The organism is Haemophilus parainfluenzae, from assembly GCF_900638025.1.
GTDB classification, from domain to species: domain Bacteria; phylum Pseudomonadota; class Gammaproteobacteria; order Enterobacterales; family Pasteurellaceae; genus Haemophilus_D; species Haemophilus_D parainfluenzae_J.
Map to the genome: position 1 here is coordinate 57672 of NZ_LR134481.1, position 57671 is coordinate 115342.

Here is a 57671-nt window from a genome sequence, read left to right on the forward strand (position 1 = left end):
CAGCTGCTCACGTAATACCTTATTTTCAATAAGCAGTTTATTGGTGTCCACCAAGTTGCTTGATACACCATCTAGAACCGTTCTTGGCCCATTCGCAAGGTAATACAAGCCCCCCACGGCAGTTTCCATAACACTACGCGCCTTCGTCATTGATGAAGTTTTTCCATCAACTAAAATCAATGTTATCGAAGCAATCACCGCTAATATAAGTCGAATACCTAATGGTGGTGCTTTACCAAAAATGGGTTTCATTCACTGTCCTAGGGTTGAAAGGAAAAATGCGGTCAAAAAATCAGACGAATTAAAAACACCGATTTTTCGAACCGCACTCTTAGAGATTAAATTTCGTCGCTAAAAATATCACCACCATGCATATTAATCATTTCAATTGCTTCACCACCACCTCGGGCCACACAAGTCAATGGTTCTTCAGCAATAATTACTGGTACGCCACATTCTTGTGAAAGCAATACATCAATATTACTCAATAAGGCTCCACCACCTGTTAACACCATACCACGTTCAAAAATATCTGCGGCGTGTTCTGGTTGGCATTCTTCAAGTGCAGTACGTACTGCCGCAACAATACCATTTAATGGTTGTTGAAGCGCTTCTTGCACATCACGAGAGGTTAATTTGAATGAGCGAGGTGCACCTTCAGCAAGATTATGTCCGTGCACTTCCATTTCTAAAATTTCATCACCTTCTTGAATATATGCTGTACCAATTTCATGTTTAATACGTTCAGCTGTTGGTTCGCCGATAACAGAACCAAAAGTGCGACGGACATAAGAAATGATCGCTTCATCAAAACGATCTCCACCAATACGGACTGAAGATGAATAAACAATACCATTTAAGGAAATCACGGCCACTTCAGTAGTACCACCACCAATATCAATCACCATTGAACCAATCGCTGTTGACACAGGTAAATTTGCACCAATCGCTGCAGCCATAGGTTCTTCAATTAAATAGACTTCTCGAGCACCTGCACCCAATGCGGATTCTTTGATTGCACGACGTTCAACTTGAGTTGCACCAGCCGGTACACAAACGAGCACACGTGGACTAGGACGCATAAAATTGCCCGTATGAACTTGTTTAATAAAGTATTGCAACATTTTTTCAGTAACCGAGAAATCAGCAATCACACCATCTTTCATCGGACGAATAGCAACGATACTTTTTGGTGTACGACCCAGCATTTGTTTTGCCTCTTTACCTACTGCCGCAATACTTTTGTATGCGCCCATACGGTCTTGACGGATCGCCACTACTGAAGGTTCATCAAGCACAATACCTTGGCCTTTTACATAAATTAATGTATTTGCTGTACCTAAATCGATAGAAAGATCGTTTGAAAATAAACCACGAATTTTTTTAAATAACATAAGAATTCCGTCATTAGTTTAGTAAAAAATCACTCATTTCTGAGCATAGAAAAAATTGTGCTAAATGTACCAAAAAATCGAGCTTGATAACAGGATTTTTTAGCTTGCTCATTAAAGCTTATATCGCTATTTTCGAGTAAGATAAATATGGCCGATTTAAAATATACCCTATTTAAGATCTTGGTTAGTGAATTGCCACTTACTATTATCTAAAATAACTAACTGTTGCTGATGGAAAGCTTGTAAGGTTGAACGGTGTCCTACACTGATAATCGTTGTATTAGGTAAACGTTCTTTTAATAGACGATACATCGTATCTTCTAGGCCCTCATCCATACTTGCAGTCGCTTCATCTAGGAACGCCACTGTCGGTTTATGCAATAACAAACGAGCAAACGCCAAACGTTGTTGCTCTCCAAGTGAAAGAATACGTGTCCAATCTTGCTCGCGATCTAAACGATCTTGTAAATGCCCTAAAGACACTTGTTTTAATATCTCAATCATCTCATCACGATTAAAGACCTTTTCTTCATTCGGATAAGCCAATGCAGTCAATAAACTGCCTTGTGGTAAATAAGGTTTTTGCGATAAGAAAAGCTGATGGATTGGACAATATACATCCCCTTCAGAATATGCCCAAAGCCCTGCCACCGTTCTCAACAACGTGGTTTTACCCACGCCTGAATTACCTTGAATTAATACCGTTGAACCTTGTGGCAGTGTCAAATTTAAATTTTCAATTAAGGTTTTTCCAAATGGATTACTAATGGTTAAATTCTTAAAGATTACATCAGTTTCATGTTGGTGTAAATTCGACGTAGATTGACGATTCGCCATATCAATCGCATAACTAAAGCCCGTTAAACGATCTAATGTGGCTTTGTATCCGGCAAAACCATCGTAAGAATTACGGAAGAACGAAAGATTTGAATGTAACTTGCCAAATACTTGTAGCGTTTGCATAAGATCGCCGAGTTTAATTTGCTTCTCGAAATAACGTCCCACTTGAATGAGTAAAGGGAATACGACCGAAACTTGGCTAACCACTAGGTTAAAACCAGAGAATTTTAAGGTTCGATAAACAATATCCCACATGTTATTGATCACCGATCCGAATTGTTTATAAAGTTGGCTACTCTCAACTTTCTCACCCGCATAAAATGCCACACTTTCTGCATATTCTTTGATACGAATTAAAGAATAACGATAGTTAGCGTTTAAGCGTTCGTTGACAAAATTCAACATAATTAATGGACGTCCTAAACGGAATGCAATCGCAGTAGTAATAATCACATAAGCAAACACCAAGAACACCATCATGCGTGGAATTTCACTCCCAAATACCATTATTGGTCCCGCTAATCCCCACAATAAGATCGTGTAAGAAATCATCGAGGTAACAGCATCAATCACACCAGTGCTTAAGGAAAGCGAGGTTCTAACATAAGATTGCACATCTTGTTGAATACGTTGGTCAGGGTTATCTAAGTTAACGGAAACATACTGGGTTTTATAGTACGCTCGCTTATCCATCCATTTATCCACCAACTGACTATTCAACCATTCAATCCAATTAATAGAAAAACGTTGTTCTAAATAATAACTAAGCAATGCAGTCATGACAGAGCTTGTCGCAATCACACAGAACAGCACCATTTGATTCCAAAATACCGATTCATTAAATTCCTGTAAGGAGGTGTACATATTGTTATACCACTCGGAATGCACCAAGCTAATACGCACACTGACCAATGTCATCGCCACAATTAACAAGAAAAATAGCAAAGGTTTGATACTTCGACGAGGTGAAAGATAACCTCCCGCAAATTGCCAAAATTGTTTGCCCCAGTGGGTAAAACGGACTAATAAGAATATACCAAAGCTAAACACAACAGTCGTCATCGCTAGTGTTTTTACTATCCATAAAAGCGAATTAATGGCCTCTTGAGCGTAATCCATAATCAACCTATAAAATCAAAAAAGTGCGGTCATTTTAGGCGGTGTTTATTTTTAAGCAAGAAAAAATGTGATGGAGATAACATTTTTGACTTTGTTACAAGCGGGTAGGAAATCAAATTGTTATAATCCAAAATAGTTAAATTTTTAATAAATTAGAGGTAAATATGAGTGAAACGGCAATAACCATCGGTTTACTCGCCCTCGTAGCCATAATAGGTCTATGGATTGGGCACTTTAAAGTTAAGGGTGTCGGCCTAGGTATTGGCGGCGTATTATTTGGCGGTATTTTAGTGGCGCATTTTACAACACAATATGATATTAAGTTGGATAGCCACACATTACATTTTGTACAAGAATTCGGCTTAATTCTATTTGTTTATACGATTGGCATTCAAGTGGGGCCTGGCTTTTTTGCTTCTTTAAGGAAATCAGGATTAGCCTTAAATGGTCTAGGGATCTTAATCGTTGTACTCGGTGCATTAGTCACCATTCTAATTTACAAACTTGCCGATATTCCACTTGACGTGGTACTGGGTATTTACTCTGGTGCAGTCACCAATACGCCATCTCTCGGTGCAGGTCAACAAATCCTTTCTGAATTAGGTATGACGCAAACCACATCTACCATGGGCATGGCCTATGCAATGGCCTATCCTTTTGGAATTTGTGGTATTTTGCTTTCTATGTGGCTAATTCGTCTCTTTTTTAAAATTAAATTGGATGACGAAGCTGAAAACTTCGAAAAAGAAAGTGGTCACGATAAAGAAGCGCTCAAAAGCATATCTCTAAAAATCACTAATACCAATCTCAATGGTATCCATTTGATTGAGATCCCTGGTTTTGACGATGAAGATGTCGTTTGTTCTCGCTTAAAACGAGGTGAATTAGTCATTGTGCCAAAAGCGGATACCGATGTTCAACTTGGTGACATTTTGCATTTAGTTGGCAATCCTGAAGGCTTGAAAAAAATGCATCTCATTATCGGGGAAGAAGTCGATGTGCCAGTCGCAAGCTTGAGTGGTGAAATTCGTTCTGAACGCGTTGTGGTTACCAATGAAAAAGTATTAGGTAAACAAATTCGCCATCTCGGCATCCATAAAAAATATGGTGTAGTGATTTCACGCTTAAATCGTGCGGGTGTGGAATTAGTACCGACTTCCCATACAGCCCTTCAATTCGGCGACGTATTACACATGGTGGGTAAAACTGACATTCTCAACCAGGCCATTTCAGTGATTGGGAACGCTAAACAGAAACTGTTACAAGTACAAATGTTACCCGTATTTATTGGGATTGGCTTAGGGGTGTTACTCGGCTCTATTCCTTTCTATATTCCAGGCTTTCCTGTGGCATTAAAATTAGGGCTAGCGGGAGGCCCATTAGTTGTCGCATTAATCCTTGCTCGAATTGGCTCTATCGGTAAACTCTATTGGTTTATGCCTCCAAGTGCAAACTTGGCATTGCGCGAAATTGGTATAGTACTCTTTCTCGCTGTAGTCGGCTTAAAATCTGGCGGTAGTTTTGTGGATACACTCACCAATGGTTCAGGCCTTGAATGGATGGGCTACGGTATTTTTATCACTCTCGTACCATTAATGATTACTGGCATCATTGCCCGTTTATATGCCAAATTAAATTACCTTTCACTTTGTGGTTTATTGGCGGGTTCGATGACAGATCCTCCAGCACTCGCTTTCGCCAACGAACTTAAAGAGGGAAATGGTGCAGCTGCACTCTCCTATGCTACAGTTTATCCTCTCACTATGTTCTTACGGATCGTTTCACCACAATTGTTAGCGATTCTTTTATGGGTTTGATATTCTTCTGACTTGGGGCAGAATAACTGCCCCAATATTTATACTAAGTGACTAAGTGCTATTTCAAACATAAAACAATTCAAATAAATCGCCCCTAAGTCTACCCCTTTCTCTCATTCAATGATAGAATTCCTCGCTTTACTTCAATAGGAAAATAAATGTCATTAGTTGAATTTGTAATTGATAAACTCGATGATTTGAAAGGCTCGGAAATCGTGCATTTTGATGTAAAAGCTAAATCATCGATTACTGAAAATATGATTATTTGTACTGGCGCATCTAGCCGTCAAGTCTCTGCTATGGCGAACAACCTTATCGCAGAATGTAAAAAAGCGGGTTATGAAACCTTTGGTGAAGAAGGACGCAATACAGCTGATTGGATCGTGGTCGATCTCGGTCAAACCATCGTGCACATCATGCAACGTGATGCGCGTGAGATGTATCAGTTAGAAAAACTTTGGGCATAAAGTGCGGTCAATTTTGACTGTCTTTTAAAAGGGAAAAGGATGAAAATCACATTAATCGCTGTGGGCACAAAAATGCCAGCTTGGGTGACAACTGGATTTGAAGAATACCAACGTCGTTTTCCTAAAGATATGCCTTTTGAACTGATTGAAATTCCTGCTGGAAAGCGTAGCAAAAATGCAGATATTAAACGCATCTTAGAACAAGAAGGCAAAGCAATGCTAGCGGCTTGTGGAAAAAGCAAAGTGGTGACATTAGATATCCCTGGAAAACCTTGGTCTACACCTCAGCTTGCTGAGCAATTAGAAGGCTGGAAAAATGATGGTCGTGATGTGTGCTTGCTTATTGGCGGACCTGAAGGCTTATCTCCTGAATGCAAAGCTGCGGCAGAACAAAGCTGGTCACTTTCTCCGCTCACCATGCCACATCCATTAGTGCGTGTTGTGGTGGCAGAAAGCTTATACCGCGCTTGGTCGCTAACCACAAATCATCCTTATCACAGAGAATAACGTGTTACATAACCGATGAATTTAAAGAAATTCTTTGCTGCCCCAAGCCATGATGCGATCCGTGATAAAAAAGCCGAACGGAATTTATTTGCACGTCGCACATTGGTCGCATTCGTTGGTATTTTAGCTCTAAGTAGTGTGTTATTTGCCAACATTTACCATCTTCAGGTGATAAATTACGAAACATATCAAACTCGCTCTAACGGCAATCGCATTAAATTACTTCCATTGCCGCCTACTCGCGGATTAATTTATGACCGTTATGGTGAATTACTGGCGGAGAATCTCACCTTTTTCGGCTTATATATCGTACCAGAGAAAACGGAGAATTTAGACCGTACTTTTGATGAGTTGCGCTATATTGTCGGACTCACAGACGAGGACATTGAACATTTCAAGAAAGAGCGCCGCCGCGGTACTCGCTATACACCCATTTTACTCAAACAAAACTTAACGGAAGAACAAATTGCCCGTTTTGCTGTGAATCAATATAAATATCCAAGCCTTGATATTCGCCCCTATTTCAAACGAAATTACCTGTACGGCGAAGCGATGACTCATATTTTAGGCTATGTTGGACGCATCAATGACCGAGATGTTGAACGCCTGAAAAAAGAAGAAAAATTCGCTAATTACTCTGGCTCGACAGATATGGGAAAACTGGGTATTGAACGTTATTACGAAGAGCAACTCCATGGCTCGACGGGCTTTGAAGAGGTTGAAATTAATAACCGTGGCAAAGTTATTCGTAAATTGCGAGAACAACCAGCTACTGCGGGTAAAAGTATTCATCTGACTATCGATTTAGCTCTACAACGCTATATTATGACATTACTGTCAGGGCAAAAAGGCGCGGTTGTCGTACTGGATCCGAAAGATAACAGTGTACTAGCGATGGTTTCTACACCAAGTTACGACAATAATTTATTTGTAGATGGTATATCCTCTAACGATTACAAGCGTTTATTAGATGACCCAGCTCGCCCACTTTACAGTCGTGCAACACAAGGAGTTTACCCCCCAGCCTCCACAGTAAAACCATTTGTTGCTGTTGCTGCGCTAACAGAAGGTGTAATTACAACCAATACCACTATCTTTGATCCAGGTTATTGGACATTACCCAATTCAACAAAACGTTTCCGAGATTGGAAAAAATCAGGACACGGTTATACGGACTTAAATAAAGCGATTACTGAATCATCAGATACTTTCTTCTATCAAACCGCCTTTAACTTAGGTATTGATCGTTTTTCTATGTGGATGAAACGTTTTGGGTTTGGTATGCCAACAGGTATTGAAATTCAAGAAGAAGCCACGGCCAATATGCCGAGTAAAGAATGGAAACAAAAACGTTACAAAAAACCTTGGGTGCAGGGCGATACAATCTCGGTGGGGATTGGTCAGGGGTATTGGACGACGACACCATTACAAGTGGCAAAAGCAACCTCTATTGTGGTCAATAACGGCAAAATTCATACACCACATTTAATGAAATTAGTTGAAGGCGCCACCATTGAGCCATATCAAGATCCACTTTTATATGAAGATATTACCGATCCGAAACAAGCTTATTGGGATGCAGCTAAGCGTGGTATGTTCAATGTGGTGAATTCAGGTGCAGGGACGGGGCGAAAAGCCTTTATCGGCACCAACTACCATGTAGCCGGAAAATCTGGTACGGCACAGGTTTTCAGTTTAAAAGAAAACCAAAAATATAATGCTGCAGGGTTAAAAAAGGAATTGCATGACCATGCTTGGTTCACCGCTTATGCACCCTACGAAGATCCAAAATTGGTTGTTACGATTATTTTAGAAAATGCCGGTGGTGGCTCAAGTAATGCAGCGCCAATTGTGCGTCAAATTATGGATTTCTACTTGAATAAACGCTTGCCACAAATTGAGCGTCAAGAAAATGCTGGAAAAGAGAAAAAGACGACCCAAACTGATTTAGATGCGCTAGCGCTAGCACTAGAACCTCAACCAAGTGAGAATGAATAATGGAAGAAAAAGTACCTTTATGCTTGCGATTATGGCAACGTTTACATATTGATTTCTTATTATTTATTGGGCTCGTTGCTATTACGGCTTACGGTATGCTTGTGCTTTATAGTGCATCAGGTGCCAGCGAAGTGATGTTTCAAAATCGCATTATTCAAGTCATATTAGGCTTTACTGTCATGATCATTATGGCACAGCTACCCCCAGAATTTTATCAACGTCTGGCACCTTATTTATATTTGATGGGTTTTATTATGCTAATTTTGGTTGATGCTATCGGTACCACAAGTAAAGGAGCTCAACGTTGGTTAGATCTCGGATTTATTCGCTTTCAGCCTTCTGAAATTGTAAAGCTCGCAGTACCATTAATGGTTGCCGTCTATTTGGGTAACCGTCCATTACCCCCTAAAATGAGCGAGACTTTCATTGCTATCGCAATAATTATCATACCTACCTTACTTGTAGCCATTCAACCAGACCTAGGTACATCAATTCTCGTTAGTGCATCAGGCTTATTCGTGGTATTTTTAGCCGGGATGAGTTGGTGGCTTATTATTTCTACTATACTTGGTTTAGCAGCCTTTATTCCCATCATGTGGATCTATTTAATGCATGACTACCAACGCATGCGTGTATTGACCTTACTTGATCCAGAAAAAGATCCGCTTGGAGCAGGTTACCACATTTTGCAATCTAAAATTGCCATCGGTTCAGGCGGTATATCTGGAAAGGGGTGGATGCAAGGAACACAATCCCAATTAGAATTTTTGCCTGAACCGCACACTGATTTTATTTTTGCCGTAATGAGTGAAGAGCATGGAATGATTGGTTTCCTTATTTTGATGGCGATTTATTTATTTATTATTATCCGTGGATTAATGATTGCAGTTAATGCAGAAACTTCTTTCGGGCGTATTCTTGCTGGAGCAACCACACTGATTTTCTTTGTTTATATCTTTGTAAATATTGGCATGGTAAGTGGCATTTTACCTGTTGTAGGAGTACCTTTACCACTCTTTAGCTACGGCGGAACTTCATATGTCGCTATCATGGCAAGTTTCGGTTTAGTGATGTCTATCCATACGCATAAACCTCGTTTTATGAAAGGGAACTAATTTCTCTTTTAGCTTTCTTATAAAGAATACGGATAATATTGAAAGTAATAAGTATGATATTTAAAAACTTTTTAAAAACGACCGCTCTTTTCACCATGGTCATTAGCTCAAGCCTCTCCGCTTTTGCCGATACTAAAAAAATGTATGGTATCCAAGGCGATTCATTATCAATTGCCACAACCATTCAAACACCGAAAAGCTACCAAGTGAATGGTAAAACCTACACTACACAAGGTGATGAAGCAAAATCTTACTCCAAAGAAGGAATGGCAAGTTACTACCATCATAAATTTAATGGACAGAAAACTGCGAATGGTGAACACTATGATTCAACAGGTTATACGGCTGCCCATAAAACCTTACCATTAAATTCATATGCAGTAGTAACAAACTTACGAAACAACCGTAAAGTTATTGTTCGAATTAATGATCGCGGTCCGTTTAGTCAGAAACGCATCATCGACTTATCACATTCTGCAGCAAAAGAATTAGGTATTATATCCCGAGGAACTGGACAAGTGAGAATTGAAGCTCTCCATGTTAATCGCAAAGGACTAATTTCAGGCGCAGGCGTAAAAACACTTGCTAAGCATGCGAAAACAAAAGAAGCAATTCGTCGCTTGGTATCAAATAAACATAAAAAGGAAAAAAAATCACAACTCAAACATCACAAAGAATGTAAAAATTGCCTCAAAACTAAAACGACTCATTCTATCGCACAAAAAAAAAGCAAAAAACACGAACATAAAGCTCGTATTAAACGATAAGATTTATTTTATTGTATTCACGAAGTAAGCTATAACGCTTAGCAATTAAGCAAAAAATGATAAAAACACCTAATAAATTATCATTCATCATTTATACTTATAGACCGAATAGACTATTAAAGGAAAAACTATGTTAAAACAATCTACTAAATTGAAAAAACTTGCCTTACTCACTGCATTAATGGCAACTTCAACATTTGTAGCAGCTGAAGATATTCAATACGGTATTGCTATACCCGAAATAAATGCCCAAACCTATATTTTAATGGATTATAATTCTGGAGCCGTATTATCATCACTGAATCCAGATCAACGTCAATATCCAGCCTCATTAACCAAAATGATGACTAGCTATGTGATTGGCGAAGCTTTAAAGCAAGGTAAAATTCATAATGAAGATATGGTCACTATTGGCGAAAGTGCTTGGGGTAGAAACTTCCCTGATTCTTCAAAAATGTTCTTAAATTTAAATCAACAAGTATCCGTCGGTGATTTAAACAAAGGGATTATCATTGTTTCAGGTAATGATGCTTGTGTAGCAGTGGCAGAACATATTTCTGGTACCGTTGCGAACTTTGTTGATACTATGAATAAATACGTGCAACAATTTGGCTTAAAAAATACCCATTTCACTACACCACACGGTTTAGATGATCCAAACCAATATTCAACTGCTCGTGATATGGCGATTATTGGTGCACATATTATCCGCGATTTACCTGAAGAATATAAAATCTATTCAGAAAAAGAATTTACTTTTAATAAAATTAAACAGCCTAACCGTAATGGTCTATTATGGGATAAAAGCCTTAATGTAGATGGCATGAAAACGGGTCACACAAGCCAAGCTGGCTATAATCTCGTTGCTTCTGCAACAAACGCAAGCAATATGCGTTTGATTTCTGTTGTCATGGGCGTACCAACCTATAAAGGTCGTGAAGTAGAAAGTAAAAAACTCTTACAATGGGGTTTTGCTAACTTTGAAACCTTAAAAACCTACAAAGCCAATGAAGAAATTTCAACACAATCGGTTTACTACGGTGATAAAGGAGAGGTAAAAGTTGGTGTATTACAAGATGGATTTATTACCGTACCCAAAGGCAAACAAGCTGACTTAAAAGCACGTTACGAATTAGATAACAAATACTTACAAGCACCTTTAGCAAAAGGCCAAGTGGTGGGTAAAATCATTTATCAATTAGATGGTAAAGATGTCGCAACCGTGAGTCTTCAAGCATTAGAAGATGTGCAAGAAGGCGGCTTCTTAGGTAAAGGTTGGGACTGGTTAGTGTTAACGGTTAAAGGACTATTTGATTAAACACCTTGAAAACTAACCGCACTTCCCCATTTATATTTCATCAACAAATTCATAAGGTGTGAATTTAACCGATTATCACACCTTATCTTTAAATTAAGGAAACAAAATGGCAAACGAAAATGATTATGAAAAACTGAAAGAATTAATGGAATTTCCTGCTACAATGACTTTTAAAGTAACAGGCATTAATCGCGAAAATTTAGCACAGGACCTTATTGCAGTGGTACAAAAATACTTACCGGGTGATTATATTCCAAAAGAAAAACGCAGCAGTAAGGGCACTTATAATTCTGTTTCAATTGATATTGTGGCACAAAACTTTGAGCAAATAGAAACACTTTATAAAGAGCTTGCTAAAGTTGAAGGCGTCAAAATGGTTATCTAAAATGAATAAAACTGATTTAATTGTCCGTCAATTAGGTTTGCAAGATTATCAGGAAATTTGGCATAAAATGCAGGAATTCACCGATAATCGAAATACAGAAACGACTGATGAAATTTGGTTAGTTGAGCATCATCCTGTTTTCACTCAAGGCCAAGCTGGCAAACCAGAACACTTATTACAACGTAGTAATATTCCTGTTGTTCAATCCGATCGCGGCGGTCAAATTACTTATCATGGCCCAGGCCAGCAGGTGATGTATGTGCTCATTGATATTAAACGTCATGAACATTTAAATGTCCGTCAATTAGTGACTGCACTTGAACAATCTGTCGTGAAAACCCTCGCAGACTATGGTATTAAAGGTTATCCAAAACCCGATGCACCAGGCGTATATATTGACGGCAAAAAAATCTGTTCATTAGGTTTACGCATTCGCAAAGGCTGTTCTTTCCACGGTTTAGCATTTAATATCAATATGGATCTCAATCCTTTCCATTATATTAATCCTTGTGGCTATGCAGGGCTTGAAATGTGTCAGCTTGCTGACTTTATTGGTAAAGAAGAGGCGACAATTGACAAGGTTTCCCCCAAATTAATTAAACACTTTGCCAAACTTTTGGGCTATAATGTTACAAATTTATAACATTCACTTTTATAACATATAAAAAATGCCTAAATCAGGCATTTTTCTTTAGGAAAGAACAATGTCAACGCCTTTTAAAATGGAACGCGGTGTGAAATACCGCGATGCTGCTAAAACATCAATTATCCCTGTTAAAAATATCGATCCTAACCAAGAATTATTGAAAAAGCCGGAATGGATGAAGATCAAATTACCGTCTAGCTCATTAAAGATCGAAACGATTAAAAACGGGATGCGTCGTCATGGCCTACATTCGGTATGCGAAGAAGCGTCTTGCCCAAATTTACACGAATGCTTTAACCATGGCACAGCAACCTTTATGATTCTAGGCGCAATTTGTACTCGTCGCTGCCCTTTCTGTGACGTTGCACATGGTAAACCCTTATCGCCAGATCCTGATGAACCACGTAAATTAGCTGAAACCATCCAAGATATGAAGTTGAAATATGTGGTGATTACCTCTGTTGACCGCGATGATTTACCTGATCGTGGTGCGGGTCATTTTGCTGAATGTGTAAAAGAAGTACGCGCATTAAACCCTGGTATTAAAATTGAGATTTTAGTGCCTGATTTCCGTGGTCGGATTACGCAAGCCTTAGAAAAATTAAAAGATAATCCACCAGATGTGTTCAACCACAACTTGGAAAATGTGCCACGCTTATATAAAGAAATTCGTCCTGGTGCTGATTATCAATGGTCTTTAAAATTACTTCATGATTTCAAAGAAATGTTCCCAAATATCCCAACGAAATCGGGCTTAATGGTTGGGTTGGGTGAAACCAATGAAGAAATCCTTGAAGTGATGGAAGACTTACGCGCAAATGGCGTAACCATGCTTACGCTTGGTCAATATCTCCAACCAAGTCGCCATCACTTACCGGTTGCCCGCTATGTGCCACCAGCAGAGTTTGATGAATTCCGTGATAAAGCCAACGCAATGGGTTTTGAACACGCAGCTTGTGGCCCATTTGTTCGCTCCTCCTATCATGCCGATTTACAAGCAAGTGGTGGATTAGTGAAGTAATCAAAACAGCTAAAAAAATGACCGCACATTGAATTTCAAGTGCGGTCATTTTTTATGTCATCCTTTCAACTAGTCAGTTACGGCGGGCTTCCCTTCTTCCCCCTCGTCAGTTTCCATCATGCTTTCTTGACGAAGGTCTTCAAGGGTACGACCATTAATTAAGTAGCCATTTTCTGTTTTTTCCACTCTAGAAACGTAATTATCACCTTCTTCTACAAATTCTCGGTGAAGTTTTCCATCATGTTTCACAAAGCTACTTAAATATTGCCAAAAGTATGAATTTTCCTTAATGGCTAAGGCTTTTTCATTTTGATCATCAAACAACATTTTATTTAATGTCAGATTAAATGTGCCTTCAATATTATCAGGAATCATATCTGATGAATCATCTTCTGGCACTTGAGGCACAATACCACTGACTTCCAATTTAACTGGATAAGCATTGGTTTCAGGATAAGTATTTAAATTGAAATTTAACGTTGCATTATCAACAATTAAATCAAGCTCTTTCCAGGAGTTTTTAATGTATTTCTCAAATGTTGCTGACGTTAAATGCGTGTTACACAATGCACCATAAAAAGGTGCTGAACAAAATCTTGCTGATAAATGCGCTTTGCTATGATTAACTTTAAATGGCGCATCCACAGATAATTTTTCAAATTGGAAACCTGCACTTGGATAACCAATTTTATTCGCAGACAATGTGATATGCTCATTATATTGGTCATTGTCTAATGTTTCCGTCTTATCACTGGCTGATATGTTATCAAGCACTAAATCGGCCATATTAAATGATTTTAATGCTGCCTCAATATTGGTTTTACCACTAAACTCTTTCACCCATTTATCTTTGGCATTTAAGAAATCTTTATTGTCTTTTGCCGAAGCCTCTTTCTCAGCAAACGCATCTAATAAAAACGGTACAAACGCCAGTTCATTTGCCACATTGTAATCATCTAACTGAATATTAACCTTACCTCCTTTGGCTTCCCATTTACGTTCTTCCTCGGCAGGCGTTTGCTTCACACTTTCAACATTCAGTTTAAAATCCACATTGGCTTTAGTTAAATTCGTATTCGCCAACTTAAGTTCAAGACCTGCATTTTCTAAGTTAAAGTAAGGTTGATTATTTTTAGGCACATTAACAGAAAGCACAGATAACGAACTATCAAAACGATCGTTTTGTGTAAAAATTTTTGTTAACAAATTGACGCCATCTTTAATGCTTAATGAACCATCACTTAATTTTTTAAATTCATGATGAAAATTGATCGAACTTGGCACACCGTTTTGCTTAACGAATAAATTTAAACCACCTGCTGTTGCTTGACTTTCTTCTGTTGTGCGGCTTTTATTGGCTACGCGCAAAATATCACTGCTGAATTTTGTGCTCAGATCACGTTTATCTGCCTCGCCTGGTTTTACATCAAAATGGTAAGTCGCATTTTTAAGATAAATATGTGTATTTTCACCATTTAACAACGCTAATTCGGCATTTTTCGCGGTTAATTCTATACTTGATAGGTCATACTGATTTGCACCGACAGGCACTAGATGAGCTTCACCTTCAATTTGTTCCAGTTTAGTGTCTTTATCGTAATTAAAACCACTAAGGGTTGTTTTTAGCTCAACTTCTTTATTTTTTAAGAAATTAAGACCGATAGAAAGGTTTTGGGACTTATTCGCAAAATCACGGAATTCCGTCAAAATATCAGACTGTAAATAATCCCCTACTGGAGAAAATTTACTGTTAATTGTATTTTTATCAATCGTGATATTTAATGTTTTATTTAATTGACGAACTAATTGATCGGATAACTGTGACTCAGCCGTAATAAAGAAAAGCAATGCGGTAAGCTTTGTTGAAATCACACTCGTGTTTTTCGACTCACTATTTTTTACGCTAAAGATTAACTCACGAATAAAAAAGTTTTTCGCAGTTTGTGTCACGTTTAATGTTGCTTGATTATCCAAAGAGTAAGGGAAATTTTTTAATACCTGATCGATTTTGTGATTAGTATAAAATTGTGCGCCGATCCCAAGTGCCACTGCGATAGCCGAAATCGTCAATGTTATTGTTTTTTTCTTGCTCATAACGTCCCCAAATACGATCTCTATTTACAATCTTGAAATTCTTTTAAAAAATTAACCGCACTTTTCTCTTCAAAGTGCGGTCAGTTTCCTGCCTATTTTAGCCTAAGATTTTATCTAATTCTTGGCTTACAGCTTCCACTTTTTGAGTACCATCTAAACGGAAATATTGCGTATTACCTGCTTTTGCTTCAGCTTGGTAATAATCAATTAATGGACTGGTTTGTTTGTGGTAAACCGCTAAACGATCTAATACAGTTTCTGGTTTATCATCTGCACGGATAATTAAATCTTCACCCGTTACATCATCTTTACCTTCCACTTTTGGTGGGTTATAAACGATGTGGTAAGAACGACCCGATGCTTGGTGTACACGACGACCACTCATACGTTCAACGATCACTTCATCCGGCACATCAAACTCTAAAACGTAATCAATTTTCACGCCAGAATCTTTTAATGCATCTGCTTGTGGAATCGTACGTGGGAAACCATCTAATAAGAAACCATTTGCACAATCTGGTTGAGAAATACGATCTTTTACTAACGCCACGGTTAATTCATCCGGTACTAATTTCCCTTCATCCATTAATGCTTTTGCTTGTTTGCCTAATTTTGTACCTGCTTTAATCACTGCACGGAACATATCCCCTGTTGAAATTTGTGGAATGCCAAACTTGTTCATAATAAATTGTGCTTGCGTGCCTTTTCCTGCACCAGGAGCACCTAAAAGAATAATTTTCATACGAATCTCCAATAAATAATAGACCTGTTTAAAATACCGTTAAAGCCTTGTTTGGTCAAATGATTTTGCTGTTAATTTTGACCGCACTTTATTTTATTTTAAGCTTTTTTATTTTCTTTTTCATTCCACGGAGCAACCCAGAATAAACAAATCATTCCTGGGATAGCGAGGAATAAACAAATCCAGAAAAAATGATAGTAGCCCACTGCTTTAACCAAGTAGCCCGATAACATACCAAGTCCTTTACTGGGTAAAGCAGAAAGGCTGGTAAATAAAGCTAACTGAGTGGCGGTATAAAGCGGATTCGTTTCGCGAGCCATAAAGGCGACAAAGGCGGCAGTACCGAGACCGACACCGATATATTCACCCGCAATCACGAAACCTAATTTCCAAAGTTCTGCAACGCCGATATGGTCAAAATGCCCAAATGCAGCCAACCAAATAAATCCACCAATAGTAATCAATTGGATAAAACCAAATACCCATAATGCGCGGTTAATGCCTAGGCGTAACATAATTACGCCACCGACGAGACCGGCAGAGATACTTGCCCAAAGAGAGGTACTTTTTACCACCAACGCAATATGCTCTTTTTCAAAGCCTATGTCATAGACAAATTTCGTTTGTAACGTAGTGGCAAATGAATCACCAAATTTATACAAGAACAAAAAGAGTAAAAAACCGATGGCTTGGGCGACGCCTTTACGTTGGAAGAACTCTTTCAAGGGTATCCAAAACACCCTATAGAAAGGTTGATCACGATCAACCTGTGCAATGTTTGGTTCTTTCGCTAAAAAGAGCGTCATAAATATGCCCGCCAGCATACAAAGTGCGGTCAATAAAAAGACAGTTTCCCATGGATAAATTGTCGCTAAATAAAGCGATAGCCCCCCAGGAATTAAGCCTGCAACACGATAAGCATTAATGTGGATGGTGTTTCCCAATCCTAATTCATTATCGGTCAAAATTTCACGACGGTAAGCATCGAGCACAATATCTTGTGTCGCAGAGAAAAAGGCAATAAATGTGGCAATTTTAGCCACTGTACTTAACTCTGCCACGGGATCAAACTGACTAATCGCATAAAGCGAAATCAGCAAAATCACTTGAGAAATCAATAACCAACTACGACGACGCCCTAAAAAATGTGGGAAATAGCGATCTAATAACGGTGCCCATAAAAACTTCAAACCATATGGCACCATCACCCCAGTCAAGGCACCGATTAATTCAACAGAAAGCCCTTTATCTGTCAGCCACACTGGCAACATTTGCAATAACACGAAAAGTGGTAAACCCGAACTAAATCCAGTGAAGACACAGATCAGCATTTTTCGGGTAAATATTTGACTGGAAAGGGATTGTTCTGACATAAAGTGTGGTTATTTTTGAGCGTATTTTATCTGATTAAAATAGTAAGGGCGGAATGATACTCCGCCCAACAAAAGTGAGATTAATCTCTGTATCCTTTAGGATTATTTTTTTGCCAATTCCAGGTGTCTTTCATCATTTGCTCAAGACCACGTTCTGCTGTCCAATTTAACTCTTTCGCAGCAAGACTTGGATCGGAATAGCATGTTGCAATATCACCAGGACGACGTGCCACAAGACGATACGGAATTTCGATATTGTTCGCTTGCTCAAACGCTTTCACCATATCAAGCACAGAATAACCGGTACCTGTACCTAAGTTATAAATGTGTAAACCTGCGTCATTTTCATGGCGATTTAATGCTTTTAAGTGACCAATCGCTAAATCCACCACGTGGATATAATCACGTACACCTGTGCCGTCATGAGTATCATAATCGCTACCAAACACCGAAAGTTGCGGTAATTTACCGATCGCAACTTGGCTGATGTAAGGCAATAGATTATTTGGAATGCCATTTGGATCTTCACCAATCAAGCCGCTTGCGTGAGCGCCTACTGGATTGAAATAACGTAAAATCGTCATACTAAATTGTGGTTCAGCTTTCGCAACATCAGTCAGAATTTGCTCCACCATGTATTTAGATGTACCGTAAGGGTTGGTTGTACCGCCTACTTTGCAGTCTTCTGTAATTGGAATAATTTCCGGATCACCATAAACTGTTGCGGATGAACTAAATACAAAATTCCACACGCCTGCTTTTTTCATTTCTTGAATCAAAACAATCGTGCCTGATACGTTATTCATATAGTATTCAGCTGGTTTTTGGACACTTTCACCCACAGCTTTTAAACCCGCAAAATGGATGACCGATTGAATGCTATTCTCAGCAAAGATTTTTTGTAATAAAGCACGATCTAAAATATCGCCTTCATAAAATTTCACGTCTTTACCGGTAATTTCTTTGACTCGTTCTAAAGATTTTGGGGAGGAATTGCATAAATTATCCAATACCACCACTTCTTTATTTGCATTTAATAATTCCACTACGGTGTGTGAACCGATATAGCCGGCTCCACCTGTTACTAAAATCGCCATGGGTTGCTCCTTAATCATTTTGTTCGCAGATTATAACATTGATTTCTGCGATAGATAAATTTATCCCCTTTCTTGACCGCACTTTTTTACTTATATAGCACCATAATCAAGAGACAAAGTTAAGCTAGGCATCTTCTAACAAAAATCGGCCAGGAACAAAGATTAGATAACATTCTTTTTAAACTTAAAAAATAGCGTCTTTTGGGATGTTATACAGTGAGTCCAGAATATCTGTATTATGATGTAATCTAACCGCTGAGGAGGTGTTCAGGTAAATTGAGATACCCCTAGTTCAAAATAAGATCTTCGTGATGTTAGAAATAGAAATTGACAATTTATTGTTTGAACACGCTGATTTTATTTAGTTATAAAAAATCTGCACCTTAATCAGTTGGTAATTTGGTCCAACTTTTGAGGTACAGATCAAGGTTATATGCCTTTTAAACTTATTAAAATGAAAAATTAACATTCATTCCAATGTTTGAATGATTCACGAATCACTTCTTTGGCCTACTTCAAAAATGCCGCATGATACGCAATATGCTCACCAATAAAACTGGCGATGAAGTAATAGCTATGATCGTAGCCTTTATGGAAGCGCACATCGACCGGTTGATTTGCCGCACGACAGGTTTCGATAAAATCTTCGGTGCGTAATTGTGTTAGCAAGAACTCATCTTCTAAGCCCTGATCAATGCGCATACCTTGCACTTTATAACCTTGTTGAATGAGCGAGCTGGCATCATATTGCTGCCATTTTTCACGATCTTCGCCTAAATAAGCAGTAAAGGCTTTTTCTCCCCAAGGCACGAGGCTTGGCGATAAAATAGGCGAAAAGGCAGAAACACTTTGATAACGTTCGTGGTTTCGTAGTGCCAATACCAATGCGCCGTGTCCGCCCATTGAATGTCCCATAATAGAACGTTTGCCGTTGGTAGAGAAATTTGCTTCAATTAAAGTAGGCAATTCATTCAAGATATAATCATACATCTGATAATTCGTCGCCCAAGGCTGCTCGGTCGCATTAAGATAAAAGCCCGCACCTTGCCCTAAATCGTAAGCCGCATCGTTCGGCACTTGCTCTCCACGAGGGCTAGTATCAGGGGCAACCACAATCACTTGATGTTCTGCTGCATAACGCTGAAAGCCTGATTTGGTAATGAAATTTTGTTCAGTACAAGTTAAGCCAGAAAGCCAATAAATCACACCAAGCGGTCGATTTTCCGGATTATTTGGCAAATAGATGGCAAATTTCATTTCGCATTGAAGCGTTTGGGCATCATGTGCCCAAACTTGTTGCAAACCGCCAAAAATTTGATGTTGTTCAATCAGTTTCATAGCGTACCTTAGTAATGAATAACAGTGCGGATCGATTTACCTTCGTGCATTAACTCAAAGGCTTCATTGATTTGATCGAGTGTCATTGTGTGGGTCACAAACGGTTCTAACTGGATGTCGCCTTTCATTGAATCTTCTACCATTTTCGGCAGTTCAGAACGACCTTTCACGCCACCAAACGCTGAACCTTTCCAAACACGGCCTGTGACCAACTGGAACGGGCGCGTTGAAATTTCTTGTCCTGCACCTGCTACGCCGATGATAATGGATTGTCCCCAACCACGGTGTGCACTTTCTAATGCTTGACGCATTACGTTTACGTTGCCGATACATTCAAAGGTATGGTCAATGCCCCATTTGTTGATGTCTAACAACACATCTTTAATCGGTTTATCGTAATCATTCGGATTTAAACAATCCGTTGCACCAAACTGTTTTGCCAACTCAAATTTTGCAGGATTGGTATCAATAGCAATAATACGACCCGCTTTAGCTTGACGAGCACCTTGTACCACCGCTAAACCAATCGCTCCCAAGCCAAACACCGCAACAGAGTCGCCTTCTTGCACTTTTGCTGTGTTATGCACCGCACCAATACCTGTGGTAACGCCGCAACCAAGTAAACATACTTGTTCATGATTTGCTTCTGGGTTAATTTTCGCCAGTGACACTTCTGCAACAACAGAATATTCACTAAAGGTCGAACAGCCCATATAATGATAAATTGGCTGACCTTGATAAGAAAAACGCGTCGTGCCGTCCGGCATTAAACCTTTACCTTGCGTATCACGCACTGAGACGCATAAGTTGGTTTTACCTGAACGACAAAATTCACATTCGCCACATTCTGCAGTGTAAAGTGGAATCACGTGATCACCTGGTTTTACGCTTAACACACCTTCGCCCACAGCAACAACCACACCGGCACCTTCGTGCCCAAGGACCACTGGGAATACGCCTTCAGGATCACTTCCTGATAACGTAAATGCATCAGTATGACACACGCCAGTGTGAGTGTTGCGGATTAATACTTCGCCTTTGCGAGGCATTTCTACATCGATTTCTATAATTTGTAAAGGTTGATTTGGCGCAAATGCGACCGCCGCACGAGATTTGATCGTTGAGTTGATTTGTTTAATTTCCATTGTTTTTCCTCTTAATTCATTGACAAAGTGGCCTTGCCTAAGCAAGATAGCCACAGTTTACACTTTAGAGTTCACTCTAAGGCAAGCGTTTTTTGCAACTTTTTATTTGGAAGGAAGGGAAATGACTTACACCACCGCTAAAGCTGCCGAAAAAATCGGTATCTCCGCCCACACTTTACGTTTTTATGACAAAGAAGGCTTATTGCCTAACGTTGGGCGCGATGAACACGGCAATCGCCGTTTTACTGATAACGACTTGCAATGGTTGAGTTTATTACAATGCTTGAAAAATACAGGAATGAGCTTAAAAGACATCAAACGCTTCGCTGAATGTACCACCATTGGCGACGATACCATTGACGAACGCCTAGCACTATTTGAAAGCCAAACGGAAAATGTGAAGTGTCAAATTGCTGAATTAAAACGCTATTTAAACTTGCTAGAATACAAGTTAGCATTTTATCAAAAAGCCAAAGCATTAGGCTCGGTGGAAGCCGTGAATTTGCCGCAGATTCCTGAAACGACTTAAGTTAGATATTGAGTTTAACTTTTTGGGCTGGGCAAAATTGACCGCACTTTCTTATATTTCTAGATAAATAAAAAAGGCATCAATCTGATGCCTTTTAATTCATTAACATGAAAAATTAACGTTCATTCCAACGTTTGATTGATTCACGAATCACTTCTTTCGCTTCTTCTACATCACCCCAGTGAGTCACTTTCGTTGAACCTGGTTTTTTCAATGCTTTATAGTTGTTGAAGTGGAATTCAATTTGTTTGATTAATTGTGCAGGTACATCTGCAAGGCTGTTATATGCATTGCCGGTATCGCGGTCATCTGCTGGCACACAAACGATTTTATCGTCCACTTCGCCATCATCAACGAATTTCATTACACCGATTACTTTTGCTTCAAGGAATACACCTGTCGCAAGTGGTTGGCGAGTTAATAATAAAACATCTAACTCATCGCCATCTTCGTCTAAAGTTTGTGGAATGAAACCATAGTTAGTTGGTTTTGCGAAGATCGCTGGCTCAACACGGTCTAATTGGAATGCCGCAACTTTACGGTTCCATTCGATTTTGTGGCAGCTACCTTCTGGAATTTCATTTACCACATTGATAATGCCGGCATCTACATCGCCTGGCGTTAAAATTTGATTAAAATCAGCCATTATTTTTCCTTTTTTTGATTACGTTAAAAACTTTCAGAGTATAGCAGTTTTTAGTCGATAAAAAAATATGCGAAAAACATCCTCAAAACTGACCGCACTTTCCCGCCAGCCTAGCAAAAAAACGATTGCGCAAACGTTTACTTTTGAGTGATTTACTATAAAATAGCACGTCTTTTTTTTTGATTATTAACCTAGGGGACTTTATGTCAAGTTTAGAAAAAACCTTTGAACTCAACAAACGCGGTTCAACGGTTCGTCAAGAAATCATTGCGGGTTTAACCACCTTCTTAGCCATGGTATATTCCGTAATTGTTGTGCCTAAAATGCTTGGTGATGCAGGCTTTCCCGCTGAATCCGTGTTTATCGCAACCTGTTTAGTGGCGGGTCTTGGTTCGATTTTAATTGGCTTTTGGGCAAATGCGCCAATGGCGATCGGCTGTGCTATTTCATTAACCGCTTTCACCGCGTTTAGCTTAGTGATTGGTCAACATGTTTCTATTCCTGTGGCATTAGGTGCCGTATTCCTCATGGGTTTGGTGTTCACCTTAATTTCGGCAACAGGTATTCGTTCATGGATTTTACGTAACCTGCCATCAAGTATCGCGCACGGTGCAGGGATCGGGATCGGCTTATTCTTACTTTTAATCGCCGCAAACGGCGTAGGCTTAGTGGTCGGCAACCAAGCGGGTTTACCGGTTAAGTTAGGTGATTTCACCTCGTTCCCTGTGATGATGTCCTTAATCGGCCTTGCATTCATTATCGGCTTAGAAAAAATGAAAGTGAAAGGCGGGATTTTATGGGTCATCATCGCCATTACTATCGTAGGTTTAATCTTCGATTCAAACGTAACATTCAATGGACAGATCTTCAAAATGCCAACCTTTGGTGAAAACTCACTTTTCTTACAATTAGATTTGCAAGGTGCATTACAACCAGCCATTTTACCCATTGTCTTTGCGTTAGTGATGACCGCCGTATTTGATGCAACAGGTACGATTCGTGCCGTTGCAGGTCAAGCTGATTTATTAGATAAAGACGGACAAATCATCAACGGTGGTAAAGCCTTAACCTCTGACTCTGTAAGTAGCTTATTCTCAGGTTTATTTGGTACTGCTCCAGCAGCCGTTTATATCGAATCTGCAGCAGGTACAGCCGCAGGCGGTAAAACGGGTATCACCGCTATCGTAGTCGGCGTATTATTCTTATTAATGTTATTCTTCCAACCACTTGCATTCTTAGTGCCTGGTTATGCAACTGCACCGGCGTTAATGTATGTGGGCTTATTAATGCTAAGCAATGTGAGCAAATTAGACTTCGATGATTTCGTGGGCGCAATGAGCGGCTTAGTTTGCGCGGTATTCATCGTGCTCACCGCAAATATCGTAACCGGTATCATGCTTGGCTTTGCAGCGTTAGTGATTGGTCGTATCGTGAGTGGCGATGTGAAAAAACTCAACATCGGTACAATTATCATCGCCATTGTACTTGTCGCCTTCTATGCTGGCGGCTGGGCGATTTAATTAAATACAATCTTGATAAGGCGAACGAATGGTTCGCCTTTTTATTTTTAACCTAAAAAACAATCGAAAAACCAACCGCACTTTTACTTTACAAATCCCTAAATCCGCCTAAAATACAGGCCTTTGATACGGCTTGCCAAAAGCAAGCTACTGACCTGAAATCAGACAAGAGAATATTATGACAACCCCATTTAAACCTGAATTACTCTCCCCTGCGGGCTCCCTTAAAAACATGCGCTACGCCTTTGCTTATGGCGCAGATGCCGTTTATGCAGGCCAACCTCGTTACAGCTTACGTGTACGTAACAATGAATTTAATCATGCCAATTTAAAAATCGGGATCGATGAAGCCCATGCACTTGGCAAAAAATTCTATGTGGTCGTAAACATTGCACCGCACAACTCCAAACTCAAAACCTTTATTAAAGATTTACAACCTGTGATCGACATGGGCCCTGATGCCTTAATTATGTCTGACCCAGGCTTAATTATGTTGGTGCGTGAAAACTTCCCGGATATTGATATTCACCTTTCTGTACAAGCGAATGCAGTAAACTGGGCAACGGTAAAATTCTGGAAACAAATGGGGTTAACTCGTGTGATTTTATCGCGTGAATTATCCATTGAAGAGATCGCTGAAATTCGCCAACATGTGCCAGATATCGAACTCGAAATTTTCGTACATGGTGCGTTATGTATGGCATATTCTGGCCGTTGCTTGCTTTCTGGCTATATCAACAAACGCGACCCAAACCAAGGTACTTGCACGAATGCTTGCCGTTGGGAATACAAAATGGAAGAAGGCACGACGGATGAAGTAGGCAACATCGTACCGAAAATCGATCCCGCTCAACAAATCGAAGTTAAAAATGTCGCGCCAACCTTAGGTGAAGGTGCAGTAACGGATAAAGTCTTCCTTTATACCGAATCACAAAAGCCAGATGAGCAAATGACGGCGTTTGAAGATGAGCACGGCACCTACTTTATGAACTCAAAAGATCTTCGTGCCGTACAACACGTGGAAAAATTGACCGCACTTGGTGTGCATTCTTTAAAAATTGAAGGTCGAACTAAATCATTCTATTACTGTGCAAGAACCGCACAGGTTTACCGCAAAGCCATTGACGATGCAGCAGCGGGAAAACCATTTGATGAAAGCCTAATGGATACGTTGGAATCCCTTGCGCATCGTGGTTATACCGAAGGTTTCTTACGTCGCCATACGCACGATGAATACCAAAATTACGAATACGGCTACTCTATTTCTGAACGCCAACAATTTGTCGGTGAATTTACCGGTAAACGTAATGAACAAGGTATGGCTGAAGTAGCAGTGAAAAACAAATTCTTGCTTGGTGATGAAGTGGAAATGATGACGCCACAGGGCAACATCATCTTTAAGATTGAAAAAATGCTCAATCGCAAAAACGAAAATGTGGAAGCTGCACTTGGCGATGGTCACTTTGTCTTTTTAGATGTGCCACAAGACGTCCAACTTGATTATGCATTGTTGATGCGTAACTTGGTCAACACCAACACGCGCAATCCACATTATTGATTTGTTAAAAAATTGTTGCATTTGTTAATGAATGAACTATAATGTACCCCATACCTGATTTGTTAATTCACAACTCATAGTATGACTCCAAATATTTTGCCCTTTCACCTTTTTGAAAGGGCTTTTTTTATGTCTTAACAACACACTCCAAAATTATATAAAACACTTCATTCTTAAAATTAATTAACTTCATATTATTTATGAAAAAATATATAAATTAATGAACATTGACATAAAAATAAAGTTAGGAGTACATTAAGCAATAATCATTAAAAGTAATCATAAATATAAAGGATTATTTTATGTTTGCGAAACTCTCCTACTACGCCCATTCCGCCCAAGACGAACTCGGCAATCTCTTACCTTACGAACATTGGCAAACCTTACAAAGCCATTCTGTCAATGTTGGTGAAATGGCGGCGGTGCATTGGAAGCCGGCGATTCGGTGGGTGATTGACCGGATTTATGTGTTGAAACCGATTCGGTTTGAGTCGGTGCGACGCAATGAGTTGGGCGGCAAGATTTCGGCGGGTAAGGTTAGCGGCGCGATGAAGCGTAAATCGATCGACCCGATTGTGCCGTTGGAGGTTTCCATCACCCGCATGGCGGTAACTAACGAAAAAGACTTGGAAAAAGAACGCACTATGGGGCGCAAATACATCGTCCCTTACGCGCTCTACCGCGTGCACGGCTTTATCTCCGCCAACCTTGCTGCTAAAACCGGTTTTTCAGACGACGACTTAGCCAAACTCTGGCAAGCCCTGACGCTGATGTTTGAACACGACCGCTCCGCCGCCCGTGGCGAAATGGCGGCGCGCAAACTGATTGTTTTCAAACACGACAGCGCGCTCGGCAGCCAGCCTGCACATAAACTGTTTGACGCCGTGAAGGTCGAACGCGTAAACGGCGAATCAGGTACGCCCGCAAGCGGTTTTGGCGATTACAACATCAGCGTGGTTTCAGACGGTCTGAATGGCGTGAGTGTGGAAGAATATCTGTAAAAATGTCTGAAAAAAAGACAGCTTGTATTGCAGAAGTCGGTAGGGTGGGCTTCAGCCCACCGTTTCAACAAATATAAAGGATTGATTAAAGCCCATCCTGCAAAACTATTACAAATAAATCTCATAAAGCCCTTATTCAACAAATGAACATATATTGTGTTATTTTATGTGTTTATATTTGTGTTATTTAATGGTATAATAGCTTCGTTAATATGAAAGGAGCATTCAGTGAAAAATTTTATCCAAAACCTAGAAAACGAGTTTGTTGAAAAAAATCAGGAAAAAACAACGTTCAGTATTCGCCTTTCTGTAAAAGAAGATTTGATCTTGCAGGAAATTGCTGAAAGTTTTGATCTTTCGCGGCAGGAACTATTGCATCGTCTGATTACAGAGCAAATTATCGTTCCATGGAAACAACGCTTTGAGGCACAGGCAAATGAAGAGCTTGAACTGGATGGAGAGGAGTCAACTCAATATTTTTTGCTGAACACAAATAAAGTCAATGATATCGACGATCATAAATTTATGTTAGAAAAACAGGTAGCTGCGGCATTTGAAGATGGTTATAAAGAAAAAATTGCCAAATTCAAAAAAGGTGATTGGGTATTTTTATATGAGTCAGGGCAAGGAATCGTGGCATTTGGCCAGGCATCAGGTAAGCTAGAAAAAGCACCACATTATGGGCGGGAGGACAAAACCTATTATCAGCGCTTGGACGGTTTTACCTGTTTACCAAAAGCTATTAAAGCTAGTGAAGTCAAAAAGATTTTAAGCCGTTCTTTTCCCTTTGCTCAAACCTTGGCGCGAATTGTTGATGGGGAAAAATTATTATCAGAAATTAAAAAGCGATAAACATACATTATGTAAATTATTCCCCTTTCCGCCTTGCAACACTACGCTTTCTGCCCGCGTCAATGCGCGCTGATTCACAACGAGCAGGCGTGGACGGAGAACTATTTAACCGCGCAGGGAAAGGCGCTACACGAACGGGTGGATTCGGGCGAGCCCGAAACGCGCAAGGGCGTGCGTTTTGAGCGGACGGTGCATGTGTCTGCGGAGAAACTGGGCATCAGCGGAGTGTTGGATTTGGTGGAGGTGGAAACGAAAACAGGCCGTCTGAAACCCGTGGAATACAAACGCGGCAAGCCCAAACCCGACCCGATAGACGAAATCCAGCTTTGCGCCCAAGGCTTGTGCTTGGAAGAAATGACGGGGCAAATCGTCTCTGAGGGCGCGCTGTGGTATATGCAAACCCGCCACCGCGTCCCCATCGTGTTTTCAGACGACCTGCGCGCCCAAACTCTGGCCACCATCGCCGCCGTACGCGAACTCTTGAACAGCGGACAAACTCCGTCGCCCAACTACGGTAAACACTGCAAAGCCTGCTCGCTGGTGGAAATTTGCCAACTGGAGTTGTTGGGGAAACGGGATAGGAGTGTGGGGTATGTGGCGGGGTTGTTTGGGAGTGAACAGTTTTCTTTTTTATTTGAGCTTTATAGATAACTATATGAATAATAATTTTATACATCATCACCCAATGCCAATTTCAGATAATTCGTTATCTTATTGGAGTATGCACTTTATTGCTGTTTTAGAGTGTTTGGAAAATCATAAAACACTTCAATATCCGGCTCACAGATTAGATGAATATCCTATGTTTTCACTTGCCAATATGAAAGGATATTATCCAAATTACTTTTTTGAAAATATGGTCAATTTTATACAAAATTGGGGTATGCAATACTTTATTGTTCATTTCTTTAATCATAAGTTTGGTTTAGAGATTGTAGATAAAATTAAAGAAAATTTAGATGGTTTGTTTAATATTCCAAACTATAAAGATTATGATGATTTTGAGTTCTATGTATCGGGAATTGATTCAGAACTTGGAAAGAATATATCTGAAAGATATGATGAAATATATCCTAAATCTTTTAATCTAACTGTAGAAAACAAGTCTGTTCTGGAAAGAAATTCAGATTTTTGCCTAGTTTTAAAGAACACTCAAGAAGGTAAAAACATTGGAATATTTGGGGAGCTAGAAGGGAATTATGGTGAAAAATTATTTCAAGATAGTTTTTGGGAAAGAAAATCTGATTTTTGTGTGATTGGCATAGGAGCTATAAATGGCAAAAATAAAGGATACTACTTAGAAAGCTATTTATATCGTGGTCAATATCCTAAGTTGAATATATTATTTGAAAAAAGCAACTATATCATTCATGACTTTTATAGGGTTGTTAATGAGTTTAAATATGTTTTCTACCAAGGAGTTAATTATAAAAATTTCCAACCAGATAATTCTTTTAGATTTTTGATAGATATGATTATCCAAGATTGGAATGCTCCTGTTAGAAACATATTGGATAAACTATATTCATATAAAGATGATCCAGATGAATTGATAGGGAAACTAGAAAATAAACCTATTTTACTCATATCATCTATGGATAATTGAAATAATAACCAACTAAGTACTGAGATGATGTAATTTGAAATGATTGTTGCGGACTGGCGATGTCGAATTTAAGAATCCGACCTACCATTTTTCAGGTAGCCTAGCTCTGTTAAATTCCCCAAAAGTACAGTCAAACCCCAAGGAGTTCCCCATGCGCAAACTGCAAAACACGCTCTACATCACCACCCAAGGCAGTTATCTGCATAAGGAGCGGGAGACGCTGGTGGTAGAGCTGGAGCGTAAAAAGATAGCGCAGTTGCCGGTGCATTCCATCGGGCATATTTTCTGTTTTGGGAATGTGCTGGTGTCGCCTTTTTTGTTGGGGAGGGGTGCGGTGAAAATAATGTATTAACCATTAATTATATTTTATTTAAGGAGGAAGATGATGAGTTTGCTACAAGCATATTCTTTAGATTTAGGTAAAAAAATTAATGCGAAAGAAGCGGATATCGCTTATGAGAAAGGTTTGATTGGCAGTCAAAAAAACTTTCAATGTCCTCATCAGGAGTGTGGTATTGCGGTTACTTGTGCAAATTTAGAACGACCTAAATACAAAAGAAAGGTAGAACCTTATTTTAAATCGGTTGAAAATCATAAATTTGGTTGTCCTTTTGCAGAGGAGGAAAGACGTACCAAGTTTCAGGATATTGATAAAAATGGATTTTATGAAAATGTCACTTCAGGCGAGATTTTGGTAAATCTGGCAGAACCTACACCTAAAAAACAAAATAGCGATAATGCTTCTGAGGTTAAAGAAATCAATGTTTCACGAACTTGCCAACTTTCAGATTCAAAAAAAGATAAAGTATCAACTAATCAAACTAAAACTTTATCTGTATTGGTTTCATCTTTCTTAAATAATGAAAACTTTCCAATAACATTACCAAGACCATATCAAGAAAGAATCTTTTTGAAAAACGCATTTATTAAAGTTGATGGTCAGGATTTGTCAAGCCTGGAACAAAATTGTTGGAGAGTTTATTACGGAAAAGCGTGGATAAACAAACTATCAAGTGGTGATTATCAAATTAAATTTGACTCTCAGTTACATGATCTTTCAGTTGAAGTGAGTGGTGTTAGACCTTCGTTTTTTATTTCAAAATCTTTGATTTGTGATTCGCCATATGAAAAATTCACAAAAGAGAAAATAGATGAATTAGTAATTCAGAAAAAACCTAAACAAGTTTTTATTTTTTCAGATGTTCCATCTTTAAATCATACAAAGAAATATATTAATTTTATACTTGAAGGTCTACCATATTTAGAGATTTTGGATACATAAAATAAGGAGTTTCCCCATGCGCAAACTGCAAAACACGCTCTACATCACCACTCAGGGCAGCTATCTGCATAAGGAGCGGGAGGGGAGACGCTGGTGGTGGAGCAGGAGCGTAAGAAGGTGGCGCAGTTGCCGGTGCATTCCATCGGGCATATTTTCTGTTTTGGGAATGTGCTGGTGTCACCGTTTTTATTGGGGTTTTGCGGCGAAAATAATGTGAATTTGGCGTTTTTTACCGAAAACGGGCGTTATTTGGGACGACTTCAGGGGTGGCAGAGCGGCAATGTGCTGCTGCGTCGGGCGCCGTATCGGGTGTCGGAGCAAAATCCCGTGCCGATTGCGCGCAATATCATTGCGGCGAAGATTCAGGCGAGTAAGCGGGTGCTTCAGCGGCAGATTCGCAATTATGGCGAGAATGCGGCGATTCAAAGTGCGGTTGATTCTTTGAATATTTCGCTGCAGCAATTGAAGGGCGCGGCGGAGCTGGACGTGGTGCGTGGTATTGAGGGCGATGCGGCGGCGCGTTATTTCGGCGTGTTCGGGCAGCTTTTGAGCGAAAAAAGCGGCTTTATTTTTGACGGACGCAACCGCCGTCCGCCCAGAGACGGGGTGAATGCGCTGTTGTCGTTTGTGTACAGTCTGTTGGGCAAGGACATCAGCGGCGCGCTGCAAGGCGTGGGGATAGACCCGCAGGTGGGTTTTCTGCACGCCGACCGCCCGGGGCGCGATAGTCTAGCGCAGGATATTTTGGAAGAATTCCGCGCATGGTGGGCGGATAGGTTGGTGCTGTCGCTGATTAACCGAGGGCAAATCAATCCGCAGGATTTCGTTACCGAGGCGAGCGGCGCGGTAAGCTTAAAAACCGAGGCACGTAAACTGTTGTTCCAAGCCTTTCAGGCGAAAAAGCAGGAAAAAATCGTGCATCCGTTTTTGGGCGAAGAAGTGGAAATCGGCTTGTTGCCGTATATTCAGGCAATACTGTTGGCGCGCCATTTGCGAGGAGATTTGGCGGAATATCCACCGTTTTTGATGAGATAAGCTATGTTAATGCTGATTACTTATGACATTTCTTTTGACGATCCAAACGGGCAAGCGTGATTACGTCGTATCGCAAAACATTGCTTAGATTACGGCGTGCGGGCGCAATATTCGGTATTTGAATGCGATGTCAAGCCTGACCAATGGGTTATGTTGAAAAATAAACTGTTGGAAACCTACGACTCCACATGTGACAGCCTGCGTTTTTATCATTTAGGCAGTAAGTGCTTAATAAAGTGGAGCATCATGGGGCAAAACCGGCAGTGGATGTATTTAAAGACGTGCTTGTCATTTAGTTCGCTAACCTGTTGTTCTCATCAAAACCCTGATGGGATAGCGATCCTTATTTTCTTTAACAATTTGGATGAATTAATCTATTTGTATAACGGCGGTATGGTCGTTATACTTACTAAACTCCTTATCATAAAATCAGTTAGCGAAATACAGTGTTTAATTCGCTGATTTTTCTTACTTTTTTATATAGGGAGCAGCCGCCTCCGTGCGGCTGTGTGTTGAAACTTCCCCAACTGCATTGTTAATATCAGCTTTAATGGAGGCACCCGCCTTCGGGTGGTTTTACGTTGCAATAAAACTTAATAAATTTGAATAGCATAATATTTACAGCGCTACTACTCGATCTCTCAACCCAATTCATATCCAACAACATTCCCCCTTGTTTTTCCCCCTTATTCGCTCTAGACTATGCCCCATTTTTAGCTTTCATTATTTACAATTATGCGTGTTTCTGACTTTCATTTTGACTTACCTGATGAGCTGATTGCTCGTTACCCTAAAGAAGATCGTTCTTCTTGTCGCTTGTTACAACTCAATGGTGAAAACGGGGAAATTTCTCACCGCACTTTTACCGATGTATTGGATTTAATCGACGAAGGTGATTTGTTGATTTTTAACAATACGCGCGTGATCCCTGCTCGTATGTTTGGTCGCAAAGCCAGTGGCGGGAAAATTGAGGTGTTGGTGGAACGTGTTTTAAGTGAACATCATTTCTTAGCGCATATTCGTTCATCAAAAGCCCCAAAAGAAGGTGCAGAATTATTTTTAGGCGAAGATAAGCTCGGTGAAAATAATGGCGTAAAAGCGATTATGGTCGGTCGTCAAGATGCCCTTTTTGAAGTGGAATTAGCGGATAAAAGTCGCAATGTACTTGATGTGTTGCAAGAAATCGGTCATATGCCGTTACCGCCTTATATTGATCGCCCAGATGAAGAAGCGGATCAAGAATGCTATCAAACCGTGTATAACAAAGTGCCTGGTGCAGTGGCGGCACCAACAGCAGGCTTGCATTTTGATGATGAGCTTTTACAAAAATTACACGAAAAAGGCGTCAATTTTGAATTTGTGACTTTGCACGTGGGCGCAGGTACATTCCAACCCGTACGTGTTGAAAATATTGAAGATCACATCATGCACGCAGAATATGTGGAACTTTCTCAAGAAGTCTGCAATGCCATTATTGAAACGAAAAAAGCGGGTAAACGTGTGATTGCGGTAGGTACAACATCAGTGCGTTCTGTTGAAACCGCAGCCCTATCAGCAGAAGAAAATGGCAATCCAGATTTAATTGAACCTTATTTTTCTGATACGTCTATTTTTATTTACCCGGGCAAATCATTCCGTGTGGTGGATGCGTTGATTACCAACTTTCACTTACCGGAAAGCACATTGATTATGTTGGTGTCTGCCTTCGCAGGCTTTAGCCACACCATGAACGCCTATAAAAGTGCGGTCAAAAATCGCTACCGTTTTTTCAGTTATGGCGATGCGATGTTCATCACTAAAAACCCCAATGTGAAAGGGTTAGAATAAGTGGTTTGACTTATTTTCAGCCAACTCATAAAATACTCGTCCAGAAGCCTGTACTAACAGGCTTTTTTATTGAATAACAACCTACGAACTGTTTATTCGTTGAGGAAAAAAATGAAATATGAATTAGATAAAACCAGCGGCAGTGCTCGTCGTGGTCGCTTGGTGTTTGAACGTCCACAAGGCACGTTCACCGTTGAGACCCCTGCGTTTATGCCAGTGGGTACATACGGCACGGTAAAAGGCATGACACCTGAAGAAGTGCGTGCGACGGGTGCAGAAATTTTGCTTGGTAACACGTTCCATCTATGGCTTCGTCCAGGTCAAGAAGTCATGCGTAAACACGGTGATTTACATGACTTTATGCAATGGCATCGTCCGATTTTGACTGATAGTGGCGGTTTCCAAGTATTTAGTTTAGGTAAATTACGTAAAATCACCGAAGAAGGCGTGAAATTCCAAAATCCAATTAATGGTGAGCGCATTTTCCTTTCACCTGAAAAATCCATGGAAATTCAATACGATTTAGGTTCTGACATCGTGATGATTTTCGATGAATGTACGCCTTATCCAGCGACTTTCGATTATGCGAAAAAATCCATGGAAATGTCTCTTCGTTGGGCAAAACGCAGCCGCGATCGCTTTGATGAATTAGGCAATAAAAATGCGCTATTCGGTATTATTCAAGGCGGCGTGTTTGAAGAATTACGCAAAGTATCATTAGAAGGCTTAGTGAATATTGGCTTTGACGGTTATGCGGTGGGCGGTTTAGCGGTAGGTGAACCAAAAGAAGACATGCACCGCATTTTAGAATACATCTGCCCACAAATCCCGGCTGATAAACCGCGTTATTTAATGGGCGTGGGTAAACCAGAAGATTTAGTGGAAGGTGTACGTCGTGGTATTGATATGTTCGACTGTGTAATGCCAACTCGTAATGCACGTAACGGCCATTTATTCGTGACTGATGGCATTGTCAAAATCCGTAATGCAAAATACCGTGATGATACCAGCCCGTTGGATCCTGAATGTGATTGCTACACCTGTAAAAACTACACCAAAGCGTATTTATATCATTTAGATAAATGCGGTGAAATTTTAGGTGCACGCTTAAATACAATTCACAATTTACGCTATTATCAACGTTTAATGGCAGAAATTCGTCAAGCTATCGAAGACGATCGTTTTGATGATTTTGTGGTGGAATTCTATGCTCGCATGGGCAAACCTGTTCCACCATTACAATTAGCGGATAACTCATAATTGATGAAAGTGCGGTAGAAAAATGAAATGTTTTTTGACCGCACTTTTTAACAAAGGAAACCTTATGCAAATCCTCGAACCTCAACAATTTGCCACTTGGAATGAACCGATTGATATGCTTTATGCTTGTCATAGCAAAGTGAAACGCTTTTGCAAGCAACTTACGATTCTTCCTGGCTACTTAGAAAAAAATGGCGTGAATCAAGCCGTATTAAATGATGTGAAAACCATTTTGCAGTATTTTAATCATGCGGCACCACTTCATCATGATGATGAAGAAAAAGACTTTTTCCCCGCTTTAATTGAAAAAGCACCTCAAGCGAAAGAGTCGGTGGATGAATTAGAACGCCAGCATGTTAGTTTGCATGAAAATTGGGCAAAGCTTTCGGAGCAGCTAGAAGAATTGATTGCAGAGAAACGTACCGATGTAGATGAAAGACTGGTTACGCAGTTTGTGGCGAGCTATGATAGACACATTGCCCTTGAAGAGCCGCTATTTGAGCTTGGTAAACAATATTTATCCGTAGAACAACTCACGGCTATGGGCAAAATTATGTTTGCTCGTCGCCAAGCTTAAATCATGAAATATCAATTAAATTTGACCGCACTTTCCTGCCCGATTCCGCTTTTAACTGCAAAGAAGGCTTTAGCAAATTTAGCGCCAAATGATGAATTAGTTTTGCAATTAAATCGTCAAAGTGCGGTAGAAAATTTTGTTGTTTTTTGTGAAGAAAATCAATGTGAATTAGTGGATCAGCATTGGCTTTCCGAGCAAATCTTCGAAGTTTGCTTGAAAAAAATCAATTAATTCCAAAATTCTCGTTGTTATTGCCCTCATCGGCTTTTACTGAATGCCGTTTTATGGTATTTTACGACCACTTTTAACTTTTCATTTTATAAGGAAAACACAATGGAAGCACAAAGCCCAATGTCCACGCTATTTATTTTCGTGATCTTCGGTTTAATTTTTTATTTTATGATTTACCGCCCACAAGCAAAACGTAATAAAGAACACAAAAAATTAATGTCTGAATTGGCGAAAGGCACTGAAGTATTAACCGCTGGTGGCGTCATTGGTAAAATTACCAAAGTAACCGAAGGTGCTGAAATTGTTATCGCATTAAACGATACCACTGAAATCACGATTAACCGTAACTACATTGTTTCAGTATTACCGAAAGGTTCTGTAAAATCTCTCTAATTTAAATTCCTAAAGGGAAAACTATGTTAAATCGTTACCCATTATGGAAGAATCTAATGGTGATCCTTGTGGTCGCCATTGGTGCTTTATACTCTCTTCCAAATATCTATGGTGAAGATCCTGCGGTGCAAATTTCCGGTACTCGCGGACAACAAGCAGACACCACCGCATTAACTGAAGTACAAAATGTACTGAAAGAAAATAACCTTCCAACCAAATCTATCGTTCTTGAAAATGGCTCTATTCTTGCCCGTTTCACCAACACAGATGATCAACTTCTTGCCAAAGATAAAATTGCAGAAAAATTAGGCAACAGCTATACCACGGCATTAAACCTTGCACCGGCAACACCGACTTGGTTAAGCAGCATTGGGGCTAACCCAATGAAATGGGGTTTGGACTTACGTGGTGGTGTACGCTTCTTAATGGAAGTGGACATGAATTCTGCTTTGGCTAAACGTCAAGAACAGCTACAAGACACATTACGTGGCGAGTTACGTAAAGAAAAAATTCAGTTTACCGCCATTAAAAATGGTGACAAATTTGGTACAACGGTCACGTTAGAAAACGCTGACCAGATGTCAAAAGCAGCACGTATTATTCGTCAGTTACACCCAACATTAGATGTGTCTGATATTGGTGACAACACCTTAAACCTTGCCCTTTCTGAAACGGCATTAACAGAATCACGTAACTTAGCGATCGAGCAAAACTTAACGATTTTACGTAAACGTGTCGCTGAATTAGGCGTAGCTGAAGCAGTTATTCAACGTCAAGGTGCAGAACGTATCGTAATCGAATTACCGGGTGTTCAAGATACTGCTCGTGCAAAAGAGATCTTAGGTGCAACCGCAACACTTGAATTCCGCATTGTGAATTCGTTGGTGAACCCTGAATCAGCAGCGCGTGGTATGTTACCTTCTGACACAGAAATCAAATATGACCGTCAAGGTAGACCTGTTGCACTTTACAAACGTGCGGTATTGGGTGGTGAACACATCATCAACTCAAGCTCGGGTTTAGACCAAAACACCAGTACGCCACAAGTAAGTGTAACCTTGGATAGTGAAGGCGGCGAAATCATGTCGCAAACCACCAAGAAATACTACAAAAAACCAATGGCAACCTTGTATGTAGAATACAAAGACAACGGTAAAAAAGACGAAAATGGCAAAACCATTTTAGAGAAAAATGAAGAAGTCATTAACGTCGCAACCATTCAAGGTCGCTTTAGTTCTAACTTCCAAATTACGGGTGTAAGCAGCTCTGCGGAAGCACAAAACCTTTCTATGTTATTAAAATCAGGTGCATTAATCGCGCCAGTGCAAATCGTTGAAGAACGTACAATTGGTCCTTCACTGGGTGCACAAAACGTAGAACAAGGTATCAATGCAAGTTTCTGGGGATTAATTATAGTCATCTTCTTCATGTTGATTTACTACAAAATCTTCGGCGTGATCGCAAGCTTTGCATTAGTGATTAACATCGTTTTATTAGTCGGTTTAATGTCTATCCTACCTGGAGCAACACTTTCCATGCCGGGGATTGCGGGTATCGTATTAACCTTGGGGATGTCGGTGGATGCCAACGTACTTATTTTTGAGCGTATCAAAGAAGAAATTCGTAATGGTCGTCCAATCCAGCAAGCTATTAACGAAGGTTATAACGGTGCATTCTCCTCTATCTTCGATGCGAACTTAACCACAATTTTAACGGCAATTATCCTTTATGCAGTCGGTACAGGTCCAATTCAAGGCTTTGCGGTAACCCTTGCATTAGGTGTGGCAATTTCAATGTTTACAGCGATTACCGGAACACGTGCTATCGTGAACTTCCTATACGGCGGTAAACGTCTTGAAAAATTATCAATTTAGGTAGGATAAGATGAGATTATTTGCAAAAGATAAAAACGGACATTTTATCCGTGAAGTGAATGGGATTAAATTGCCATTCCCTCTCACTGAATTTATGAAAGTGAGATTTGTAGGGTATGCATTTTCTGCTATTTTGATGACGATTTCCCTCTTCTTCATTATTACAAAAGGCTTCAACTGGGGCTTAGATTTTACGGGTGGTGTGGTATTTGATACTCACTTCTCACAACCCGCTGATTTAGAGAAAATCCGTGGCACATTAAACCAAAACGGGATTTCAAGCCCAATTGTACAAACAACGGGTTCTGTACAAGATGTCATGATCCGTTTACCGGCTGACAATAACGACTCAGGTATCGGTGAACACGTTAAAGGCATGCTTCAAACGATTGATCCAAATATTCATATTAACAGTATTGAATTCGTTGGGCCTAACGTCGGTGAAGAACTGGCTCAAGGTGCGGTTTATGCGACGCTTGCCACTCTTGCGATGATGTTGATTTATATCGGCTCACGCTTTGAATGGCGTTTAGGTGTGGGTGGTATTGCATCACTCGCTCACGACGTAGTCATTACCCTCGGTTTGTTCTCTGCATTACAAGTTGAAATGGATTTAACCTTTGTGGCGGCAATTCTTTCCGTTGTGGGTTACTCTATCAACGATAGTATCGTGGTATTCGACCGTGTACGTGAAAACTTCCGTAAAATTCGTCGTGTAGATACTATCGATATTATTGATATTTCCTTAACGCAAACCTTGTCGAGAACCATCATGACCTCTCTCACAACACTTCTTGTTGTGATTGCCTTGTTCTTCTTTGGTGGGCCATCCATTCATAACTTCTCGTTAGCGTTATTAATCGGTATCGGTTTTGGTACCTACTCATCAATCTTTATCGCGATTGCGATTGCTTATGACGTTGGTCTACGTCGCGAACATATGATTCCACCAAAAGTGGATAAAGAAATCGATGATTTACCTTAATCTATCGAACATGAGATAAAAAGAAAGCCACCATAATGGTGGCTTTTTTATTGCTAAAATTAAGTGCTTTTTGACCGCACTTTATTCGTTTACATCACCTAATAAAGCTGCATATTTCTTCGTTGATTCGGCACTTTCCAGGGTAATTTTAAACGCCATTGTCAGCGGTACTGAAAGCAACATGCCTACCGTACCAAGTAACCATCCCCAGAAAAGTAATGAAAAGAATACGACCAAGGTAGAAAGCCCTAAGGTTTTTCCCATCATTTTCGGTTCAATAATATTACCGATCACAATATTTAATACAATAATACCGACGGTTACGCCCATTCCTACACCAAATCCATTCAGTAATAACGCCTGAACCACAATCGGCACTGCGGCAATAATTGAACCGATATTCGGAATATAATTTAATAGGAAGCTTAAGGTTGCCCATAAAATCGCATATTGCACCCCCGTTACATCCAACAAAATCCAAGTCGCAACACCCGTCAACAAACTTGTCACCGTTTTCACACCAAGATAACTAATCACACCGTCTAAAATACGATCAATGTGATGCTCTTCCGCAACAACATCATGTTCATTGGCACTTAAAACTAACGCAAGTTTATGCTTCATGGTTGGTGCTTCAAGCAGCATAAAAATCACTGCTAAAATCAACACAAAAACATTCGTAACCACGCCAGAAAAGTTTAATAACAAACGGCTCACAAAGTTCATGATCACGCTCGGATCAAAATGCTCCATAATGGCTTCGCGAGAAATCACAATCGGCAATTTCAGTTTTTGAGCTAACGCCATGACGTCATTTATACGCTCTGAAAGTAGCACTTTATATTGCGGAATAGAACGTGTAAATTCCTGCACACTGCTGTTAATTAATCCCGCCAAGAAAAAGAATACAATTAAAATCAAAATAAATAACAAGGCAATTGCAATACCATGTGGTACTTTGCGTTGTGTCATTGCTTTAATCACGGGTGAACAAATAATGGCGATAAATAATGCCAATAAAAAAGGCACGACAATCTCTGCCGCCAGTTTAATTCCCGCAAACACAATCACTAAAGCCGCCATAGCGACGACAGTGCGGTTAAAATTTAAGTTTTTTTCCACTAAATGGCTTCCTCATTTTCTTCGCCTGTACGAATACGAATCACACGTTCTACATCATAAACAAAGATCTTTCCATCACCTATTTTGCCTGTTTGGCAGGTTTCAACAATGGTTTCAAGGCATTGTTCAAGCAAATCATCTGGCACGACTATTTCAATTTTCACTTTAGGCAGAAAATCCACCATATATTCTGCACCACGATAAAGCTCTGTATGTCCTTTTTGACGACCAAAACCACGTACTTCAGTCACGGTCATTCCGCTAATGCCGATATCAGATAAATTTTCACGCACATCATCTAATTTAAATGGCTTAATAATGGCTTCGATTTTTTTCATCTTATTTCTCCAAATTTTCGCGACGTGCGGCTTTCGGTCGGAAGCTTGTAATCACTTCAGGCTTGGTATCAATATAAATACCATCGATTAATTGCAAGCAGTAAGGCACAGCACTAAAAATCCCTTTCACTAAGACTTTGCCTTGATCATCTTTCACGCCTTCTAAAGTCTCTTTGATGGCTTTTGGCTGACCCGGTAAATTCAAAATCAAACTATTTTTACGAATCACACCAACTTGACGAGATAAAATCGCTGTCGGCACAAAATGTAAACTCACTTGACGCATTTGCTCGCCAAATCCAGGCATTTCACGATCAGCTACCGCTAACGTGGCATCAGGTGTCACATCACGTTTTGCAGGCCCTGTACCACCTGTTGTGAGCACTAAATGACAATGGTGCTCATCTACTAATTCTTTCAGTGTTTGTTCAATTAATGGCTGCTCGTCTGGAATTAATCGAGTTTCCACTTCAAAAGGATCCATCAACGCTTGTTCTAACCATTGTTGTAATTCAGGAATCCCTTGATCTTGATACACACCACTTGATGCGCGATCTGATACTGAAACCAAACCTATTTTTAAAAGTGCGGTCATTTTTTTCCTCATTTTTATACGCTATAAACAGCGTCATTCTACCCTATTTTATCTTTTACCAAAGCATAAAAAAGCCATTTAGCTTTCACTAAATGGCTTTTCATTTTAGAGCTTATTGTCTGGCTTGAACTTTGCCATCCACATAATCCACTGTGACCACTTTACCTGGTAATAATTGACCAGATAGAACTTGTTGTGCCAAGCTGTTTTCGATCTCTTGTTGGATTGCTCGTTTTAATGGACGAGCCCCATAAATTGGGTCATAACCCACTTCACCAATGAAATCTAATAACGCTTCGGTAAACACTAATTCGTAACCACGAGTTTCCATACGTTTTGCTAGACGTTCTAATTGGATGCTTGCAATCGCACGGATATTTTCTTTACCAAGCGGATGGAATACCACAGTTTCATCAATACGGTTGATGAATTCCGGACGGAAATGTTGGCTCACCACTGACATCACTAAGGCTTTCATTTCACCATAGCTTTCGTCTTTGCTACCTTGGATTAAATCAGAACCCAAGTTAGAGGTCATAATCACCACGGTATTACGGAAGTCTACTGTACGGCCTTGACCATCAGTTAAACGACCATCATCCAACACTTGTAATAAGATATTGAATACGTCCGCATGGGCTTTTTCCACTTCATCTAACAAAATCACCGAATATGGACGACGACGCACCGCTTCAGTTAAGTAACCACCTTCTTCATAGCCTACGTAGCCTGGAGGTGCACCCACTAAACGAGATACGCTGTGTTTTTCCATAAACTCTGACATATCGATACGCACCATCGCATCTTCGCTGTCAAAGAGGAATTTCGCCAAAGTTTTGCAAAGCTCTGTTTTACCTACACCAGTTGGTCCTAAGAATAAGAATGAACCAATTGGACGGTTAGGATCAGAAAGCCCTGCACGGCTACGACGAATCGCGTTTGCTACGGCATCGACTGCTTCTTCTTGACCGATCACGCGTTTATGCAATTCTTCTTCCATGCGTAAAAGTTTTTCTTTCTCGCCTTCCATCATTTTAGAAACAGGAATACCTGTTGCTTTAGAAAGCACTTCGGCAATTTCTTCATCAGTTACACGATAGCGCAATAAGGTCATTTCTTTGCCTTCGCTAGTTTCAGCGGCAGCAAGTTGTTTTTCCAATTCAGGAATGCGACCGTATTGAAGCTCAGACATTTTATTTAAATCACCTGCACGACGCGCTTGTTCCATTTCAGTTTTCGCCGCATCTAACTCTTGTTTGATGTGTTGTGAACCTGAAAGGGTCGCTTTTTCTGATTTCCAAACTTCTTCAAGTTCAGCGTATTCACGTTCTTTATCAGCAAGCTCTTTTTCTAACATCTCTAAACGTTTACGGCTTGCTTCGTCTTCTTCTTTTTGTAATGCTTGTTGTTCCAATTTTAATTGGATAATACGACGTTCAAGACGATCGAGCGGCTCTGGTTTAGAGTCAATTTCCATACGGATGCTCGAAGCAGCTTCATCGATTAAGTCGATGGCTTTATCCGGCAATTGACGATCGGAAATATAACGGTGTGAAAGCGTTGCTGCTGCCACGATTGCCGGGTCAGTAATATCTACATGGTGATGGATCTCATAACGCTCTTTCAAACCACGTAAGATCGCAATGGTATCTTCGACACTTGGCTCATCCACAAAGACTTTTTGGAAACGACGCTCAAGTGCGGCATCTTTCTCGATATATTGACGATATTCGTCTAATGTAGTTGCCCCCACACAGTGTAATTCACCACGTGCTAAACTTGGTTTTAATAAGTTACCTGCATCCATCGCACCATCAGTTTTACCTGCACCAACCATGGTATGGATTTCATCAATAAAGAGGATTACGCGACCTTCTTCTTTTGATAACTCATTTAAAACAGCTTTTAAGCGCTCTTCAAATTCACCGCGGTATTTCGCACCGGCAATCAGTGCGCCCATATCTAAAGAAAGTACACGTTTGTTTTTTAAGCCTTCAGGCACTTCACCATTAACAATACGTTGTGCTAAACCTTCCACGATAGCGGTTTTACCTACACCAGGCTCACCGATTAATACAGGGTTATTTTTGGTACGACGTTGCAATACTTGAATCGCTCGACGAATTTCTTCATCACGACCAATAACTGGGTCAAGTTTGCCACTTTCAGCACGAGCGGTTAAATCAATAGTATATTTTTCAAGAGCTTGTCTGCTTTCTTCTGCATTTTGATCGTTCACGCTTTGTCCTCCGCGAATATGTTGAATCGCTTGTAAAATTTGTTCTTTTTTTGCACCACATTTTTTCAAAATGTCATTTAATGTGCCTCGCTCTTCAAGCGCTGCCAATAAGAACAACTCACTGGAAATAAATTTATCTTGTTTTTGTTGTGCTAATTTGTCACATAAATTCAATAAGTTGAGTAATTGACGAGAAATTTGCACATCTCCGCCATTACCCGACACTTGTGGCAACTTATTCAATTCGGCGTTTAATTCATTACGTAATAACGCCACATTCACGCCACTTGCTGTCAAAATCGGTGCAATTGAACCGTCTTGTTGATTTAAAAGTGCGGTCAATAAATGCACTGGTTCGATAAACTGATTATCTTTACCAAGCGCTAATGACTGTGCTTCACTGAGTGCTTGTTGGAATTTTGTGGTAAATTTTTCAATATTCATATCTTCTCCTGCATAAAATTCTTGGGTCATCCCCTTTATGAGTAATTAAATAAGATCCTTTTTTGGCATTTCAAGAGAAAAAATCGACTATTTTTAATTTCTTCTATCAAATTTTATTTCTTGATAGGTTTAAGCAACTAAAATTCGGTGAAGAGGCACGTCCCAGGCTTCTATTGGGAGCTGTTCAACTTGCTGACATTGATGGGCTAATCCCACAGGAATAAAAGAAGCATTTTGCCAATTCTGTAAAGTTCGGTCATAAAAACCACCGCCCATACCAAGACGATTCCCTTGTTTATCAAAAGCGACAAGTGGTGTAAAAAGAATATCTAATTCATCCAAAGGCAATACGTTTTGCACATTGAGTTTTGGCTCCAAAATGCCAAATTTATTTTTCAGCATTGGTGTATCTGGCAAATAACGCAAGAACAAAAGATGATTAGGATTGAAAGGGTGCAATACCGGCAAATAAACGTGCTTATCTTGTGCCCAAAGGGTTTTAATAAGTTTATCTGTGGAGATTTCTCCATCAAAGGAAACATACAGGGCAATATGCTGCGCATTTCGTTCTTCAATTAATACAAGAGCTTGTTGAGTGATGGAATCTTCCGCCTGTTGTTGCTGAAGTGCGGCCAAATTTGCTCGCGTTTTACGAATTTGTTGACGGAGTTGATTGCGAAGCGTTTGCTGTGTTGATTTCATTCGATTAGAAAGAATGGATTTTAAAGGAAAGCCCCAGAGTGCCGCTACGAGTAGTAGTCCTTGAACCCGATGGTTCAAGGAAACCGGTAAGGTCATTTTTAGGTTTCTTTAGCCCAATGACAAAGTCAAAGGTCAAGCCTACACACCAATGACGGGAAACCGATTTATAAGATTTTAAGTATCGGCTCAGGGACATAACCCATCCACGAACACCCCAGGAAATCTTTTAAATTTATACTAGCTCAATTTGATCAATTTGACTAGCTTTTATTTTAAATAATTTGCTTTTTACTTCTAGATTATAAACAACATATAAACTATTTTTTAATTGGTTGAATTAAATCTGAATCGTCAGGTTTCTTTATTTCAGTAAATTTTTTATCCTTGTTCGCTTCAATTACTTTCTGCGTTTGATCCGCTAATTGCTGTAAACCCATTCGATCATATGCTTCTTTCATTAAGAATAAACCTTCATAAGTCGCTTGAGCATCAGGATATTGTTGCAACATACCCACTACACGATTTGATACTGCGACCCATGCATCACGTTTTGCATAGAATTTCGCAATCTCTAACTCATGACGCGCTAATGAGTCTTTGATATACGCCATACGTGCTACCGCATCTTGTGAATATGGACTATTCGGGAATGCACTAACTAAACTTTGAAAGTTAGAAAATGCAGTTTTCATAGATGTTGTTTCACGCGTTGCACGATCGATGCCAAAAAAATCTTGAACCACATTATCAGCAGTTGCTAAATTTGTTAACCCTGCCATATAGACGGCATAGTCACGGTTTGGACTTTGTGGAAATTGGTGTAGATAATTATCTACTGTCACTAATGTTGCCGTATAATCTTGTGCTTTATAGTTTGCATAAATTAAATCAAGCATAGCTTGTTCTTGATAAGTACTGCCTGGAAAACGTTCTGTTGTTGCATTTAAATAACGAATTGATTCTTTATAGCTACCTTCTTGCAAAGCAGATGAGCCTTTTGCATAAAGCTCATCAACTGAAGATTGTTCTACTTCTTTCTTACCACTACAAGCCATAATAGCCAATGAAGTCATAGCAATAAGTGCGAAAGATTTTATTTTATGCATTCTTTTTCCTTAATTTTTACGAAAATCAATAAATAAGTTACAATTAGCGAATATTGTATAGAACATTACACAATAAGCCAACTTTTTAAATTTTTAGATGGATTGTTTATGCCACAAATTACCTTAACGGCTGAAATTCAGCCCGAACAAATGGGACAACGTTTAGACCAAACCCTCGCAGAGTTGTTCCCTGAATATTCTCGTTCACGTTTAAAAACCTGGATTGAAGCAAAACAGGTAAAAATGAACGATGAAATTGCCGATATTCCTCGTACTAAAGTTTATGGCGGAGAGCAAATTGAAATTTCAGTAGAAGTAGAAGATGAAAACCGTTTTGAACCACAAAATATTCCGCTCAATATTGTTTATGAAGATGACGATATTATCGTGATTAATAAACCTAAAGATCTTGTGGTTCACCCAGGTGCTGGAAATCCAAATGGCACGGTACTTAACGCGCTACTCTATCACTATCCACCTATTGCCGAAGTACCGCGTGCAGGGATTGTGCATCGTTTAGATAAAGACACAACGGGTCTCATGGTTGTTGCCAAAACCATTCCTGCACAAACCAAACTCGTACGTGACTTACAAAAACGTAAGATCACTCGTGAATACGAGGCTGTTGCAAGTGGCATTATGACCAAAGGTGGAACCGTAGACCAACCCATGGCTCGCCATGCGACAAAACGTACACTGATGGCTGTTCACCCAATGGGAAAACCTGCTGTGACGCACTATCGCATCATGGAAAATTTCCGTAATTACACCCGCTTACGCTTACGTTTAGAAACGGGTCGTACTCACCAAATTCGTGTGCACATGGCGCATATCGCACATCCATTATTAGGTGATCAAACTTACGGAGGCCGTCCTCGCCCACCTAAAAATGCAAGCGAAGCCTTCACTGAGGTGCTACGCAATTTTAAACGCCAAGCCCTACATGCGGTTATGTTGCGTTTAGCTCATCCTATCACAGGTGAAATGATGGAATGGTATGCCCCATTGCCAGATGACTTTGTCAAATTACTGCATGCCTTAAAAGCGGATTACCTCGAACACAAAGACGAATTGGATTATTAAGATGAAAACCATTGTTCCAAACTGGAATGTTCCACCACATATCCAAGCTTTTACAACCACAAGAGAAGGTGGCGTAAGCCTGCCGCCTTTCGATAGTTTCAATTTGGGTGATCATGTCGAAGATGATAAAAGTGCAGTCAAAACTAACCGCACTTTACTGGTCGAAAAATTTAATCTGCCACATTTCCCGTTGTTTTTAACTCAAACGCACAGCACTCGTGTAATCACGGTGCCTTATGAAGGTAATAATTTAGAGGCTGATGCGGTTTATACCAATCAACCGAACCAAGTATGCTTGGTGATGACAGCTGATTGCTTACCGGTTTTATTCACCAATAAGCAAGGGACTGAAGTGGCTGCGGCACATGCGGGCTGGCGTGGACTCTGTGATGGTGCATTAGAAGAAACGGTGAAATGTTTCCAATCTGCCCCCGAAGAGATTATTGCGTGGTTTGGGCCTGCTATCGGCCCTAATGCATTCCAAGTGGGCAAAGAAGTGATTGAGCAATTTATGGCTTTTGACCCGATTTCAGAAACAGCTTTTCGACCCGATCCGAATGAAGTAGGAAAATACCTCGGCAATCTTTATCAAATCGCCACACAACGCCTCAATAAATTAGGTATTACCCAAATTTACGGTGGGGAGCATTGCACATTCACTGAAAAAGAGAGCTTCTTTTCCTATCGTCGAGATGGCAAAACAGGAAGAATGGCGAGTCTGATTTGGATAAAAAAATAAACTCATAAATACAACAAACCGCACATTAAAGTGCGGTTTATTTTTGACTTATTCTGAATAGTTTTCAAACCAACTTTCTAAAATCAAGCAAGCAGAAATTCCATCGACTTTACCTTTATTAAGGGCGCGATAACCGCCACGTTGGAAAATTTCATCTCGCGCAGAAACCGTCGTTAAGCGCTCATCTTGCAGTTCTACTTTGATACCGAAACGACTATTTAAGCGGTTGGCAAATTTTTTCGCACGAAGTGTTAAATCTTGCTCGGTACCATCCATATTTAAAGGCAATCCCACCACAATGACATCGGGTTTCCAGTCTTTTAAGCATTTTTCAATAGCATCCCAATTGGGTATGCCATCTTGCGCTTTAAATGCTGGTAATGCTTGCGCTGTACCCGTGATACTTTGCCCGACTGCACAACCGATGCTTTTTGTACCGAAATCAAATGCAATTGCTGTGATGCCCATTAACTGTGCCCCACTTGTGAAAAAACAAAATTATGAGGATTAATCCCTAATAATTGATTCGCGGCAGGATAACGATCTTCATAAATGGTTTCAAATAAAATAGTATCTGACGCAGGTGCCACTAACCACGCATTATCTGCAATCTCTTGTTCTAACTGTCCTGCTGTCCAACTTGCACAACCGAGCGCAACAAGATATTTTTCGGGCGCATCCTCTGAACCAAAGGTTTCCACAATATCTGCCGAAGTGGTCAGAAACATCTCATCGGTAATTTTATAACTATGCTCAAATTCTTTCGCGGTTTTCTTATGCAGAATAAAACCACGCTCAGAATGTACTGGGCCACCCGCAAGTACAAGTTCATTGCTAAAAGTGCGGTCATTTTTCATCATAAAATTCATTTTTGAATACAACTCAGCAATGCTTAAATCAGTGGGTTGATTAATTACTAACCCCATCGAACCTTGCTCATTATGCTCACACATATACACCACGGTATTTTGGAAATAATCGTCCAACTGTGGCATCGCAATTAAAAATTGCCCTTGTAAATCCATCATTATCCCAAATCTCCAAAACAAATTTGCAACGCACTAATCGCCGCTAAAGAGGCTGTTTCTGTACGTAACACACGCTTTCCTAATAAAATTTCAGTAAATCCTTGTTGTTCAGTTTGAGCGATTTCTTGAGGTGATAAACCGCCTTCTGAACCAATAAGCAAACGAACACCTTCTTTTGGAATAGAAGGCAAGGTTTTAATTGAATATTGGGCTCTTGGATGTAAATTCAATTTCAGCGCACCATCGTTTTCAGCACACCAATCTTGTAATTTCATTAACGGACGAATTTCTGGCACAACGTTACGGCCACATTGTTCACAAGCCGCAATAGCAATTTTTTGCCATTGTTGGATTTTCTTATCCATACGTTCACCATCCAACTTCACCCCACAGCGTTCTGACCATAATGGTGTAATCACATTCACGCCCAACTCTACTGATTTTTGAATGGTAAATTCCATTCGATCGCCGCGTGAAATAACCTGCCCTAAATGAATCGATAAATTCGACTCCTTATCACTTAATTCACAACCAAGAATTTCCACTTTAACGGCTTTTTTGCTCGCTTCAATAATTTTTGCTGGATAAATATGATTACTACCATCAAATAATTCTATTTGCTCACCTTCAGTCATGCGAAGTACTCGCCCTACATGATTAGCCGCATCCTCTGAAAGTTGGCAAGTAGATTGATTTTTAAGGAATTCTGGATGATAAATTCTTGGAATACGCATAATATTGAGTCTTTGATATAAGGAAAAAGTGCGGTCATTGTCAACCGCACTTTTAATATTATTCTGTTGTTAAATCTTTCGGCAAACTTTCTAAAATGGATCGCCAGTAGGCGGAAGTCACTTGCTTGTGTTTACGAATACATTCCACCACTAAATCGGATTGACCTTTTTCACAAATATCACGCAACTCGACATAAAAATCATGTGTCACTTGGCGATGTTTTTCGTCACTAAAGAATAGCAAACCAATTTTATGATAAACCCCACGTAAGCTATTGAAAATCAAACGATAGAAAGGTTTATTCGCCATTACTGTAAACTGACGAAATAAGGCATAGTCAAATTCCATGTAGCTTTCAGCAGTATTTTCTAAAACATCCATTCCTTTGAACAAAGCTGCTGAGGCTTTAGGCGAATTTTTTACTGCCTCATAAATATAAAATTCCGACATGCGACTACGCAATGACAGCATATTTTCAATGATTAACGGTGCGCTTTGGCGATCTAAGGTAATTAAGGTTTCAATGATGCTTGGACCCGCTGTATCCCAAATATCATTGACTTTCGTAGGCTTGCCGTGTTGAATGGTAAGCCAGCCATCACGAGCCAAACGCTGCAATACTTCGCGTAATGTCGTGCGTGTTACACCAATTTTATCAGCTAAATCACGCTCAGAAGGAAGATTGGTGCCTGCAGGAAATACATCATCCCAAATACTTTTTACTATGTATTCTTCAGCTAAAGCAGCAGGACTTTGAGCACGTAAAAGAGAGCTATCTGTTTGCATAAATATTAAAAAGTTTAAAAAGATCAAAAAAAATGTGATTTATTCAATAAATCTTTCACTGAACTATTATCCTTTAAAGCCGTATATATTACAATGTAAAGACTATAAAAAATGGAGTTAGCTATGACTTATACACAAGCATTTATGAAAAATTTTCTGGGTTCTAGTCCAGATTGGTATAAATTAACGATTATTTCTTTCCTAATCATTAACCCTATTTTGTTCTTTTGGATTAGTCCGTTTATCGCTGGTTGGGTTCTAGTTGCTGAATTTATTTTTACACTTGCTATGGCATTAAAATGCTACCCTCTTCAACCTGGTGGTTTGTTAGCTATTGAAGCAATTGCTATCGGTATGACAAATGTAGAACACGTTAAAGCAGAAATTATGGCTAACTTTGAAGTGATCTTACTTTTAATCTTTATGGTGGCCGGTATTTATTTTATGAAGCAGCTTTTACTTTATGTGTTCACCAAATTATTAGTTCGTATCCGTTCTAAAATTGTACTTTCTGTCGCCTTCTGCTTTAGTGCGGCATTTCTTTCAGCTTTCTTAGATGCCCTAACTGTTGTCGCTGTAATCATCAGTGTCGCCATGGGTTTCTATGGGGTTTATCACAAAGTTGCATCAGGCAAAACACTGCAAGATGCAGTTGATATTTCCGATGATAATAAAATCAAAAATCATGAAACCTTAGAAAAATTTCGTGCTTTCTTACGTAGTTTAATGATGCATGCGGGCGTGGGAACTGCGCTCGGTGGTGTCATGACCATGGTAGGTGAACCTCAAAACCTAATCATTGCAGAACAAGCAAAATGGAATTTTATTGAGTTCTTCTTCCGTATGGCGCCAGTGACTATCCCTGTATTTATCTGTGGACTACTCACATGTATTTTGATTGAAAAATTTAAAGTATTCGGCTATGGCGAAAAATTACCAGAAGAAGTATGGAAAATCTTGGCCGATTTAGATCGTGAAAATACACAAAAAATGTCTAAACAAGATAAAATTCGCCTTTCTGTTCAAGCTCTTATTGCGATTTGGTTAATTTTAGGCTTAGCCTTTCACTTAGCGGCTGTAGGTTTAATCGGTTTAAGTGTAATTATTCTTGCAACGACTTTTACTGGTGTAACCGATGAACATGCTATTGGTAAATCATTCCAAGAAAGCTTACCTTTCACTGCATTATTAGTCGTATTCTTCTCTATTGTTGCCGTGATTATCGATCAAAAACTCTTCGCTCCAATTATTCACTTTGTATTAAGTGCAGAAGAGAAGACACAGTTAGCCTTGTTTTATGGTTTCAATGGATTACTTTCTGCGATTTCTGATAACGTATTCGTTGCAACGGTTTACATCAATGAAGCGAAAAATGCGCTTACAGCTGGATCAATTGCACCACACCAATTTGAATTACTTGCGGTCGCAATCAATACAGGTACAAACTTACCTTCTGTAGCAACGCCAAACGGTCAAGCCGCATTCTTGTTCTTACTAACATCGTCTCTTGCGCCATTAATTAAACTTTCTTATGGCAGAATGGTCTATATGGCATTACCTTATACTATCATATTAACAATCGTGGGATTCCTTGCTATCGAATTTATCTTACCAGACATGACAATTTGGCTTGCGAACCTTGGCTTAATTCTTCCTATTTAGTGAAGCATAAGGAGAAAGAATGCTCGACTTTTTTAAGCAATTATCCCTTAAACGTTCAGCGTGGATCTTTTTGGCATTTACCGCATTTGCCTTAGAATCGACCGCACTTTATTTTCAATACGGCATGGGGTTACAACCCTGCGTACTTTGTGTTTATGAACGTTTAGCTGTTGTGGGTTTATTCGTCGCTGGTCTTATCGGCGCCTTAGCCCCAAGTTCGCTTATTATCCGCATTCTTGCTCTTATTGTGGGTTTATTTAGTGCAATTAAAGGATTAATGATATCTATCCGTCACCTTGATTTACAAATGAACCCTGCACCGTGGAAACAATGTGAATTTATACCTAACTTTCCGGAAACTTTACCATTCCATAAATGGCTACCCGCAGTCTTCAATCCGACAGGTAGCTGTAACGAAAGTCAATGGTCACTCTTCGGTATTACTATGGTGCAATGGCTCGTGTTTATTTTTGCTGTTTATATCCTTGTGTTGGGGTTAATCACTATTTCACAAGTGAAGAAAAGCAGAAAAAGACGCCTCATTTTTAAATAAATTATGTACTAAAAAGCCTAGAGAATATCTCTAGGCTTTTTTATTTTCATTGATAAAAGTTATTCTAAATTTAAAACTACTCAAGAAAGAAATACCAATAAGGTATTAAGATGAACCAAATAAAGCCACTAAGAATAACAACAAATTTAAAACTGAAGTGTTTGGTTTTATGGCGAAAGCGTTTCATCCCGCAATAAACACCAATAAAACCACCGAGAAGACTTAATAGGAAGAAGGTATTTTCAGAAATTCGCCAGCCGTGACGAACCGCGCGGACTTTATCTTTCCACATTAAAAAATAAGCGGCGATATTTACCGCCGCTAACATCACAAATAAAAGCTGAATCAGCATTATGCGTAAACAGGAAGACGTTTGCAGATTGCCAATACTTTTTCTTTGGTTGTTGCAATCACTTGTTCTTCGTTTTCTTTGCCTAATGCATCTAATACATCGCACATCCAACCGGCTAATTCACGCACATCATTTTCATTGAAACCACGGCGAGTCACAGATGGTGTACCTACACGGATACCTGAAGTAACAAATGGTTTTTGAGGATCGTTTGGTACAGCATTTTTATTCACAGTAATATTTGCTTTACCTAGCGCTGCATCTGCTGCTTTACCTGTTAAGCCTTGTTTGATGAAACTGACTAAGAATAAATGGTTTTCTGTGCCATTTGAAACCACATCATAACCACGTTGTTTAAACACTTCTACCATTGCTTTCGCATTTTTAATCACGTTTGCTTGGTATTCTTTATACGCTGGCTCTAATGCTTCTTTGAAACATACTGCTTTCGCCGCAATAATGTGCACTAATGGACCACCTTGGTTTGCAGGGAAAACAGAAGATTGTAAGCGTTTATAAAGCTCTTCATCACCACAAGAAGAAAGGATTAAACCACCACGTGGACCACCTAAAGTTTTATGAGTGGTGGTTGTTACAACGTGTGCGTATGGTAATGGATTTGGATATAAACCTGCTGCGATTAAGCCCGCAACGTGAGCCATATCAACGAATAAATACGCGCCCACTTCATCAGCGATTTCACGCATTTTTTTCCAATCTACCACTTGAGAATAAGCAGAGAAACCTGCCACGATCATTTTTGGTTTATGTTCTAATGCTTTTTGACGGACATCTTCATAATCGATTAAACCATCTGCAGTGATACCATACAGTACAGAATTATAGATTTTACCGGAGAAGCTCACTTTCGCCCCATGAGTTAAGTGACCGCCGTGTGCTAAATCCATCCCTAAAATAGTATCGCCTGCATTGATTAATGCACCATATACTGCCGCATTCGCTTGTGAACCTGAGTGTGGTTGTACGTTCACATAATCCGCACCAAATAACTCTTTCGCGCGATCAATCGCCAACTGCTCCACAATGTCTGCGTACTCACAACCGCCGTAGTAACGTTTACCTGGATAGCCTTCTGCATATTTGTTAGTAAACTGAGAACCTTGAGCTTCCATTACGCGTGGGCTTGCATAGTTTTCAGATGCAATAAGCTCAATATGCTCTTCTTGACGACGATTTTCGTCCTGAATGGCTTGCCATAGAACCGGATCGTAATCAGCGATGTTCATACTTTTTTTAAACATTGTGTTTTCCTCGTTGTTTGCATTATTTATGTATAGTTTACCTGTTTATGGATAAAAACTTAATTAAAATTTCATTCCTAAATTTTCATCACTTAAATGAAATTAATTCATCATAATAATATGAATTATTTTTGGAACTCTCGTTCCACAGCTCTGTAACCAATGTCTCGACGATAAAAACGTCCAGACCATTGAATTTGCTCAGCGAGTTTTAAGGCTTTTTGTTGTGCTTCAAATACGCTTTCACCTAACGCAGTAACACAAAGCACGCGACCGCCGTTCGTGACTAATTTGCCTTCTTGTTCTGCAACGCCCGCTAAGAAAACTTTCTCATTTTCGACCGCTCTTTGTGGCAAACCGGTGATTTCATCGCCCTTGCGATAATCGCCTGGATAGCCTTCAGCCGCCAAAACAATCCCTAAGGAAGATTTTGGATTCCATTGGGATTTCACTTCATCCAACTTGCCATCACAAGCCTTAAGACAAAGCTCCACCAAATCCGACTCCAAACGCAACATGATCGGTTGAGTTTCCGGATCACCGAAACGACAGTTAAATTCGATCACTTTCGGCTGACCATTTGGCATGATCATCAAACCAGCATACAAGAAACCTGTATAAACATTGCCTTCCGCTGCCATGCCATTAACTGTTGGATAAATCACTTCACGCATAATGCGATCATGAATTTCTGGTGTCACTACTGGTGCAGGTGAATACGCGCCCATACCACCAGTATTTAAACCTGTATCATTTTCGCCCATGCGTTTATGATCTTGACTAGTTGCCATAGGTTCGACATTTTTACCATCTACCATAACAATAAAACTGGCTTCTTCGCCATCTAGAAACTCTTCAATCACCACTCGGCTACCTGCTTCACCAAAGGCATTGCCAGAAAGCATATCACACACAGCCTCTTCCGCTTCCTGCAATGTCATTGCAACGATGACCCCTTTGCCCGCCGCCAAACCATCTGCTTTTACGACAATTGGTGCACCTTTTTCTCGCAAGTATGCCAATGCAGGTTCTACTTCAGTGAAGTTTTGATATTCTGCCGTTGGGATTTTGTGACGAGCGAGGAAATCTTTAGTGAATGCCTTTGAACCTTCCAATTGTGCTGCTGCTTTAGTTGGACCAAAAATCTTCAATCCAGCCTCACGAAATGCATCCACCACACCAATCACTAGCGGTGCTTCAGGACCAACAATGGTTAATCCAATTTGATTATCTTGAGCAAATTTTACTAATGCGGGAACATCAGTCGCAGAAATGTTTACGTTTTTTACTTTGTGCTCCAATGCGGTACCCGCATTGCCCGGTGCGACAAAAACGTTATCTGCTAGTGGAGATTGTGCTGCTTTCCAAGCCAAGGCGTGTTCACGACCGCCATTTCCGATGATAAGGATATTCATGTTGTAGTCCTTGCGTATGCCTAATTTAAAAAAGTGCGGCTATTTTTTTCTGTAATTCCCCATCTTTTGTAAAGAGGGGGCTAGGGGGAGATTTAAACGATATTGAATTTAGTATGAGCTTGAAATCACTTCTGCCAAATCTCCCCTTCCCCTCTTTGCTAAAGAGGGGGATAGTTAGATAAATTAATGTCTAAAATGACGCATTCCAGTTAATACCATCACCATATTATGTTCATCCGCCGCATCAATGACTTCTTGATCGCGCATTGATCCACCCGGATGGATAACACATTGAATACCTACTTTCGCCGCCGCATCAATACCGTCACGGAATGGGAAAAACGCATCAGATGCCATCACACAACCGGCTACAGTTAAACCTTCATCCTGAGCCTTAATACCCGCAATCTTGGCAGAATATACGCGGCTCATTTGGCCTGCACCAATGCCGATAGTTTGATTGTCTTTGGCATAAACAATGGCATTAGATTTCACGAACTTCGCCACTTTCCAGCAGAACAATAAGTCTTTTAATTCTTGTTCAGTTGGTTGACGTTTACTCACTACTTTTAAATCATCCACACCAACCATGCCTAAATCCGCATCTTGTACTAATAAACCGCCGTTTACACGTTTGAAATCCAAACGTTCGGAACGAGAAGTCCATTCACCACATTCAAGCAAACGAACATTTTTCTTACGTTTCACGACTTCTTGCGCTTCAGCAGAAACTTTCGGCGCAATAATTACTTCAACGAATTGGCGCTCCACAATTTCATTCGCAGTTTTTTCGTCTAATTCACGGTTGAAAGCAATAATGCCGCCAAATGCAGAAGTTGGATCGGTTTGGTAAGCGCGATTATAGGCGTCTAAAATATCTTTACCTAAAGCCACACCGCATGGATTAGCGTGTTTAACAATCACACAAGCTGGCTCATCAAATTCTTTCACACATTCAAGTGCTGCATCGGTGTCTGCAATATTATTGTAAGACAAAGCCTTACCTTGGAGTTGATTAGCCGTAGCCACGCTCGCCTCTTTCACATTTAAATCAACATAGAAAGCAGCATTTTGATGGGCGTTTTCGCCGTAACGCATGGTTTGTTTACGCACGAAGTTAAGGTTTAAAGTCCGTGGAAATTGACCGCACTTCGCATTGGCATCTTCTTCCTCTGCCACATGATATGGTTTCACCATTTGTCCAAAATAGTTGGCAATCATGGAATCATATTGAGCGGTATGTTCAAATGCTTTAATCGCAAGGTCAAAACGAGTTTCAAGTGTTAGGCTGTTTTGATGTTTATCCATCTCTGCAAGAATTGCATTGAAATCATGATTATTCACCACGATCGCCACATCTTTATGATTTTTCGCTGCAGAACGAACCATGGTTGGGCCACCGATATCGATATTTTCTACCGCATCAGCCAAGGTACAATTTGGTTTAGCCACAGTGGCTGCAAACGGATATAAATTCACGACAACCATATCAATGCCTTCAATGCCATGTTGCTGCATGATGGCATCATCTGTACCACGACGGCCAAGAATCCCACCATGTACTTTTGGATGCAAGGTTTTCACACGACCGTCCATCATTTCTGGAAACCCCGTATAATCAGACACTTCAGTCACCGGCAAACCATGTTGCTCCAACAATTTTGCGGTACCGCCTGTGGAAAGTAGCTTTACACCACGCTGTACTAAACCTTGAGCAAATTCTACGATACCGGTTTTATCAGAAACACTCAATAAAGCCTGACGAATTGGACGATCTGCCATGACATTTTCCTTTAATTAAATGGTTAAAAATAAGCGGGGGGAATTATAACGCAAACGTTTGCGTTTATATAGAAAAAATTTTCCTGGTAAGCGCACTTCAAGGTTAGACTGCTTATTTAGGAGATTTAGAAAACAAAAAAGCCCGCAAAATGCGGGCAATCTAACAGTATGAATAATGTGATTAGCGTTTACGGTTATCTAAAGAAAATGCACCAGCACCAGCAAACACAAAATAGAAAAACACGAGAGAGTAAAGTAAAGCAAGTTCACCACCGTTCGCGATTGGGAAGAATAAATTCCCTTTACCTGCAACGTGCATAAAGAAATACGCATAAGCCATTTGACCCGAAAGGATAAATGCCGCTGGGCGAACAAATAAACCTAAAATTAATAGGATTGAACCGACAATCTCAATTACTCCGCCGACAATCATCATTGGATCGCCCACTGCGCCGTTACCGCCCGTCATTGAAACTGGGAATTCCCAGAATTTCGCTGTGCCGTGTAAGATAAACATATATGCAGCGACGATACGCAATAAAGCTAAAACATACGGAGAGTATTTTTCTAAATTTTTCATAAAGTTTTCCTAATAAAAAATAAAAAGTGATTTCAGAACAGGGCGTATATTAATGATTAACTTAAAGCTAAACAATACCTCTAATCGAAAAAGACTTTTTACTATTAGGAAATAATTTTACGCTTTGCGGATTTTCTCAATCCATTGTAAAAATTCAACAGGCGGCATGAATCCGTTAACACGACTGCCTTCAATTTCTTTTCCTTCTCGATTAAAGAATAAAATCGTCGGTAAACCTAGCACTTTATACTTTGTCATTAAAGCGCGGTTTTCTTCGGAGTTTTTCGTCATATCAACTTGAAGAAGCAGCATGTCACCAAAGGCTTTTTGTACACTTGGATCACTAAATGTTTCTTTTTCAAACTCTTTACACGCCACACACCAATCCGCATAAAGATCGAGCATCACAAGTGGTTTGTTATTTTCAGCAAGTGCTTGTTGTAATTCAGCTTCGCTTTTCACTTTCTTAAATTCAACATGAGAAACCGCCTTATTTTCGACCGCACTTGGTGCTTGGCTTTCACCCCACACCCAAGATTGAAGTGGTTTAACACTAATCATTGCCGCGACTAAAAAGAGAATTCGGAATACCCAGCCTGTACCATTTTTCGGCATTTGGAATGCAAACCAAATGAAAAATGCTGTACCGAGCATCGCCCATAATCTTGGTGTCCATTCATCTGGTAAAATACGAGAAATTAAGAATACCGGTAATGCGAGCATCACAAAGCCAAAGAGCTTTTTGACGGTTTCCATCCACATACCTGATTTAGGCAGGATTTTATTCCC

Annotated in this window: 55 protein-coding genes, 1 other RNA gene and 4 pseudogenes (2 of these 60 cut by a window edge); 33 read left to right on the plus strand and 27 right to left on the minus strand. The window is 39.9% G+C overall.

What is annotated here, in order from left to right; translation table 11 throughout:
* The 3 genes from mreC to EL215_RS00310 all read right to left on the minus strand — a co-directional run.
* On the minus strand, window positions 1-252 hold the 5' end (the start) of the coding sequence (mreC, locus tag EL215_RS00300) for a rod shape-determining protein MreC (RefSeq protein WP_049357720.1). 813 nt of this gene lie to the left of the window's left edge; only the first 252 of its 1065 coding nucleotides appear in the window; it begins with the start codon at window positions 250-252; its stop codon lies off the left edge, out of view.
* Window positions 253-338: 86 nt separating this feature from the next.
* Window positions 339-1394, minus strand: coding sequence for a rod shape-determining protein (locus tag EL215_RS00305; RefSeq protein WP_049357719.1), 1056 nt, complete (start codon window positions 1392-1394; stop codon window positions 339-341).
* A gap of 168 nt (window positions 1395-1562) precedes the next feature.
* Complete coding sequence (locus EL215_RS00310; RefSeq protein ID WP_126469459.1) at window positions 1563-3353, minus strand: ABC transporter ATP-binding protein/permease; 1791 nt, start codon at window positions 3351-3353, stop codon at window positions 1563-1565.
* A 164-nt stretch (window positions 3354-3517) separates the two neighbouring features.
* On the opposite strand from EL215_RS00310, the gene EL215_RS00315 reads away from it, so the two are divergent.
* From EL215_RS00315 to lipA, 10 genes are all read left to right on the plus strand, one after another.
* Entirely contained in the window at window positions 3518-5170 is a 1653-nt protein-coding gene (locus EL215_RS00315; protein WP_126469461.1) for a putative transporter, read from the plus strand.
* Between the two features lie 158 nt (window positions 5171-5328).
* Entirely contained in the window at window positions 5329-5637 is a 309-nt protein-coding gene (rsfS, locus tag EL215_RS00320; RefSeq protein WP_126469463.1) for a ribosome silencing factor, read from the plus strand.
* Between the two features lie 39 nt (window positions 5638-5676).
* Window positions 5677-6144 carry a 23S rRNA (pseudouridine(1915)-N(3))-methyltransferase RlmH gene (gene rlmH, locus EL215_RS00325; protein ID WP_049357712.1) on the plus strand — a complete coding sequence of 156 codons (468 nt, stop codon included), beginning with the start codon at window positions 5677-5679 and terminating at the stop codon, window positions 6142-6144.
* 15 nt (window positions 6145-6159) lie between these two features.
* Complete coding sequence (gene mrdA, locus EL215_RS00330; protein WP_126469465.1) at window positions 6160-8142, plus strand: penicillin-binding protein 2; 1983 nt, start codon at window positions 6160-6162, stop codon at window positions 8140-8142.
* Window positions 8142-9257 carry a rod shape-determining protein RodA gene (gene rodA / locus EL215_RS00335; protein ID WP_126469467.1) on the plus strand — a complete coding sequence of 372 codons (1116 nt, stop codon included), beginning with the start codon at window positions 8142-8144 and terminating at the stop codon, window positions 9255-9257. The genes mrdA and rodA overlap by 1 nt, the downstream gene beginning before the upstream one ends.
* Window positions 9258-9310: 53 nt before the next feature.
* On the plus strand, window positions 9311-10024 hold the full coding sequence (locus tag EL215_RS00340; protein WP_126469469.1) for a septal ring lytic transglycosylase RlpA family protein: 714 nt from the start codon (window positions 9311-9313) through the stop codon (window positions 10022-10024).
* 130 nt (window positions 10025-10154) lie between these two features.
* Window positions 10155-11342 carry a serine hydrolase gene (locus EL215_RS00345; RefSeq protein ID WP_126469471.1) on the plus strand — a complete coding sequence of 396 codons (1188 nt, stop codon included), beginning with the start codon at window positions 10155-10157 and terminating at the stop codon, window positions 11340-11342.
* A 106-nt stretch (window positions 11343-11448) separates the two neighbouring features.
* A complete protein-coding gene (gene ybeD, locus EL215_RS00350) occupies window positions 11449-11727 on the plus strand; it encodes a DUF493 family protein YbeD (protein WP_049357706.1) in 279 nt (92 codons plus the stop codon).
* 1 nt (window position 11728) lies between these two features.
* A complete protein-coding gene (lipB, locus tag EL215_RS00355; RefSeq protein WP_126469473.1) occupies window positions 11729-12370 on the plus strand; it encodes a lipoyl(octanoyl) transferase LipB in 642 nt (213 codons plus the stop codon).
* 61 nt (window positions 12371-12431) lie between these two features.
* Window positions 12432-13394: a lipoyl synthase gene (gene lipA, locus EL215_RS00360; protein ID WP_049357702.1), complete on the plus strand. Its 963-nt coding sequence runs from the start codon at window positions 12432-12434 to the stop codon at window positions 13392-13394.
* A 69-nt stretch (window positions 13395-13463) separates the two neighbouring features.
* Here the strand turns inward: lipA and EL215_RS00365 are convergent, their stop codons facing one another.
* The 6 genes from EL215_RS00365 to EL215_RS00390 form a co-directional block, all read right to left on the minus strand.
* On the minus strand, window positions 13464-15488 hold the full coding sequence (locus EL215_RS00365) for a hypothetical protein (RefSeq protein ID WP_126469475.1): 2025 nt from the start codon (window positions 15486-15488) through the stop codon (window positions 13464-13466).
* A 97-nt stretch (window positions 15489-15585) separates the two neighbouring features.
* Window positions 15586-16230: an adenylate kinase gene (gene adk, locus EL215_RS00370; RefSeq protein ID WP_126469477.1), complete on the minus strand. Its 645-nt coding sequence runs from the start codon at window positions 16228-16230 to the stop codon at window positions 15586-15588.
* A 98-nt stretch (window positions 16231-16328) separates the two neighbouring features.
* Window positions 16329-17603: an MFS transporter gene (locus EL215_RS00375; RefSeq protein WP_049357698.1), complete on the minus strand. Its 1275-nt coding sequence runs from the start codon at window positions 17601-17603 to the stop codon at window positions 16329-16331.
* Between the two features lie 80 nt (window positions 17604-17683).
* Window positions 17684-18700: a UDP-glucose 4-epimerase GalE gene (gene galE, locus EL215_RS00380; protein ID WP_005700019.1), complete on the minus strand. Its 1017-nt coding sequence runs from the start codon at window positions 18698-18700 to the stop codon at window positions 17684-17686.
* Between the two features lie 510 nt (window positions 18701-19210).
* Window positions 19211-20038: an S-formylglutathione hydrolase gene (gene fghA / locus EL215_RS00385; protein ID WP_126469479.1), complete on the minus strand. Its 828-nt coding sequence runs from the start codon at window positions 20036-20038 to the stop codon at window positions 19211-19213.
* A gap of 8 nt (window positions 20039-20046) precedes the next feature.
* Entirely contained in the window at window positions 20047-21156 is a 1110-nt protein-coding gene (locus EL215_RS00390) for an S-(hydroxymethyl)glutathione dehydrogenase/class III alcohol dehydrogenase (RefSeq protein WP_197721751.1), read from the minus strand.
* Window positions 21157-21304: 148 nt separating this feature from the next.
* Between EL215_RS00390 and EL215_RS00395 the strand changes: the two genes are divergently transcribed.
* Window positions 21305-21712, plus strand: coding sequence for a MerR family transcriptional regulator (locus tag EL215_RS00395; RefSeq protein WP_007526955.1), 408 nt, complete (start codon window positions 21305-21307; stop codon window positions 21710-21712).
* Window positions 21713-21827: 115 nt separating this feature from the next.
* Here EL215_RS00395 and EL215_RS00400 read toward each other — a convergent pair whose 3' ends face one another.
* On the minus strand, window positions 21828-22358 hold the full coding sequence (locus tag EL215_RS00400; protein ID WP_005695476.1) for an inorganic diphosphatase: 531 nt from the start codon (window positions 22356-22358) through the stop codon (window positions 21828-21830).
* 203 nt (window positions 22359-22561) lie between these two features.
* Between EL215_RS00400 and EL215_RS00405 the strand changes: the two genes are divergently transcribed.
* From EL215_RS00405 to secF, 18 genes and pseudogenes are all read left to right on the plus strand, one after another.
* Complete coding sequence (locus EL215_RS00405) at window positions 22562-23878, plus strand: NCS2 family permease (protein WP_126469483.1); 1317 nt, start codon at window positions 22562-22564, stop codon at window positions 23876-23878.
* A 178-nt stretch (window positions 23879-24056) separates the two neighbouring features.
* Window positions 24057-25436 carry a prephenate-dependent tRNA uridine(34) hydroxylase TrhP gene (yegQ, locus tag EL215_RS00410; RefSeq protein WP_126469485.1) on the plus strand — a complete coding sequence of 460 codons (1380 nt, stop codon included), beginning with the start codon at window positions 24057-24059 and terminating at the stop codon, window positions 25434-25436.
* 302 nt (window positions 25437-25738) lie between these two features.
* Window positions 25739-26002: pseudogene (locus EL215_RS10440) on the plus strand (hypothetical protein); the annotation flags it as partial.
* Entirely contained in the window at window positions 25985-26437 is a 453-nt protein-coding gene (gene cas7c / locus EL215_RS10445) for a type I-C CRISPR-associated protein Cas7/Csd2 (protein WP_331852643.1), read from the plus strand. The pseudogene EL215_RS10440 and the gene cas7c, both read left to right, overlap by 18 nt.
* Before the next feature lie 228 nt (window positions 26438-26665).
* Window positions 26666-27289 (plus strand): hypothetical protein, encoded by a 624-nt coding sequence (locus EL215_RS00420; RefSeq protein ID WP_070645780.1) that lies wholly within the window; start codon window positions 26666-26668, stop codon window positions 27287-27289.
* Window positions 27290-27304: 15 nt separating this feature from the next.
* Complete coding sequence (gene cas4, locus EL215_RS00425; protein ID WP_126469487.1) at window positions 27305-27940, plus strand: CRISPR-associated protein Cas4; 636 nt, start codon at window positions 27305-27307, stop codon at window positions 27938-27940.
* 4 nt (window positions 27941-27944) lie between these two features.
* Window positions 27945-28895, plus strand: coding sequence for a hypothetical protein (locus tag EL215_RS00430; RefSeq protein ID WP_126469489.1), 951 nt, complete (start codon window positions 27945-27947; stop codon window positions 28893-28895).
* Between the two features lie 151 nt (window positions 28896-29046).
* Window positions 29047-29243: pseudogene (locus EL215_RS00435) on the plus strand (CRISPR-associated endonuclease Cas1); the annotation flags it as partial.
* A 34-nt stretch (window positions 29244-29277) separates the two neighbouring features.
* Window positions 29278-30177, plus strand: coding sequence for a hypothetical protein (locus EL215_RS00440; protein ID WP_126469491.1), 900 nt, complete (start codon window positions 29278-29280; stop codon window positions 30175-30177).
* Between the two features lie 16 nt (window positions 30178-30193).
* Window positions 30194-31212, plus strand: a pseudogene (cas1c, locus tag EL215_RS00445) (type I-C CRISPR-associated endonuclease Cas1c).
* A 69-nt stretch (window positions 31213-31281) separates the two neighbouring features.
* A pseudogene (gene cas2 / locus EL215_RS00450) lies at window positions 31282-31508 on the plus strand (CRISPR-associated endonuclease Cas2).
* Window positions 31509-31947: 439 nt separating this feature from the next.
* Window positions 31948-33039, plus strand: coding sequence for a tRNA preQ1(34) S-adenosylmethionine ribosyltransferase-isomerase QueA (gene queA / locus EL215_RS00455; RefSeq protein WP_126469495.1), 1092 nt, complete (start codon window positions 31948-31950; stop codon window positions 33037-33039).
* Between the two features lie 111 nt (window positions 33040-33150).
* Entirely contained in the window at window positions 33151-34299 is a 1149-nt protein-coding gene (tgt, locus tag EL215_RS00460; RefSeq protein ID WP_126469497.1) for a tRNA guanosine(34) transglycosylase Tgt, read from the plus strand.
* Window positions 34300-34363: 64 nt separating this feature from the next.
* On the plus strand, window positions 34364-34876 hold the full coding sequence (locus EL215_RS00465) for a hemerythrin domain-containing protein (RefSeq protein ID WP_164757041.1): 513 nt from the start codon (window positions 34364-34366) through the stop codon (window positions 34874-34876).
* A gap of 3 nt (window positions 34877-34879) precedes the next feature.
* On the plus strand, window positions 34880-35107 hold the full coding sequence (locus tag EL215_RS00470) for a sulfurtransferase TusA family protein (RefSeq protein WP_014064087.1): 228 nt from the start codon (window positions 34880-34882) through the stop codon (window positions 35105-35107).
* A gap of 102 nt (window positions 35108-35209) precedes the next feature.
* On the plus strand, window positions 35210-35500 hold the full coding sequence (yajC, locus tag EL215_RS00475) for a preprotein translocase subunit YajC (protein WP_049357671.1): 291 nt from the start codon (window positions 35210-35212) through the stop codon (window positions 35498-35500).
* Between the two features lie 23 nt (window positions 35501-35523).
* Window positions 35524-37374, plus strand: a complete 1851-nt coding sequence (gene secD / locus EL215_RS00480; RefSeq protein WP_049357670.1) for a protein translocase subunit SecD — start codon at window positions 35524-35526, stop codon at window positions 37372-37374.
* Window positions 37375-37384: 10 nt separating this feature from the next.
* Complete coding sequence (secF, locus tag EL215_RS00485; protein WP_049357668.1) at window positions 37385-38359, plus strand: protein translocase subunit SecF; 975 nt, start codon at window positions 37385-37387, stop codon at window positions 38357-38359.
* An 81-nt stretch (window positions 38360-38440) separates the two neighbouring features.
* Here the strand turns inward: secF and EL215_RS00490 are convergent, their stop codons facing one another.
* The 7 genes from EL215_RS00490 to EL215_RS00520 all read right to left on the minus strand — a co-directional run bounded on the left by EL215_RS00490 (window position 38441) and on the right by EL215_RS00520 (window position 44905).
* Window positions 38441-39481 (minus strand): AI-2E family transporter, encoded by a 1041-nt coding sequence (locus EL215_RS00490; protein WP_126469501.1) that lies wholly within the window; start codon window positions 39479-39481, stop codon window positions 38441-38443.
* Complete coding sequence (gene glnB / locus EL215_RS00495) at window positions 39481-39819, minus strand: nitrogen regulatory protein P-II (RefSeq protein WP_049357665.1); 339 nt, start codon at window positions 39817-39819, stop codon at window positions 39481-39483. Before glnB ends, EL215_RS00490 begins: the two co-directional genes overlap by 1 nt.
* A gap of 1 nt (window position 39820) precedes the next feature.
* Complete coding sequence (mog, locus tag EL215_RS00500; RefSeq protein ID WP_126469503.1) at window positions 39821-40414, minus strand: molybdopterin adenylyltransferase; 594 nt, start codon at window positions 40412-40414, stop codon at window positions 39821-39823.
* Between the two features lie 112 nt (window positions 40415-40526).
* The gene (clpB, locus tag EL215_RS00505; protein WP_126469505.1) at window positions 40527-43097 is read right to left on the minus strand and encodes an ATP-dependent chaperone ClpB; all 2571 of its coding nucleotides are present in this window, start codon (window positions 43095-43097) and stop codon (window positions 40527-40529) included.
* A 129-nt stretch (window positions 43098-43226) separates the two neighbouring features.
* Window positions 43227-43799 carry a 5-formyltetrahydrofolate cyclo-ligase gene (locus tag EL215_RS00510; RefSeq protein WP_049357773.1) on the minus strand — a complete coding sequence of 191 codons (573 nt, stop codon included), beginning with the start codon at window positions 43797-43799 and terminating at the stop codon, window positions 43227-43229.
* A gap of 26 nt (window positions 43800-43825) precedes the next feature.
* Window positions 43826-44023: non-coding RNA, 6S RNA (gene ssrS, locus EL215_RS00515), on the minus strand.
* Window positions 44024-44116: 93 nt separating this feature from the next.
* Window positions 44117-44905 (minus strand): outer membrane protein assembly factor BamD, encoded by a 789-nt coding sequence (locus tag EL215_RS00520; protein ID WP_049357661.1) that lies wholly within the window; start codon window positions 44903-44905, stop codon window positions 44117-44119.
* A gap of 108 nt (window positions 44906-45013) precedes the next feature.
* Between EL215_RS00520 and rluD the strand changes: the two genes are divergently transcribed.
* Together rluD and pgeF are read left to right on the plus strand one after the other, a co-directional pair.
* Window positions 45014-45988: a 23S rRNA pseudouridine(1911/1915/1917) synthase RluD gene (rluD, locus tag EL215_RS00525; protein ID WP_126469507.1), complete on the plus strand. Its 975-nt coding sequence runs from the start codon at window positions 45014-45016 to the stop codon at window positions 45986-45988.
* A gap of 1 nt (window position 45989) precedes the next feature.
* Window positions 45990-46727 carry a peptidoglycan editing factor PgeF gene (pgeF, locus tag EL215_RS00530; RefSeq protein ID WP_126469509.1) on the plus strand — a complete coding sequence of 246 codons (738 nt, stop codon included), beginning with the start codon at window positions 45990-45992 and terminating at the stop codon, window positions 46725-46727.
* Window positions 46728-46775: 48 nt separating this feature from the next.
* Here the strand turns inward: pgeF and ruvX are convergent, their stop codons facing one another.
* The 4 genes from ruvX to fadR are packed head-to-tail and all read right to left on the minus strand — an operon-like array spanning window position 46776 to window position 49276.
* Complete coding sequence (gene ruvX / locus EL215_RS00535) at window positions 46776-47195, minus strand: Holliday junction resolvase RuvX (RefSeq protein WP_126469511.1); 420 nt, start codon at window positions 47193-47195, stop codon at window positions 46776-46778.
* Window positions 47195-47755: a YqgE/AlgH family protein gene (locus EL215_RS00540; RefSeq protein WP_126469513.1), complete on the minus strand. Its 561-nt coding sequence runs from the start codon at window positions 47753-47755 to the stop codon at window positions 47195-47197. The genes ruvX and EL215_RS00540 overlap by 1 nt, the downstream gene beginning before the upstream one ends.
* Entirely contained in the window at window positions 47755-48489 is a 735-nt protein-coding gene (rsmE, locus tag EL215_RS00545; RefSeq protein WP_126469515.1) for a 16S rRNA (uracil(1498)-N(3))-methyltransferase, read from the minus strand. The genes EL215_RS00540 and rsmE overlap by 1 nt, the downstream gene beginning before the upstream one ends.
* A gap of 58 nt (window positions 48490-48547) precedes the next feature.
* Entirely contained in the window at window positions 48548-49276 is a 729-nt protein-coding gene (fadR, locus tag EL215_RS00550) for a fatty acid metabolism transcriptional regulator FadR (RefSeq protein ID WP_126469517.1), read from the minus strand.
* A gap of 123 nt (window positions 49277-49399) precedes the next feature.
* Here fadR and nhaB point away from each other — a divergent pair, with 123 nt between their 5' ends.
* Complete coding sequence (nhaB, locus tag EL215_RS00555; RefSeq protein ID WP_126469519.1) at window positions 49400-50938, plus strand: Na(+)/H(+) antiporter NhaB; 1539 nt, start codon at window positions 49400-49402, stop codon at window positions 50936-50938.
* Window positions 50939-50957: 19 nt separating this feature from the next.
* Complete coding sequence (dsbB, locus tag EL215_RS00560) at window positions 50958-51491, plus strand: disulfide bond formation protein DsbB (RefSeq protein ID WP_126469521.1); 534 nt, start codon at window positions 50958-50960, stop codon at window positions 51489-51491.
* 76 nt (window positions 51492-51567) lie between these two features.
* Here dsbB and EL215_RS00565 read toward each other — a convergent pair whose 3' ends face one another.
* The 6 genes from EL215_RS00565 to EL215_RS00590 form a co-directional block, all read right to left on the minus strand.
* A complete protein-coding gene (locus tag EL215_RS00565) occupies window positions 51568-51843 on the minus strand; it encodes a DUF1294 domain-containing protein (protein ID WP_049357648.1) in 276 nt (91 codons plus the stop codon).
* On the minus strand, window positions 51843-53105 hold the full coding sequence (gene glyA / locus EL215_RS00570) for a serine hydroxymethyltransferase (protein ID WP_049357647.1): 1263 nt from the start codon (window positions 53103-53105) through the stop codon (window positions 51843-51845). Before glyA ends, EL215_RS00565 begins: the two co-directional genes overlap by 1 nt.
* Before the next feature lie 125 nt (window positions 53106-53230).
* Window positions 53231-54520: a phosphoribosylamine--glycine ligase gene (gene purD, locus EL215_RS00575; protein ID WP_126469523.1), complete on the minus strand. Its 1290-nt coding sequence runs from the start codon at window positions 54518-54520 to the stop codon at window positions 53231-53233.
* Between the two features lie 183 nt (window positions 54521-54703).
* Entirely contained in the window at window positions 54704-56302 is a 1599-nt protein-coding gene (purH, locus tag EL215_RS00580; protein WP_126469525.1) for a bifunctional phosphoribosylaminoimidazolecarboxamide formyltransferase/IMP cyclohydrolase, read from the minus strand.
* Between the two features lie 181 nt (window positions 56303-56483).
* The gene (locus EL215_RS00585; RefSeq protein ID WP_126469527.1) at window positions 56484-56882 is read right to left on the minus strand and encodes a DoxX family protein; all 399 of its coding nucleotides are present in this window, start codon (window positions 56880-56882) and stop codon (window positions 56484-56486) included.
* Window positions 56883-56999: 117 nt separating this feature from the next.
* Window positions 57000-57671, minus strand: partial view of a protein-disulfide reductase DsbD gene (locus EL215_RS00590; RefSeq protein WP_164757086.1) — the 3' end only. Its footprint extends 1095 nt past the window's final position; 672 of the gene's 1767 nt are visible here — the last part of the coding sequence; the start codon falls outside the window, past its right edge — the gene reads right to left on this strand; its stop codon occupies window positions 57000-57002.

What these genes read in the sequence shown, in the direction of transcription:
- EL215_RS00305 (WP_049357719.1), bottom strand. Translation starts at nt 1,394, where the DNA reads ATGTTATTTAAAAAAATTCGTGGTTTATTTTCAAACGATCTTTCTATC.
- EL215_RS00310 (WP_126469459.1), bottom strand. Translation starts at nt 3,353, where the DNA reads ATGGATTACGCTCAAGAGGCCATTAATTCGCTTTTATGGATAGTAAAA.
- EL215_RS00315 (WP_126469461.1), top strand. Translation starts at nt 3,518, where the DNA reads ATGAGTGAAACGGCAATAACCATCGGTTTACTCGCCCTCGTAGCCATA.
- rsfS (WP_126469463.1), top strand. Translation starts at nt 5,329, where the DNA reads ATGTCATTAGTTGAATTTGTAATTGATAAACTCGATGATTTGAAAGGC.
- rlmH (WP_049357712.1), top strand. Translation starts at nt 5,677, where the DNA reads ATGAAAATCACATTAATCGCTGTGGGCACAAAAATGCCAGCTTGGGTG.
- mrdA (WP_126469465.1), top strand. Translation starts at nt 6,160, where the DNA reads ATGAATTTAAAGAAATTCTTTGCTGCCCCAAGCCATGATGCGATCCGT.
- rodA (WP_126469467.1), top strand. Translation starts at nt 8,142, where the DNA reads ATGGAAGAAAAAGTACCTTTATGCTTGCGATTATGGCAACGTTTACAT.
- EL215_RS00340 (WP_126469469.1), top strand. Translation starts at nt 9,311, where the DNA reads ATGATATTTAAAAACTTTTTAAAAACGACCGCTCTTTTCACCATGGTC.
- EL215_RS00345 (WP_126469471.1), top strand. Translation starts at nt 10,155, where the DNA reads ATGTTAAAACAATCTACTAAATTGAAAAAACTTGCCTTACTCACTGCA.
- ybeD (WP_049357706.1), top strand. Translation starts at nt 11,449, where the DNA reads ATGGCAAACGAAAATGATTATGAAAAACTGAAAGAATTAATGGAATTT.
- lipB (WP_126469473.1), top strand. Translation starts at nt 11,729, where the DNA reads ATGAATAAAACTGATTTAATTGTCCGTCAATTAGGTTTGCAAGATTAT.
- lipA (WP_049357702.1), top strand. Translation starts at nt 12,432, where the DNA reads ATGTCAACGCCTTTTAAAATGGAACGCGGTGTGAAATACCGCGATGCT.
- EL215_RS00365 (WP_126469475.1), bottom strand. Translation starts at nt 15,488, where the DNA reads ATGAGCAAGAAAAAAACAATAACATTGACGATTTCGGCTATCGCAGTG.
- adk (WP_126469477.1), bottom strand. Translation starts at nt 16,230, where the DNA reads ATGAAAATTATTCTTTTAGGTGCTCCTGGTGCAGGAAAAGGCACGCAA.
- EL215_RS00375 (WP_049357698.1), bottom strand. Translation starts at nt 17,603, where the DNA reads ATGTCAGAACAATCCCTTTCCAGTCAAATATTTACCCGAAAAATGCTG.
- galE (WP_005700019.1), bottom strand. Translation starts at nt 18,700, where the DNA reads ATGGCGATTTTAGTAACAGGTGGAGCCGGCTATATCGGTTCACACACC.
- fghA (WP_126469479.1), bottom strand. Translation starts at nt 20,038, where the DNA reads ATGAAACTGATTGAACAACATCAAATTTTTGGCGGTTTGCAACAAGTT.
- EL215_RS00395 (WP_007526955.1), top strand. Translation starts at nt 21,305, where the DNA reads ATGACTTACACCACCGCTAAAGCTGCCGAAAAAATCGGTATCTCCGCC.
- EL215_RS00400 (WP_005695476.1), bottom strand. Translation starts at nt 22,358, where the DNA reads ATGGCTGATTTTAATCAAATTTTAACGCCAGGCGATGTAGATGCCGGC.
- EL215_RS00405 (WP_126469483.1), top strand. Translation starts at nt 22,562, where the DNA reads ATGTCAAGTTTAGAAAAAACCTTTGAACTCAACAAACGCGGTTCAACG.
- yegQ (WP_126469485.1), top strand. Translation starts at nt 24,057, where the DNA reads ATGACAACCCCATTTAAACCTGAATTACTCTCCCCTGCGGGCTCCCTT.
- cas7c (WP_331852643.1), top strand. Translation starts at nt 25,985, where the DNA reads ATGAAGCGTAAATCGATCGACCCGATTGTGCCGTTGGAGGTTTCCATC.
- EL215_RS00430 (WP_126469489.1), top strand. Translation starts at nt 27,945, where the DNA reads ATGAATAATAATTTTATACATCATCACCCAATGCCAATTTCAGATAAT.
- EL215_RS00440 (WP_126469491.1), top strand. Translation starts at nt 29,278, where the DNA reads ATGATGAGTTTGCTACAAGCATATTCTTTAGATTTAGGTAAAAAAATT.
- queA (WP_126469495.1), top strand. Translation starts at nt 31,948, where the DNA reads ATGCGTGTTTCTGACTTTCATTTTGACTTACCTGATGAGCTGATTGCT.
- tgt (WP_126469497.1), top strand. Translation starts at nt 33,151, where the DNA reads ATGAAATATGAATTAGATAAAACCAGCGGCAGTGCTCGTCGTGGTCGC.
- EL215_RS00465 (WP_164757041.1), top strand. Translation starts at nt 34,364, where the DNA reads ATGCAAATCCTCGAACCTCAACAATTTGCCACTTGGAATGAACCGATT.
- EL215_RS00470 (WP_014064087.1), top strand. Translation starts at nt 34,880, where the DNA reads ATGAAATATCAATTAAATTTGACCGCACTTTCCTGCCCGATTCCGCTT.
- yajC (WP_049357671.1), top strand. Translation starts at nt 35,210, where the DNA reads ATGGAAGCACAAAGCCCAATGTCCACGCTATTTATTTTCGTGATCTTC.
- secD (WP_049357670.1), top strand. Translation starts at nt 35,524, where the DNA reads ATGTTAAATCGTTACCCATTATGGAAGAATCTAATGGTGATCCTTGTG.
- secF (WP_049357668.1), top strand. Translation starts at nt 37,385, where the DNA reads ATGAGATTATTTGCAAAAGATAAAAACGGACATTTTATCCGTGAAGTG.
- glnB (WP_049357665.1), bottom strand. Translation starts at nt 39,819, where the DNA reads ATGAAAAAAATCGAAGCCATTATTAAGCCATTTAAATTAGATGATGTG.
- mog (WP_126469503.1), bottom strand. Translation starts at nt 40,414, where the DNA reads ATGACCGCACTTTTAAAAATAGGTTTGGTTTCAGTATCAGATCGCGCA.
- clpB (WP_126469505.1), bottom strand. Translation starts at nt 43,097, where the DNA reads ATGAATATTGAAAAATTTACCACAAAATTCCAACAAGCACTCAGTGAA.
- EL215_RS00510 (WP_049357773.1), bottom strand. Translation starts at nt 43,799, where the DNA reads ATGAAATCAACACAGCAAACGCTTCGCAATCAACTCCGTCAACAAATT.
- EL215_RS00520 (WP_049357661.1), bottom strand. Translation starts at nt 44,905, where the DNA reads ATGCATAAAATAAAATCTTTCGCACTTATTGCTATGACTTCATTGGCT.
- rluD (WP_126469507.1), top strand. Translation starts at nt 45,014, where the DNA reads ATGCCACAAATTACCTTAACGGCTGAAATTCAGCCCGAACAAATGGGA.
- pgeF (WP_126469509.1), top strand. Translation starts at nt 45,990, where the DNA reads ATGAAAACCATTGTTCCAAACTGGAATGTTCCACCACATATCCAAGCT.
- ruvX (WP_126469511.1), bottom strand. Translation starts at nt 47,195, where the DNA reads ATGGGCATCACAGCAATTGCATTTGATTTCGGTACAAAAAGCATCGGT.
- EL215_RS00540 (WP_126469513.1), bottom strand. Translation starts at nt 47,755, where the DNA reads ATGATGGATTTACAAGGGCAATTTTTAATTGCGATGCCACAGTTGGAC.
- rsmE (WP_126469515.1), bottom strand. Translation starts at nt 48,489, where the DNA reads ATGCGTATTCCAAGAATTTATCATCCAGAATTCCTTAAAAATCAATCT.
- fadR (WP_126469517.1), bottom strand. Translation starts at nt 49,276, where the DNA reads ATGCAAACAGATAGCTCTCTTTTACGTGCTCAAAGTCCTGCTGCTTTA.
- nhaB (WP_126469519.1), top strand. Translation starts at nt 49,400, where the DNA reads ATGACTTATACACAAGCATTTATGAAAAATTTTCTGGGTTCTAGTCCA.
- dsbB (WP_126469521.1), top strand. Translation starts at nt 50,958, where the DNA reads ATGCTCGACTTTTTTAAGCAATTATCCCTTAAACGTTCAGCGTGGATC.
- EL215_RS00565 (WP_049357648.1), bottom strand. Translation starts at nt 51,843, where the DNA reads ATGCTGATTCAGCTTTTATTTGTGATGTTAGCGGCGGTAAATATCGCC.
- glyA (WP_049357647.1), bottom strand. Translation starts at nt 53,105, where the DNA reads ATGTTTAAAAAAAGTATGAACATCGCTGATTACGATCCGGTTCTATGG.
- purD (WP_126469523.1), bottom strand. Translation starts at nt 54,520, where the DNA reads ATGAATATCCTTATCATCGGAAATGGCGGTCGTGAACACGCCTTGGCT.
- purH (WP_126469525.1), bottom strand. Translation starts at nt 56,302, where the DNA reads ATGGCAGATCGTCCAATTCGTCAGGCTTTATTGAGTGTTTCTGATAAA.
- EL215_RS00585 (WP_126469527.1), bottom strand. Translation starts at nt 56,882, where the DNA reads ATGAAAAATTTAGAAAAATACTCTCCGTATGTTTTAGCTTTATTGCGT.